General features: G+C 33.7%; 54 protein-coding genes and 1 tRNA gene. 15 read left to right on the top strand and 40 right to left on the bottom strand.

Annotated elements, in window-relative coordinates:
- Positions 1–166: 166 nt before the first annotated feature.
- Complete coding sequence (clpB, locus tag FNW38_RS12950) at positions 167–2,770, bottom strand: ATP-dependent chaperone ClpB (RefSeq protein ID WP_143388246.1); 2,604 nt, start codon at positions 2,768–2,770, stop codon at positions 167–169.
- Positions 2,771–2,914: 144 nt separating this feature from the next.
- On the opposite strand from clpB, the gene ytxJ reads away from it, so the two are divergent.
- Positions 2,915–3,304, top strand: coding sequence for a bacillithiol system redox-active protein YtxJ (gene ytxJ, locus FNW38_RS12945; protein ID WP_143388245.1), 390 nt, complete (start codon positions 2,915–2,917; stop codon positions 3,302–3,304).
- A gap of 130 nt (positions 3,305–3,434) precedes the next feature.
- Here ytxJ and argH read toward each other — a convergent pair whose 3' ends face one another.
- The 12 genes from argH to fahA all read right to left on the bottom strand — a co-directional run bounded on the left by argH (position 3,435) and on the right by fahA (position 17,472).
- Positions 3,435–4,715 carry an argininosuccinate lyase gene (gene argH / locus FNW38_RS12940; protein WP_143388244.1) on the bottom strand — a complete coding sequence of 427 codons (1,281 nt, stop codon included), beginning with the start codon at positions 4,713–4,715 and terminating at the stop codon, positions 3,435–3,437.
- A gap of 452 nt (positions 4,716–5,167) precedes the next feature.
- Positions 5,168–6,238, bottom strand: a complete 1,071-nt coding sequence (locus tag FNW38_RS12935) for a M20 family metallo-hydrolase (protein ID WP_143388243.1) — start codon at positions 6,236–6,238, stop codon at positions 5,168–5,170.
- A gap of 165 nt (positions 6,239–6,403) precedes the next feature.
- Entirely contained in the window at positions 6,404–7,189 is a 786-nt protein-coding gene (gene argB / locus FNW38_RS12930; protein WP_143388242.1) for an acetylglutamate kinase, read from the bottom strand.
- Positions 7,179–8,126 carry an N-acetylornithine carbamoyltransferase gene (locus FNW38_RS12925; protein WP_143388241.1) on the bottom strand — a complete coding sequence of 316 codons (948 nt, stop codon included), beginning with the start codon at positions 8,124–8,126 and terminating at the stop codon, positions 7,179–7,181. The genes argB and FNW38_RS12925 overlap by 11 nt, the downstream gene beginning before the upstream one ends.
- Positions 8,127–8,206: 80 nt before the next feature.
- Positions 8,207–8,977 (bottom strand): glutamate 5-kinase, encoded by a 771-nt coding sequence (gene proB, locus FNW38_RS12920; RefSeq protein ID WP_143388240.1) that lies wholly within the window; start codon positions 8,975–8,977, stop codon positions 8,207–8,209.
- Complete coding sequence (locus FNW38_RS12915) at positions 8,961–10,157, bottom strand: glutamate-5-semialdehyde dehydrogenase (protein WP_144064882.1); 1,197 nt, start codon at positions 10,155–10,157, stop codon at positions 8,961–8,963. The genes proB and FNW38_RS12915 overlap by 17 nt, the downstream gene beginning before the upstream one ends.
- A 2-nt stretch (positions 10,158–10,159) precedes the next feature.
- Positions 10,160–11,326 (bottom strand): aspartate aminotransferase family protein, encoded by a 1,167-nt coding sequence (locus FNW38_RS12910; protein ID WP_144064881.1) that lies wholly within the window; start codon positions 11,324–11,326, stop codon positions 10,160–10,162.
- 128 nt (positions 11,327–11,454) lie between these two features.
- On the bottom strand, positions 11,455–12,432 hold the full coding sequence (gene argC, locus FNW38_RS12905) for an N-acetyl-gamma-glutamyl-phosphate reductase (RefSeq protein WP_144064880.1): 978 nt from the start codon (positions 12,430–12,432) through the stop codon (positions 11,455–11,457).
- Positions 12,425–13,618, bottom strand: coding sequence for an argininosuccinate synthase (locus FNW38_RS12900; protein WP_143388236.1), 1,194 nt, complete (start codon positions 13,616–13,618; stop codon positions 12,425–12,427). Before FNW38_RS12900 ends, argC begins: the two co-directional genes overlap by 8 nt.
- A 143-nt stretch (positions 13,619–13,761) precedes the next feature.
- Complete coding sequence (locus tag FNW38_RS12895) at positions 13,762–14,379, bottom strand: GNAT family N-acetyltransferase (protein ID WP_143388235.1); 618 nt, start codon at positions 14,377–14,379, stop codon at positions 13,762–13,764.
- A 470-nt stretch (positions 14,380–14,849) separates the two neighbouring features.
- The gene (locus FNW38_RS12890) at positions 14,850–16,034 is read right to left on the bottom strand and encodes a hypothetical protein (protein WP_144064879.1); all 1,185 of its coding nucleotides are present in this window, start codon (positions 16,032–16,034) and stop codon (positions 14,850–14,852) included.
- A 154-nt stretch (positions 16,035–16,188) separates the two neighbouring features.
- Complete coding sequence (gene fahA / locus FNW38_RS12885) at positions 16,189–17,472, bottom strand: fumarylacetoacetase (RefSeq protein WP_143388233.1); 1,284 nt, start codon at positions 17,470–17,472, stop codon at positions 16,189–16,191.
- Between the two features lie 108 nt (positions 17,473–17,580).
- On the opposite strand from fahA, the gene glyA reads away from it, so the two are divergent.
- The 6 genes from glyA (at position 17,581) to FNW38_RS12855 (ending at position 23,158) form a co-directional block, all read left to right on the top strand.
- The gene (gene glyA, locus FNW38_RS12880) at positions 17,581–18,855 is read left to right on the top strand and encodes a serine hydroxymethyltransferase (RefSeq protein WP_143388232.1); all 1,275 of its coding nucleotides are present in this window, start codon (positions 17,581–17,583) and stop codon (positions 18,853–18,855) included.
- A gap of 142 nt (positions 18,856–18,997) precedes the next feature.
- On the top strand, positions 18,998–19,591 hold the full coding sequence (gene miaE, locus FNW38_RS12875; protein ID WP_143388231.1) for a tRNA-(ms[2]io[6]A)-hydroxylase: 594 nt from the start codon (positions 18,998–19,000) through the stop codon (positions 19,589–19,591).
- 200 nt (positions 19,592–19,791) lie between these two features.
- Positions 19,792–20,352: a helix-turn-helix domain-containing protein gene (locus FNW38_RS12870; RefSeq protein WP_143388230.1), complete on the top strand. Its 561-nt coding sequence runs from the start codon at positions 19,792–19,794 to the stop codon at positions 20,350–20,352.
- Between the two features lie 29 nt (positions 20,353–20,381).
- Positions 20,382–20,834, top strand: coding sequence for a response regulator (locus FNW38_RS12865; protein WP_235890198.1), 453 nt, complete (start codon positions 20,382–20,384; stop codon positions 20,832–20,834).
- A gap of 10 nt (positions 20,835–20,844) precedes the next feature.
- On the top strand, positions 20,845–22,641 hold the full coding sequence (locus FNW38_RS12860; RefSeq protein ID WP_143388229.1) for an ATP-binding protein: 1,797 nt from the start codon (positions 20,845–20,847) through the stop codon (positions 22,639–22,641).
- 19 nt (positions 22,642–22,660) lie between these two features.
- Positions 22,661–23,158, top strand: a complete 498-nt coding sequence (locus tag FNW38_RS12855; RefSeq protein ID WP_143388228.1) for a GNAT family N-acetyltransferase — start codon at positions 22,661–22,663, stop codon at positions 23,156–23,158.
- Here FNW38_RS12855 and FNW38_RS12850 read toward each other — a convergent pair whose 3' ends face one another.
- Positions 23,159–23,728, bottom strand: a complete 570-nt coding sequence (locus FNW38_RS12850) for a pentapeptide repeat-containing protein (protein WP_143388227.1) — start codon at positions 23,726–23,728, stop codon at positions 23,159–23,161.
- 110 nt (positions 23,729–23,838) lie between these two features.
- Positions 23,839–24,273 carry a DUF6526 family protein gene (locus FNW38_RS12845; RefSeq protein WP_143388226.1) on the bottom strand — a complete coding sequence of 145 codons (435 nt, stop codon included), beginning with the start codon at positions 24,271–24,273 and terminating at the stop codon, positions 23,839–23,841.
- 135 nt (positions 24,274–24,408) lie between these two features.
- Here FNW38_RS12845 and FNW38_RS12840 point away from each other — a divergent pair, with 135 nt between their 5' ends.
- Positions 24,409–25,452, top strand: coding sequence for an NAD(P)-dependent alcohol dehydrogenase (locus tag FNW38_RS12840; RefSeq protein WP_143388225.1), 1,044 nt, complete (start codon positions 24,409–24,411; stop codon positions 25,450–25,452).
- Between the two features lie 177 nt (positions 25,453–25,629).
- Here the strand turns inward: FNW38_RS12840 and FNW38_RS12835 are convergent, their stop codons facing one another.
- The gene (locus FNW38_RS12835; protein WP_235890197.1) at positions 25,630–27,720 is read right to left on the bottom strand and encodes a TonB-dependent receptor family protein; all 2,091 of its coding nucleotides are present in this window, start codon (positions 27,718–27,720) and stop codon (positions 25,630–25,632) included.
- A gap of 410 nt (positions 27,721–28,130) precedes the next feature.
- Between FNW38_RS12835 and FNW38_RS12830 the strand changes: the two genes are divergently transcribed.
- On the top strand, positions 28,131–29,159 hold the full coding sequence (locus FNW38_RS12830) for a rod shape-determining protein (protein WP_143388223.1): 1,029 nt from the start codon (positions 28,131–28,133) through the stop codon (positions 29,157–29,159).
- A gap of 357 nt (positions 29,160–29,516) precedes the next feature.
- Here FNW38_RS12830 and FNW38_RS12825 read toward each other — a convergent pair whose 3' ends face one another.
- The 7 genes from FNW38_RS12825 to FNW38_RS12795 form a co-directional block, all read right to left on the bottom strand.
- Positions 29,517–29,750, bottom strand: coding sequence for a YbaK/EbsC family protein (locus tag FNW38_RS12825; RefSeq protein ID WP_143388222.1), 234 nt, complete (start codon positions 29,748–29,750; stop codon positions 29,517–29,519).
- A 2-nt stretch (positions 29,751–29,752) separates the two neighbouring features.
- Entirely contained in the window at positions 29,753–30,667 is a 915-nt protein-coding gene (locus FNW38_RS12820) for an EamA family transporter (RefSeq protein ID WP_143388221.1), read from the bottom strand.
- Between the two features lie 125 nt (positions 30,668–30,792).
- On the bottom strand, positions 30,793–31,440 hold the full coding sequence (locus FNW38_RS12815) for a class I SAM-dependent methyltransferase (RefSeq protein ID WP_143388220.1): 648 nt from the start codon (positions 31,438–31,440) through the stop codon (positions 30,793–30,795).
- Positions 31,441–31,478: 38 nt separating this feature from the next.
- The gene (locus tag FNW38_RS12810) at positions 31,479–31,802 is read right to left on the bottom strand and encodes a cupin domain-containing protein (RefSeq protein WP_143388219.1); all 324 of its coding nucleotides are present in this window, start codon (positions 31,800–31,802) and stop codon (positions 31,479–31,481) included.
- 79 nt (positions 31,803–31,881) lie between these two features.
- Positions 31,882–32,772, bottom strand: a complete 891-nt coding sequence (locus FNW38_RS12805) for a DMT family transporter (protein ID WP_143388218.1) — start codon at positions 32,770–32,772, stop codon at positions 31,882–31,884.
- Positions 32,773–32,879: 107 nt separating this feature from the next.
- Positions 32,880–34,295, bottom strand: coding sequence for an aminotransferase-like domain-containing protein (locus FNW38_RS12800; protein ID WP_143388217.1), 1,416 nt, complete (start codon positions 34,293–34,295; stop codon positions 32,880–32,882).
- Between the two features lie 209 nt (positions 34,296–34,504).
- Positions 34,505–34,578 (bottom strand) — tRNA-Arg (locus tag FNW38_RS12795).
- Positions 34,579–34,679: 101 nt separating this feature from the next.
- Between FNW38_RS12795 and FNW38_RS12790 the strand changes: the two genes are divergently transcribed.
- The gene (locus tag FNW38_RS12790; RefSeq protein WP_143388216.1) at positions 34,680–35,192 is read left to right on the top strand and encodes an adenine phosphoribosyltransferase; all 513 of its coding nucleotides are present in this window, start codon (positions 34,680–34,682) and stop codon (positions 35,190–35,192) included.
- On the opposite strand, the gene FNW38_RS17785 is transcribed toward FNW38_RS12790, so the two are convergent.
- The 4 genes from FNW38_RS17785 to FNW38_RS12770 all read right to left on the bottom strand — a co-directional run bounded on the left by FNW38_RS17785 (position 35,189) and on the right by FNW38_RS12770 (position 39,085).
- On the bottom strand, positions 35,189–35,329 hold the full coding sequence (locus tag FNW38_RS17785) for an SsrA-binding protein (protein ID WP_143388251.1): 141 nt from the start codon (positions 35,327–35,329) through the stop codon (positions 35,189–35,191). The genes FNW38_RS12790 and FNW38_RS17785 overlap by 4 nt on opposite strands.
- Before the next feature lie 80 nt (positions 35,330–35,409).
- Positions 35,410–37,278, bottom strand: coding sequence for a M56 family metallopeptidase (locus FNW38_RS12780; RefSeq protein WP_143388215.1), 1,869 nt, complete (start codon positions 37,276–37,278; stop codon positions 35,410–35,412).
- Positions 37,279–37,350: 72 nt separating this feature from the next.
- On the bottom strand, positions 37,351–37,719 hold the full coding sequence (locus FNW38_RS12775) for a BlaI/MecI/CopY family transcriptional regulator (protein WP_143388214.1): 369 nt from the start codon (positions 37,717–37,719) through the stop codon (positions 37,351–37,353).
- 148 nt (positions 37,720–37,867) lie between these two features.
- Positions 37,868–39,085 carry an MFS transporter gene (locus tag FNW38_RS12770; RefSeq protein WP_143388213.1) on the bottom strand — a complete coding sequence of 406 codons (1,218 nt, stop codon included), beginning with the start codon at positions 39,083–39,085 and terminating at the stop codon, positions 37,868–37,870.
- Between the two features lie 96 nt (positions 39,086–39,181).
- Here FNW38_RS12770 and FNW38_RS12765 point away from each other — a divergent pair, with 96 nt between their 5' ends.
- The 5 genes from FNW38_RS12765 to FNW38_RS12745 all read left to right on the top strand — a co-directional run bounded on the left by FNW38_RS12765 (position 39,182) and on the right by FNW38_RS12745 (position 43,258).
- Positions 39,182–39,784, top strand: coding sequence for a DUF1684 domain-containing protein (locus tag FNW38_RS12765; protein WP_143388212.1), 603 nt, complete (start codon positions 39,182–39,184; stop codon positions 39,782–39,784).
- On the top strand, positions 39,784–40,437 hold the full coding sequence (locus FNW38_RS12760) for a TatD family hydrolase (protein ID WP_144064878.1): 654 nt from the start codon (positions 39,784–39,786) through the stop codon (positions 40,435–40,437). Before FNW38_RS12765 ends, FNW38_RS12760 begins: the two co-directional genes overlap by 1 nt.
- Positions 40,438–40,503: 66 nt before the next feature.
- A complete protein-coding gene (locus FNW38_RS12755; RefSeq protein ID WP_144064877.1) occupies positions 40,504–41,217 on the top strand; it encodes a tRNA threonylcarbamoyladenosine dehydratase in 714 nt (237 codons plus the stop codon).
- 469 nt (positions 41,218–41,686) lie between these two features.
- Entirely contained in the window at positions 41,687–42,361 is a 675-nt protein-coding gene (locus FNW38_RS12750; RefSeq protein ID WP_143388209.1) for an HAD family hydrolase, read from the top strand.
- 51 nt (positions 42,362–42,412) lie between these two features.
- Complete coding sequence (locus FNW38_RS12745) at positions 42,413–43,258, top strand: DUF2911 domain-containing protein (RefSeq protein ID WP_144064876.1); 846 nt, start codon at positions 42,413–42,415, stop codon at positions 43,256–43,258.
- A gap of 79 nt (positions 43,259–43,337) precedes the next feature.
- Here the strand turns inward: FNW38_RS12745 and FNW38_RS12740 are convergent, their stop codons facing one another.
- The 13 genes from FNW38_RS12740 to FNW38_RS12680 all read right to left on the bottom strand — a co-directional run bounded on the left by FNW38_RS12740 (position 43,338) and on the right by FNW38_RS12680 (position 57,489).
- Positions 43,338–45,056, bottom strand: a complete 1,719-nt coding sequence (locus FNW38_RS12740; protein WP_144064875.1) for a sodium:solute symporter — start codon at positions 45,054–45,056, stop codon at positions 43,338–43,340.
- Between the two features lie 122 nt (positions 45,057–45,178).
- A complete protein-coding gene (locus tag FNW38_RS12735) occupies positions 45,179–47,710 on the bottom strand; it encodes a PIG-L family deacetylase (protein WP_144064874.1) in 2,532 nt (843 codons plus the stop codon).
- Positions 47,711–48,043: 333 nt separating this feature from the next.
- Positions 48,044–48,562, bottom strand: coding sequence for a hypothetical protein (locus FNW38_RS12730; protein ID WP_143388205.1), 519 nt, complete (start codon positions 48,560–48,562; stop codon positions 48,044–48,046).
- A 353-nt stretch (positions 48,563–48,915) separates the two neighbouring features.
- Positions 48,916–49,233 carry a hypothetical protein gene (locus tag FNW38_RS12725; protein WP_143388204.1) on the bottom strand — a complete coding sequence of 106 codons (318 nt, stop codon included), beginning with the start codon at positions 49,231–49,233 and terminating at the stop codon, positions 48,916–48,918.
- Positions 49,234–49,525: 292 nt separating this feature from the next.
- A complete protein-coding gene (locus tag FNW38_RS12720) occupies positions 49,526–50,008 on the bottom strand; it encodes a hypothetical protein (protein WP_143388203.1) in 483 nt (160 codons plus the stop codon).
- 170 nt (positions 50,009–50,178) lie between these two features.
- Complete coding sequence (locus FNW38_RS12715; protein ID WP_143388202.1) at positions 50,179–50,496, bottom strand: hypothetical protein; 318 nt, start codon at positions 50,494–50,496, stop codon at positions 50,179–50,181.
- Between the two features lie 169 nt (positions 50,497–50,665).
- Positions 50,666–52,486 (bottom strand): hypothetical protein, encoded by a 1,821-nt coding sequence (locus tag FNW38_RS12710; RefSeq protein ID WP_143388201.1) that lies wholly within the window; start codon positions 52,484–52,486, stop codon positions 50,666–50,668.
- Between the two features lie 43 nt (positions 52,487–52,529).
- Entirely contained in the window at positions 52,530–53,729 is a 1,200-nt protein-coding gene (locus FNW38_RS12705) for an AI-2E family transporter (protein ID WP_143388200.1), read from the bottom strand.
- 175 nt (positions 53,730–53,904) lie between these two features.
- Positions 53,905–54,435 (bottom strand): mechanosensitive ion channel domain-containing protein, encoded by a 531-nt coding sequence (locus FNW38_RS12700; protein ID WP_143388199.1) that lies wholly within the window; start codon positions 54,433–54,435, stop codon positions 53,905–53,907.
- 13 nt (positions 54,436–54,448) lie between these two features.
- On the bottom strand, positions 54,449–55,033 hold the full coding sequence (locus tag FNW38_RS12695; protein ID WP_143388198.1) for a Maf-like protein: 585 nt from the start codon (positions 55,031–55,033) through the stop codon (positions 54,449–54,451).
- A gap of 92 nt (positions 55,034–55,125) precedes the next feature.
- Positions 55,126–56,037, bottom strand: a complete 912-nt coding sequence (locus FNW38_RS12690) for a geranylgeranylglycerol-phosphate geranylgeranyltransferase (protein ID WP_143388197.1) — start codon at positions 56,035–56,037, stop codon at positions 55,126–55,128.
- Positions 56,038–56,204: 167 nt separating this feature from the next.
- Positions 56,205–56,732 (bottom strand): KdsC family phosphatase, encoded by a 528-nt coding sequence (locus tag FNW38_RS12685; RefSeq protein WP_143388196.1) that lies wholly within the window; start codon positions 56,730–56,732, stop codon positions 56,205–56,207.
- Complete coding sequence (locus tag FNW38_RS12680; protein WP_143388195.1) at positions 56,716–57,489, bottom strand: Rossmann-like and DUF2520 domain-containing protein; 774 nt, start codon at positions 57,487–57,489, stop codon at positions 56,716–56,718. Before FNW38_RS12680 ends, FNW38_RS12685 begins: the two co-directional genes overlap by 17 nt.
- Positions 57,490–57,671 lie beyond the last annotated feature (182 nt).

Below are 57,671 nucleotides of genomic sequence, written 5' to 3'. Positions count from 1 at the left end.
ATTTCTGAATAAATGGGGTTTGTTGGATTTGAGTTTTTAACAGAATGATTAAAAAAACACCAGCCTTTCGATTGGTGTTTTCATAAGTTTAAATGTTCTCGATACATTTTTTGTTCCATTGCATTGCACAAAATCCCGAAGTGTCGGGACGAACTGACGAACTTGTTTAAGAAACTAACTCGGTTTGATTTCTAAAAACCAATTTTCCATCAAACGCATCTATCAAAACAATGCTGTCTGTAGTTATTTTTCCAGATAGAATTTCTTTGGATAATTCATTGAGCACATCTCTTTGAATCACTCTTTTCACGGGTCTCGCTCCAAATTGCGGATCATATCCTTTCTCGGATAAATAGGCAATGGCTTCCGCAGTGGCATCCATGGTAATCCCTTGCTGTGCCAGCATTTTGGTCACGCTTTTTAGTTGCAAACCTACTATTTGAGCAATATTTTCACTGGTAAGCGGCGTGAACATTACAATTTCATCAATACGGTTTATGAATTCCGGGCGAACCGTTTGTTTCAACAATCCAAGAACTTCTACTTTGGCCAATTCGGTTGCGGCTTCGACGCTTCCTTTTAGGTTCTCGAATTTCTCCTGTATAATTTGGCTTCCCATATTAGAAGTCATGATGATAATGGTATTTTTAAAATCAGCCAAACGCCCTTTGTTATCTGTCAAACGTCCTTCATCCAAGACTTGTAGCAAGATGTTAAACGTATCAGGATGCGCTTTTTCAATCTCATCCAATAAGATTACGGAATACGGTTTTCTACGAACCGCTTCGGTCAATTGTCCGCCTTCGTCATAACCCACATATCCCGGAGGCGCACCCACCAAACGGCTCACGCTGTGGCGTTCTTGGTATTCGCTCATGTCGATACGGGTCATCGCATTTTCATCGTCGAAAAGATATTCAGCTAAGGCTTTGGCTAATTCTGTTTTACCAACTCCCGTGGTTCCAAGGAAAAGAAAGGTTCCAACCGGTTTTTTCATATCCTGCAATCCGGCACGGCTTCTGCGCACGGCATCACTTACCGCTTGAATCGCTTCTTCCTGTCCTACGACCCTGTGATGCAATTCGTCTTCCAGTTTCAGTAGTTTTTCTCGTTCTCCCTGAAGCATTTTCATTACCGGAATTCCAGTCCATTTGGCCACCACTTCAGCAATATCTTCACGAGTAACTTCTTCTTTTATCAACGAAGTTCCTGCTTGATTTTCTTGTAATTCCTTGAGTAAAATGTCTAAACGTTCTTGTGCTTCTTTGATTTTCCCGTAGCGAATTTCGGCTACTTTTCCATAATCGCCTTCACGTTCGGCACGTTCGGCTTCGTATTTGAAGTCTTCAATTTCAGTTTTTACTGCTTGAATATTATCGACTACATCTTTCTCCGATTTCCATTTGGCGTAGATTTCGTTGCGATCTTCTTTTAGGTTCGCCAAATCCATTCCCAAAACTTTGAGTTTACTTTCGTCTTTTTCTCGTTTAATCGCTTCAATTTCAATTTCTAATTGCATGATTTTTCGATCCAAAACATCCAATTCTTCGGGTTTCGAATTGATTTCCATACGCAGTTTTGAAGCTGCTTCATCCATTAAATCGATGGCTTTGTCCGGAAGAAAACGATTGGTGATATAGCGCTGTGATAATTCAACAGCGGCAATAATAGCGTCGTCTTTGATTTGGACTTTATGATGTGTTTCGTATTTTTCTTTGATTCCACGTAAAATCGAAATAGCACTTTCGGTATCCGGTTCTTCGACCATTATTTTTTGGAAACGTCTTTCGAGTGCTTTGTCTTTTTCGAAATATTTTTGATATTCGTCTAAAGTTGTTGCTCCAATGGCGCGCAGTTCGCCACGAGCCAACGCCGGTTTCAGAATATTGGCCGCATCCATAGCGCCTTCACCACCTCCGGCTCCCACCAGTGTATGGATTTCGTCAATGAATAAAACAATATCACCTTCGGCAGAAGTCACTTCTTTTACCACTGATTTAAGCCTTTCTTCAAATTCCCCTTTGTATTTGGCACCGGCAATTAGCGCTCCCATATCAAGCGAATAAACGATTTTATCTTTCAAATTGTCAGGAACATCTCCATCGACAATTCGATGTGCTAAACCTTCGGCAATAGCGGTTTTTCCCACTCCGGGTTCTCCAACCAACATGGGGTTGTTTTTAGTTCTTCGTGTTAGAATTTGCAATACTCTGCGAATTTCCTCGTCACGGCCAATTACTGGATCGAGTTTACCGGTGCGGGCTAATTCGTTCAGATTTTTGGCATATTTATTTAAAGAATTATACGTTTCTTCAGCAGATGCCGAAGTCACTCGTTCTCCTTTACGCAATTCGTCGATAGCGGCTTTTAGTCCTTTTTCGGTAACGCCTTGGTCTTTTAGGATTTGGGAAACTTTACTTTTGGAACCAAATATGGCTAAAATTAAATGCTCCACAGAAACGAATTCATCATTCATTTTTTTTGCGATAATCTCCGCTTCGTTTAGCGTTGTGTTTGCAGTTCTGGACAACATAATTTCGCCACCGGAAACTTTCGGGAAGCTTTGTATCGTGCTGTCCAGTATTTGTTCCAATAAGCTCACATTTACGTTCAGTTTCTTCAATATAAAAGGAGCTACATTTTCATCTACTTCAAAAATAGCCTTGAAAATATGTTCATTTTCTATTTGTTGTTGCCCGTGGCTTTGTGCCAATTGTTGGGAAAGCTGAATGGCTTCCTGGGATTTGATTGTAAATTTATTTATGTTCATGATGGTATATTGTTTTGTTGTTATTTGACTAACTTTGCGAATTATATTCAATATATATTCCAATACAATAATACAGACAAATTGACGGAAATTTCATGATTTTTATCATATTTCAAAGTCAAAATGTCTTAAAATAAGACAATTATGAGTTTTTTTCAAAATATTTTTAATAGTTCAGATGACAAGGATTTAAAAGAAAGCAAAATCAACTGGAATGAACTAACCGATTTAGGGCAACTGAATGAAATTATTTTCGTTTCGAATGAAAAACCGGTAGCAATTTTTAAACACAGTACCCGATGCAGCGTAAGTAGGATGGCACTGAAACAGTTTGAAAATGAGTTTAATAATTCAGATAAAGTTACGCCTTATTTTTTAGATTTAATAGCGTATCGCGATATTTCTAATGCCATTGCTGATCGTTTTGGAGTTACCCATCAATCCCCACAATTGATAGTAATTAAAGAAGGAAAAGCCATTTACAATGTTTCGCATAGCGATATTGATGCGGAAGAATTGATGGGAAAGGTTTAAATTAATCTTTGTCAAAGTTCGAAACTTTGACAAAGGTTTTAATATAGTTTTTTGGGGTAATATTCCAAATAAAAAAAATCCATTCGTTTAAATGAATGGATTTTTTTGTAACAACTATTTTGGTTTTGAATTAATAAGAATCGTTCATTTTCTTTTTTATGGCATCCAAACAAAGGTTATTGATGCTTCCTTCATGCGTATGCTTGGTTTCTTTTGGGGATTTAAAAGTGCCATTTTCCAGTTGTTCTGCAACGGCTTTATAGGCATCTCTAAAAGGCAGACCGGCAACAACCATTTCGTTTAAGGAATCTACCGTAAACAAATAATCGTATTTTTTATCGTCTAAAATGTGTTCTTTTACTTTAATGTCTTTAATAGCAAAAATAGCGATATCCAAACAGGCTTTTAAGTTTTGAATCGCTGGAAACAATCCTTCTTTCAAAAGTTGCAAATCTCTGTGATAACCACTTGGTAGGTTGTTGGTAATTAAAGTGATTTCGTATGGTAACGCTTGAATTTTGTTGCATTTTCCACGAATCAATTCAAAAACATCCGGGTTTTTCTTGTGTGGCATAATGCTCGAACCTGTTGTAAGATGCGAAGGCAAAGTGATAAAATCAAAATTCTGGCTCATATACAAACAAACATCCATCGAGAATTTTGATAGGGTAGCGGCAACGCTACTCATCGCAAAAGCAACTGTTTTCTCTGATTTTCCACGGCTCATTTGTGCCGCAACCGAATTAAATTTTAAAGTTTCAAAACCTAATTCTTGAGTCGTGAATGTTCTGTTGATAGGAAACGAACTTCCGTAACCTGCGGCCGAACCTAATGGATTCTGGTCTACAATTTTTAAAGCTGCATTTAGCATCGTTACATCATCAATTAAACTTTCGGCGTAAGCGGAAAACCACATTCCGAAAGAAGATGGCATCGCAATTTGAAGGTGCGTGTAACCTGGTAACAAAACATTTTGATGTTTTTCTGCTGATTCCATCAGCAAATCAAAAAGGCTTTTTACTTGTTCTTTTAGTTCTTTAAGGACGTCTTTTAGATATAAATTAACGTCTACCAAAACCTGGTCGTTACGGGAACGAGCCGTGTGAATTTTTTTTCCGGCATCGCCTAGTTTTACCGTTAGTAGGTATTCGATTTTGGAATGTACGTCTTCAAAACTGTCTTCGATTTCGAATTTTCCGTTTTCAACAGCTGCAATAATTTCTTCTAATGCCAAAACCAAAGAAACGGTTTCGGAGTCTGTTAAAAGACCGATTTGACCTAGCATTTTTGCATGTGCAATAGAGCCTAAGGCGTCATATTTTGCTAGAACTAAATCCAGTTCTCTGTCGTTTCCAACGGTAAAATGTTCGATTTGCTTATCGGTTGGTATTCCTTTTTCCCAAAGTTTCATAATTATACTTTTTTGGTTGTTCGTGTTGTTGTGTCTTTTTGGTTTTGTTTTTATCGATTTAACTGACAGGGACATACATGACCGTTACTTCGAGTGTTTTTTGCTTGATTCAATCTGTTTAAAAAGATACATTCATTAAGCCAAAAATGTATCGAGAAGCCTTGTTACCAGCAACGTTCTCAATATGATTTTTAAAGTGGAAAGTTTCGTTTAATAAAGAAAACTTGTGGACTTTAAAAATCTACTCGAACTGACGATCGGTAAATTATAATTAATTCCAATATTATTTTTTAGCCCCGATTACTTCACTTAATTTCCATTTTCAGCGGAGTTCAGTGAACTTCGTTTGTAGTGTAAATCCTTTTTTGAGGCGATTTTTCTTCGCCTCAAAAAAGATTGCAACGTATAGCGGGATTAGCTCCTGAAAATAATCAGGATCAATCCAAATTATTTTATTGTTTGAAAAAATCAGTTAGTATTTTGATATACAATTGAATTCCTTCTTCTATTTCGTTTATAAATATAAATTCGTCTGCCGAGTGCGACCGCAGGGTTTCTCCTGGTCCTAATTTCAAGGATTGACAACTCAAAACCGATTGATCCGACAGTGTAGGCGAGCCGTACGTTGTTCTTCCCAGTGCGATTCCGGCTTGCACCAAACCATGAGAAACAGGAATTGATGACGCATTCAAATGCATCGAGCGAGGATTGACTTCGGCAGTCAAATGTTTTCTTACGGTATCTAAAATTTCCTGATTGTTATAGCAATCATTCACCCTGATATCGATAACCAAATGACATTCGGCAGGAACTACATTGTGTTGTTTTCCGGCGTTAATTTGCGTTACAGTCATTTTTACAGGTCCTAAAACGGCAGATATTTTTTCGAATTGATAGCTGTTAAACCATTCGATAACGGGTATCGCATTGTAAATAGGATTGTCTGGATTGTTATGCGCGGCGTGACTTGCAGTACCTTTTACGATGACATCGAGTACCAATAAACCTTTTTCGGCTACGGCCAATTGCATCAAAGTAGGTTCACCAACAATGGCACATTCCAGTTCCGGTAAATGTTTCAGTACGCTGTTTAATCCATTTTTTCCGCTGCTTTCTTCTTCGGCTGAAGCTACCATCACGATATTGTAAGGCAGCTTTTCATTCGGATAAAAATGAACAAAAGTGGCTAAAAGAGAAACCAAACAGCCGCCGGCATCATTGCTTCCCAATCCGAATAATTTGCCGTCTTTTACGATGGCTTCAAAAGGATCGTTGGTATACCCTTGGTTAGGTTTTACGGTATCGTGATGCGAATTGAGTAATAATGTTGGTTTAGTCTTGTCAAAATATTTATTGTAAGCCCAAACATTATTATTTTCTTTCTCGAAAGGAATGTTATTTTGTGTAAACCAATTTTCGATTAAAAGTGCTGTTTTGTCTTCTTCACTTGAAAATGAAGGTGTTTCAATCAGTGCTTTTAATAGCGCAATGGCTTCTTGTGTAAGGATTTCTATACTCTTCATATTTTATTTGCCACAAAGGCGCTATTTTTTTGCCACGAAGCCACAAAGGCACAAATTTTTTAGTTATTTTTAATACAAAGACATGAATTATTTAAGTCTCTTTTGAGATAATTTCTTTGTGGCAATTTTCAATTCGTGTAAATTTGTGAAATTCGTGTTTAACTTTTATAGTTCTATACTCGTGTACAATGCCGTCTTGTCTTGCAACATTCGATGATGACCAATTTTTATTTTTTGAACTCCCTTGGACAAACTATTGAAACAGTTGTCTAATTTAGGAATCATGCCTGAATGTATCGCTTTTTCGGCTTTTAATTTGGAATATAATTCTTGATTTATGGTTGAAATTACTGAAGAATCGTCTTCGGCATCATATAAAACACCAGGCTTTTCAAAGCAATAATTCAAAGTTACATCAAAAACTTCCGATAAAGCAATCGCCAATTCACTGGCAATAGTATCCGCATTCGTATTTAATAATTGTCCTTTTCCATCGTGTGTTATCGCACAAAATACTGGAACTATACCATTTGAAAGTAACGTTTCCAATAATTTTGTATTCACTTTTTTCACATCGCCCACAAAACCATAATTGATTGTAGGGTGGTTTCTTTTTTCTGATTGGATTAAATTCCCATCAGCACCAGAAAAACCCATCGCATTTGTGGAATTTGCTTGTAATTGGGCAACGATGCTTTTGTTGATTTGACCTGCATAAATCATCACAACTACGTCAAGCATAGCAGCATCGGTAATACGTCGTCCGTCAATCATTTGAGGAACTAAACCAATGCTTTCAGCCATTTTGGTAGCTGATTTTCCTCCGCCATGAACGAGTATTTTATATCCTTCAATTTTAGAAAAATCAGATAAAAACTGTGATAATTCCGTTGGGTTATCAATAATATTTCCTCCAATTTTTAGTATCGTTACCGGTTTTTTATTTTCCATTTTTCAATATTTTTTGCAAGACTAATTGCGCTGCATAGGTTCTATTATTGGCTTGTTCGATAACAATTGAATTTTCGCTGTCGATTACTTCATCAGTAACAATTACATTACGTCTTACAGGCAAACAGTGCATAAATTTAGCATTATTTGTCAGTTTCATTTTATCGGCAGTTATAGTCCAATTTGGGTCGGAATTAGTAATTTGACCATAATCGTTATAATTGCTCCAGTTTTTGGCATAAATAAAATCGGCGTTTTCAAAAGCTTTATTCTGGTCGTATTCAATCTTGGAATCTTTTGTGATTTCAGGATTCAATTCATACCCTTCAGGATGCGTAATGACAAAATCTGCATCTTGCAATTGCATCATTTGCACGAAGGAATTGGGAACAGCTTGTGGTAGTGCTCTGGGATGTGGTGCCCAAGTCAAAACTACTTTTGGTCTGTGTTTCGTTTTGTGTTCTGCCATAGTAATCGCATCGGCTAGCGATTGTAATGGATGTCCTGTGGCACTTTCCATATTAACAATTGGCACAGTAGCGTATTTCAAAAACCCGGAAAGTACGATTTCGGCATTGTCTTTTTCTTTGTCTGCAAGTCCGGCAAAAGCTCTGATGGCAATAATATCGCAATATTGAGAAACAACTGCTGCCGCTTCTTTGATGTGTTCCGAAGCACCAGAGTTCATGATAGCTCCGTCTTCAAACTCCAATGTCCAACCTTCGCTGGTAAAATTCATTACCATGACGTTCATTCCTAAATTCAAAGCCGCTTTTTGTGTACTCAAACGGGTTCTTAAACTGGAATTAAAAAACAACATTCCCAAGGTTTTGTTTTTACCCAGTTTTTTGTTTTTAAGTGGTTTTTTCTTAATTTTTAATGCTTGTTTCACCCATTTGTTGAGCGAATCGATGTTTTGTATAGAGATGTAGTTCATTGTAATTATGAATTATGAATTATGAATTATGAATTATGAATTGTCCAAAAATCTAACAATCTAAAAATCCAATATTCGAATTAAATTATTTTAGTAAAAGGTATTTCGTTTTTTAAAGCTTTCAAAATAAAGTTGTCTTCCAAGCCATTGATAATCCAGGTTTCGATATTGGCAGCTTTGGCAATTGCCGAAGCTTCTATTTTAGATTGCATTCCACCAGTTCCGTGCGAGGATTTAGAATCGCCAATCTCTTTTTCCAATAATTTTAAATCGGTTACCAAAGAAATGGTTTCAGGAATTGCATCATTGATGGATGATTTGGTATAAATCCCGTTCGTATTGGTAGCAATGATCAGAATATCCACATTTAATAAAACGGCTGTTAAAGCGGCTAATTTATCATTGTCTCCAAACTGAATCTCATCCGTTGCCACGGTATCATTTTCATTGATGATAGGAATATAATTGTTTTTGACCAACACATTGATTGTGTTTACGATATTTACTTTGGCTTGCTCTTTTTCGAAATCAGAATAGGAAAGCAAACATTGTGAAATCAGTAATCCTAAATCGCTGAAATTTTCATGATAAATCCGCATCAAATGAGGCTGGCCAATTGAAGCCAACGCTTGTTTAACAAAAACATCTTTATCTTGACTTTCCAGTTTTACAAATTGTTTGGCCGCAGCAATGGCACCGGAACTGACAATTACAAATTCATAATCGTCTTTCAGTGCCGCGATTTGCATACCAATATCTTCAATCTTTCCTCTCGAAATATGATTGGTTTCTTTGGTTAATGTATTGCTTCCTAACTTTAATAAAATTCTTTTTTTACCTGATTTGTCCATTTCCGTAAATATACCACTTATTAGTAACTAAATGTTGCAATCCAATTGGTCCACGTTGGTGTAATTTGTCCGTGCTTATTGCCAATTCGCCACCTAAGCCAAATTGTCCTCCATCAGTGAATCGGGTAGAGGCATTTTGATAAACGGCTGCGGTATCTACATTTTCCATGAATTCCTGGGCAATTGCATCATTTTTTGTGATTATGGAAGCCGAATGTCCTCCACAATATTTATTTATTTTATCAATCGCTTCCTGATCCGAATTTGTTGTTCCAATAACAATTTTATAATCTAAAAACTCTTCGTACCAAATTAAATCGGATTCAATCTGAGGAACATTTGTTGCTCTGGAAATTTTTTCATCTCCTAAAACGGTTACGTTTCTTTGTTGTAATTCCTGAACTATAGTTGCAGCAAAAGCTTCCCAATTTTTAAGATTTGTATCAATTAAAACTTTATCTAAAGCATTACAAACGGATATGTTTGAGGTCTTTCCGTTGATTATTATAGCAAGTGCCTGATCTAAATCGGCTTCAGCATTTACATAAACAAAATTATTTCCTCTTCCACTTATAATCACCGGACAAGTGGCGTGTTTTTTTACAAAAGCAATTAGATTTTCACCACCACGAGGAACGATTAAATCTACTTTCTGTGTTGGTTTCTCCAAAAATGCCTGCGTTTCTTCCCGATTGTAATTCAGGTATTCCACCCATGCTGTAGCAATATTATTTTCTTTTAAAGCCTGATGCCACAATTCCACAATTTTCAGGTTGGATTGTAAGGATTCTTTTCCGCCTTTCAATAGAATTTTATTTCCGGATTTGAAAGCGATTCCGCCTGCTTCAACAGTAACATCGGGTCTGGATTCATAAATGATCATTATGGTTCCAAAAGCCGCTGTTTTGTTGATGACTTTCATTCCGTTGTCGTGGTCAAAATTGAATCGTTCGACTCCAACAGGATCTTCCTGGCTTGCCAATTGCTGCATCGATAAAATCATGCCGTCAATTTTGGCATCATCAACCAATAAACGTTTTTCCATGGCCAGATCATCCCCAGAATAATTATTTAAATCCTGTTGATTTACAGTTTTAAGGTTGGCTCTTTCTTCTTCAAGAAGTTCTGCCATTCGGCTTAAAACTGAATTTCGTTTTTCTATTGGTAGCAGCGTATTCATAATTAAGAATGTATTTGCTTCGCCTGTTCGCTAAGGCTTAGTTCTTTCAATGTTTCTTTTAAAGCTATAATAAAGGTATCGATCGCTTCCTTTTTGATTGTCAATGGCGGAAGAATTCTTAATAAATTTTTATTGTTTGCATTTCCTGTAAAAATGTGTTGGTCAATAATCATTTTTTTACGAAGCGTACTTACGTCAAAATTAAATTCTACGCCGAGCATTAATCCTTTTCCTTTTACTTTAATAACTTCGGGAACTTGTTTGATTGCTTCTAAAAAATAGGCATAAACCTCATTTACGTTATCCATTAATTTTTGGCTTTCGATCACATCCAAAACAGCAATTCCAGCAGCGCAGGCCAAGTGGTTTCCGCCAAAAGTAGTTCCTAAAAGACCATAACTGGCTGTGAATTTTGGAGAAATCAAGATTCCGCCAATAGGAAATCCGTTACCCATTCCTTTAGCAAGTGAAATAATATCAGCTTTAATATTATGATGCTGGTGCGCGAAAAATTTTCCGCTTCTTCCGTACCCTGATTGCACTTCGTCTAAAATCAGAACGACATCGTATGCTGCACATATTTTTTCCAATGCCTGGAAAAATTCAGGCGTTCCCTGGTCTAAACCGCCAACGCCTTGAATTCCCTCGATAATAACAGAAGAAACATCTCCTTTTTTTAGTTCGTTTTCTACCAATTGGATGTTATTCAATGGTAAAAAAGTAACGATTTGCTGTGCGTTGATCGGCGCAACAATTTTTTTGTTATCAGTAACGGCAACTGCTGCAGAGGTTCTTCCGTGAAAGGAATTATCAAAAGCAATTACTCTTGTTTTATTGTTGTGAAAAGAGGCTAATTTCAAAGCGTTTTCATTGGCTTCAGCTCCAGAACTGCATAAGAATAGCGTGTACTCTTCCAATCCTGAAAGTTTTCCTAATTTGGCTGCTAGTTCTACTTGCAATGGATTCTGTATCGCATTGGAATAAAAACCAATGTTGTCCAATTGATTCTTTAGTTTGGCAACATAATCCGGTTGTGTGTGTCCAATGGAAATTACTCCATGACCACCATATAAATCTAAATATTCCACTCCTTTTTCATCTGTAATAGTGCAATCTAGTGCTTTTACAGGAGTGATGTTGTATAATGGGTAAACGTCAAATAAGTTCATAATAATCCTCCCCCTAACCCCCTCCGAAGGAGGGGGAATAAAAACTTACAACGGGGGGTGTTGTTTCTATATTTATACTATTTTTCGCATTTCAACTCCCTTCCCTTCGGGGAGGGTTGGGGAGGGGATTAAAATCCGCTTGGTTTCAAATGTAATCCTGTGGTTTCATCCAATCCAAACATTAAATTCATGTTTTGGATGGCTTGTCCTGAGGCTCCTTTTGTTAAATTATCAATTACTGAAGTAATCAATAACCGGTTTCCTTTTTTCATTAAACTAATAATACACTTGTTCGTTTGAACCACTTGTTTCATGTTGATTCCAGTGGTAGTGACAGTTACAAAAGGTTGGTCTTTGTAAAAAGCTTCGTATTTCGCAACTACATCTTCCAGACTTTCTTCGATTGTTGTGTATAATGTTGCAAAAATGCCTCTCGCAAAATCACCTCTGTTTGGTACAAAAATCAATTCGTCTTTATAATTCGATTGTAATTGGTTTACACTTTGGTTTATTTCACCCAAATGTTGGTGTTCAAAAGCTTTATAATGCGACATATTATTCGATCTCCAACTAAAATGCGTCGTTTCCGAAGGCGTAACTCCGGCTCCCGTGCTTCCGGTTGTGGCATTGATATGAACGTCAGTAGTAAGCATTTCGTTTTTAGCCAATGGCAATAATGCCAATTGAATCGCTGTCGCAAAACAACCTGGATTAGCTATAAATTGTGCGTTTTTGATAACTGCTTTGTTCAATTCAGGTAGTCCGTAAACGAAAGTTTTACTATTAAAATCTTTGTCTTTGATCAATCTAAAATCATTTCCTAAATCGATAATTTTGGTATGACTTGCAAATTGATTTTGCTCTAAAAATGATTTCGATTTACCATGACCTAAACACAAGAAAACAACATTCACATTCGGATTCACGGTATCAGTAAAATTCATTTCGATATCGCCCATCAAATCATGATGCGCAACCGATAGTGGTTTTCCAGCATTGGTAGTACTGTACACAAAATCAATCGTTGCATTAGGATGATACATCAATATTCTGATGAGTTCCCCCGCAGTGTAACCCGAACCGCCAATTATTCCAACATTAATCATAATCAAGATGGTTTACAGATGAAAATATGTTTTGGGCATTTCCTAGAATTTTAATAAATCCTTTGGCATCGTCTGATGTCCAAGCGTTGTTCATTTCTCCGTATTGACCAAATCCAGTGTTCATTAAATCATTTTCAGATTCAATTCCATCAAGCGAAAAGTGATATGGTTTCAAAGAAACTGTTACCGTTCCATTTACCGTTTTTTGAGTGTCTTCCAGGAAAGTTTCGATGTTTCTCATCACAGGATCAAGAAATTGACCTTCATGAAATAACATTCCATACCAGTTTCCTAGTTGTTCTTTCCAGTATTGTTGCCATTTTCCAAGCGTATGTTTCTCTAATAAATGGTGTGCTTTGATGATAATTAAAGGAGCAGCGGCTTCAAAACCAACTCTTCCTTTAATTCCGATTATCGTGTCACCAACATGAATATCTCTACCAATTGCATAAGCACTGGCTAATTTTTCAAGAGTAACAATGTTTTTTACCGGAGTGTTCATTTTATTGTTGATTCCAACCAATTCCCCTTTTTTAAAATGCAAAGTCACTTTTTCTTCGCCTTCTTTTTGCAATTGTGAAGGATAAGCTTCGCTTGGAAGTGGAAGGTTTGAAGTCAATGTTTCTTTTCCTCCAACACTAGTTCCCCACAATCCTTTATTGATGGAGTATTGTGCTTTTTCCCAAGAATATTCTACGCCATTCGCTTGTAAATAGGCTACTTCTTCTTGTCTTGATAATTTCAAATCTCTAATAGGTGTGATAATCTCAATTTCGGGAGCAATGGTTTGAAAAATTAGATCAAAACGGATTTGGTCATTTCCTGCACCGGTACTTCCGTGGGCGATTGCGTTTGCACCTACTTTTTTGGCATATTTAATAGCTTCCATAGCTTGAAAAACACGCTCAGCACTCACAGATAGAGGATACGTATTATTTTTTAATACATTTCCATAAATCAAATATTTAATGGCTTTATCATAATATTTATCAACGATAGTAAGATTTGCATGTTGTGCACTTCCTAATTCGTAGGCTCTTTCTTCAATAGCGGATAGTTCAGCTTCATCAAATCCACCTGTGTTAATTAGTACAGTATGTACTTCGTATCCATGTTTGTTTTTTAAATATTTCAAACAATATGAGGTATCTAATCCTCCACTATAAGCTAATACAACTTTTTTCATGATATTTAGTTTTTTCCTCCTCCAGCCCCCTCCGAAGGAGGGGGAGGCATTACGCAAAGGGTGTGTTTTAATTTATATTTCTTTTTTTAAATTGATTCTTTTTCTAGTTTTTTCCGAACTCCCCGCCGCGGTGGGGTTGGGGATTATTTTTTTAAAAATAGGGCTTCTTTAATTGATTTTAATCTATTTAACACTCTGACATTAAACGGATGTTTAGGCGGATCTTTAGGTTTTTCTTTTGGATCATAAAGCATTCCGGTACACAAACACATTTTGTTGTCTTTACTTTTTAGGATTTCGTAATTGGTGCACGTTTGGCATCCTTTCCAAAAACTTGGATCGCTTGTAAGTTCTGAAAAAGGAACAGGTTTGTATCCCAAATCTGAATTGATTTTCATTACAGCCAAACCAGTAGTGATTCCAAATACTTTAGCATCTGGATATTTTTCTAATGAATAATCAAATACTTTTGATTTGATTTTTTTGGCTAATCCTAAATTTCTGTAATCAGGGTGTACAATCAACCCAGAATGTGCGACAAACTTTCCGTGTTGCCAACTTTCGATATAGCAAAAACCAGCAAATTTGCCATTGTCTAATGCAATGACAGCATCTTTGCTTTCCATCTTTTTTTGGATGTATTCAGGAGTTCTTTTAGCAATCCCAGTACCTCTCAATAAGGCAGATGATTCAATAGTATCGCATATTTCCTGCGAATACTTATAATGTTCTTCCTGAGTTACAATGATAGAAATGTTCATTTCAAGAGATTATTTGAGTTAAAAAATGAGTTGGATTCAAGTTTTGAAAAACAAGAGTTATACCAATCAATTAAAATAGATGCAAAAAAAGACATTGACCATGAGCATAGCGTTGTGTAGGCTAATGAACAAGGAAATATAGTTTTTTTAGGATATACTAATCCAATGGATAACTGGGATAATTTCAAAACGGTATAAATGAAAAATGAATAAAAAACAAAAACAAAACACGTTGTGGGTACTATATTATAGCATCCGTACTTCGGGAGAAGCCGTAGGTCTGTTTGTCCGTGAGAAAGAAGTTATATGTAAACTTGTTTTATTCATGGGTGCAAAAATACAATTATTTTGCAAATAGAACACTTATTTTGTTTTTTGTAACAAAATTTTAATATAATGTTTGTTTTATGTAAATAAAAACTCCTTAAAGCAATTGTTTCAAGGAGTTTCTTAATTGAGCGAAACCAGATTTAATTTCTAAATCTATTTCGACTAATAATGTCTTTTAATTTGGCTTTCAAATCTTCTCCAGTGTCATAAACCATTTGTTCGCTGCTAGGAAAAGCTACCGCTCTTTTATCAAAATAAGAGTAATAATTATCGTCAGAAGCACGTCGGTCTCCTTTATAGGTTGCATAAATATTTTCAAATACAAACTCACTTGTTAATGGGAAAGATTGTATTAATTGATTGCTTTTCAAATTTATATAATCAATTTTTGCTGTAATTTGACAGGATTTAAATTGTCTAAATTCATAAATACGGGCGTTTACAGTTCTAAGATTATCAACCATAACCACTTTTCCTTTTTCGTCTAAAACTTCTTTACCGTTGGCATCAATCAGTTTTTTTACACCATCTTTTATGATGCGTTCTTTTACAAATTCTCTTTCTTTGATTTGCTCCGGTGAAATATAAATTTGGCGAAAATTAATCATCATACCATAATCGTAATCAATTCCTCTTTGTTTGTCACTGTGGTAAACAGTCCATTTGTCGTTCAGTCCGTAGGTGCTAAAATCTAGTAAATCATTTTGCAAGCGAACAGGAATAATCATTCGAGTTTCATTTTTGGTGTAAACCGAAACATAATCAGAACCTTTAAATTTAGCTTCATCTATGAGTTGCAAAACATTTTTGTAATTTGGATTTATTTGATTCAAATAATCCAAATCATCATAAGCCTTGCGGAAATTCATTTTATCTGAAGTTGCCATTAATTTTTTTGAATTGGCATACAAATAAGCAGATAATGCATTTTTGCTGTCAATAATTTGGTCGTTATAATTGTCAAATGGGAAAATTGCATTTCGACCTTCTTTAATTAATTTTAAAGGAAGCAATGGTTTGATTTTTTCCTGACGTTCATTCAATTGTATATACGTGGTGTACATTTTTTCCAATTGTGCAGGATTGGCATCTTTTGCTAACAAGTTTATCGTATTCAAATCGCGTTCTTTGGCTTTGGCGAAAGCCTCTTCGAGTAAATAAACATAATCCTGCTTGCCTTTTTTATCTTTATTAGTTCGCAAATTCGAAACTGCATTTTCGATTGCCTGATCGTAATTTCCTGAGCTTAATAGATTTTGAGTTTGCTTTACACCACAGGAGGAAACAAGCACGAACAAGGATAATAAAAGAGTAATCTTTTTCATAAGCGTTACTATAAAGTAAATAATTTTTGAAGCTATTTCTACTATATCAATACAGGCAAACTGCTTTTAAAATTGAAATTTCAAAATAATGCCATAAAAAAACCTAACAAAAATAGAATAAATGTTAGGTTTTAGAACGTGTATTTTTATTTTTTTATTTTCTTACAAAAGGAGGAAGCAACTTACTGGAAACTTCACCAAAACCAATGCGAACCTGTCCGTTTTGACAAAATCCCTTCATGATTACGGTGTCGTTATCATTTATAAATTTGCGTTCTGTTCCGTCATTAAGTTTGATAGGATTTTTTCCACCCCAAGTCAATTCCAGCATCGAACCAAAACTATCTTCAGTTGGACCAGAAATAGTTCCTGAACCCATCATGTCACCAGAATTTACGCGACAGCCATTAGACGTATGATGCGCTAATTGCTGGCTCATCGTCCAATACATGTATTTGAAATTCGAATGAGAAACGAGAGTTGCTTCAGTGTTTTCAGGTTGAATCGCTACTTCTAAATTAATATCGAACGAATGTTTTCCTTTTTGTTGTAAATAAGGAAGTGGAGTTGGTTCTTGTTTTGGGCCTTTAGTTCTGAAAGGTTCCAAAGCATCCATAGTCACAATCCATGGCGAAATTGAAGTCGCAAAGTTCTTAGCCAAGAATGGTCCTAGTGGCACATATTCCCATTTTTGAATATCGCGGGCGCTCCAGTCATTCAATAAAACCATTCCAAAAATATAATCTTCAGCTTCAGTTACAGGAATGTTTTCTCCCATTATATTGACATCGGTTGTAATAAAAGCGGTTTCCAATTCAAAATCTACTGAACGGGAAGGACCAAAAACAGGTGTGGTTTCGCCATTTGGTAAGGTTTGTCCCATTGGTCTGTGTACTGGAATTCCTGATGGAACAATAGTAGAGCTTCTTCCATGGTAGCCTACAGGAATATGAAGCCAGTTGGGTAATAATGCGTTTTCAGGATCGCGGAACATTTTTCCGACATTAGTAGCATGCTCTTTACTAGAATAAAAGTCTGTATAATCACCAATCAGCACCGGTAATTGCATTTCTACGTCTTCCATTTTAAAAATGACAATATCTCTTTCTTTTACATTATCGCGTAATTTTGGATTTTTTTCGTCAAAAATTTCGGCGATACGATTTCGAACCAAACGCCACGTTTTCTGACCATCAGAAATAAAATCATTCAAAGTATCTTGCATGAACATATCATCCGTCAGCTCAATACCTTCAAAATAATTTAATTGTTGTAAAGCTCCCAAATCGATAGAGAAATCACCAATACGAGTTCCTACAGTTACTATGTTTTCTTTGGTAAGAAAAACACCAAAAGGAATGTTTTGAATGGGGAAATCACTATTGGTAGCTACTTCTAACCATGATTTTCTGTTAGTATTGTTGGCAGTTATAGGCATATCGATGTTAATTATTTTGTTGAAAATTACTCATCAAATATATTATAATCTAACTATTAACCAAACGTTTTTTTGTATTTTTGCATCAAATTAACCAAAATCAAAGAAATGCAACGCGACGAACAAATTTTTGACCTTATTCTAGAAGAACAAGAAAGACAAATACATGGATTAGAACTTATCGCTTCGGAAAACTTCGTAAGTGACGAAGTAATGGAAGCAGCTGGTTCTGTTTTAACCAATAAATATGCAGAAGGATATCCTGGCAAAAGATACTACGGCGGTTGCGAAGTAGTTGATGTTATTGAGCAAATTGCTATTGACAGAGCCAAAGAATTATTTGGTGCAGCTTACGCAAATGTACAGCCACACTCTGGTTCACAAGCGAATACAGCAGTTTATCATGCTTGTATCAAACCGGGAGATAAAATTTTAGGTTTTGATTTGTCTCATGGTGGACATTTAACTCACGGTTCTCCGGTAAACTTTTCAGGACGTTTATATACGCCTTCTTTCTATGGTGTAGATAAGGAAACTGGAAGATTAGATTACGATAAAATCCAAGAAATAGCAACAAAAGAACAACCAAAATTAATCATCGCAGGAGCTTCGGCTTATTCTCGTGATATGGATTTTGAGCGTTTCAGAGTAATTGCTGATAGTGTTGGTGCTATTTTATTGGCTGATATTTCTCATCCTGCAGGTCTTATTGCAAAAGGTTTGATGAATGACCCATTGCCTCATTGTCATATTGTAACTACTACAACGCATAAAACATTACGTGGTCCTCGTGGAGGTTTAATTTTAATGGGTAAAGATTTCGAAAATCCATTTGGTTTAACTACACCAAAAGGAGAAATCAGAATGATGTCTTCTTTATTGGATTTAGCTGTTTTTCCTGGAAATCAAGGTGGTCCATTGATGCATATTATTGCTGCAAAAGCTGTAGCATTTGGAGAAGCATTAAATGATGAATTTTTTACATATGCTTTACAATTACAAAAAAATGCTAACGCAATGGCGGACGCTTTTGTAAAAAGAGGATATGAAATCATTTCTGGAGGAACAGACAATCACATGATGTTGATTGATTTAAGAAACAAAAATATTTCTGGAAAAGATGCTGAAAATGCATTGGTAAAAGCAGAAATTACGGTAAATAAAAACATGGTTCCATTTGATGATAAATCACCATTTGTAACTTCAGGAATTCGTGTAGGGACTGCAGCTATTACCACTCGTGGTCTGGTTGAAGAAGATATGGAAACCATTGTAGCTTTAATTGATAGAGTATTGATGGACCACACTAACGAAGATGTTATCGAAGAAGTGGCTGCTGAAGTAAACGGAATGATGAGCGAAAGAGCTATTTTCGTATATTAATTTTTTTAGTTTAAAGTTTAAAGGTTTAAAGTTTAAAGTTTTGTGTTCCGAAAATGTATCACAAAATTTTTAACTTTAAACTTTTTTCTTTTTTAACGGAACTTTAAACGGTAAACTATTTTCAACTTTAAACAATTTTGTAATGTCTGTACTAAGATTAAAATTACCAACCGATCCAAGATGGGTGAATATTGTAGAAAAAAACATTGAAGAGATTTTAACGGATCATGCTTGGTGCGAACAAAAAGCAGCTACAAATGCCATTACAATTATCACAAACAACTCGGAACACCAGGATTTAGTGAAGGATTTATTGGCTTTGGCTAAAGAAGAAATCGACCATTTCGAACAAGTACACAACATCATCATTAAGCGTGGCTTGAAGTTGGGTCGCGAACGAAAAGATGATTATGTGAACGAATTGTATTTGTACATGAAAAAAAGTGGTGATGGAAGCAGAGTTTCAGGTTTAGTGGAACGGTTATTGTTTTCAGCAATGATAGAGGCTAGAAGTTGTGAACGATTCAAAGTGCTTTCAGAAAATATCAAGGATGAAGAATTATCCATTTTTTATAGAGATTTGATGGAAAGTGAAGCGGGACATTACACGACTTTTATAACCTATGCGCGAAAATATGGAGTAGGAATTGATGTTGAAAAACGTTGGAGAGAATGGTTGGAATTTGAAGATGCTGTGATTGCTAATTATGGTAAAAATGAAACGATTCACGGATAAATTCAATATTTGTAAGTTTGTTCCGTTACTATAAATAAATACTCTTACAAGTTTAAGGAGTCTATTAGCCAGTTTCTTATATTTAATTTATTTAGAGAAACCAATGTTTTTGTATTTAAATTAAATTATTTGTTACCGTTTTGTAATTTTTTAATTTATATTTAGGATTTTAAATTTAACTATAATAATTAATAACTGAAATGAAGCTCAATTTTAATTATGATGGAAATATAGCTTGTAGAGCAATATTGCAAGATCAATTAGAAAAACTAGATATTAAATATCAACTTTTAGATTTAGGACAAATTGAAATCAGTGACGATGTTTCAGAAGAGAGTTTTGCGGAACTAGAAATTAGTTTAAAAAAGTATGCTATTCATATTATAGATAATCCAAAAGGGCAATTAATTCAAAAAATTAAAGACGCCATAATTGAAATAGTCTATGAAAAAGAGAAATTTCCTAACATAACGATTTCTCAATATCTATCGGATAAATTGAACTTTAGATATGGATACATTACGAATGTTTTTTCAGAATATACACATACATCAATTGAGAATTTTATTATTATTCAAAAGATTGAAAGAGCAAAAAAATTAATAATTGAAGAGGAACTGACTTTGACCGAAATTTCTCACGAACTAAATTATAGTAGTGTAGCTTATTTATCAACTCAATTTAAAAAAGTGACAGGATTAACCCCTTCAATGTTTAAAAGAATAGTTGATAAAAGAAGACAATTATCAAATAATGAATAAATAAAATTGCAAAAAAGCCTCAATATTTTATGATTACACATCAAGATTCAATGCATATTCTTTTAGCTGACGATGACGAAGATGATCGCACTTTTTTTAGTGAAGCTATACAAGAGCTTAAAATGAATAATAAGTTGACTCTATTTAAAGATGGCAATGAGCTAATGGATTATTTAGTGCATCCTGATATTAAGTTGCCTCATGTTTTATTTCTTGATTTGAATATGCCTGGAAAAACCGGAATAGAGTGTCTAAAGCAAATCAGAGCGAATACTCGTTTTAAAGATGTTTCGATTGCCATATATTCTACTTCTTCCTCAGAAAAAGATATTGAAGATACTTTTATTGAAGGGGCCAATATTTACATTACAAAACCCAATGATTTTTCTTCGTTGAAAAAAGTAATTCAGGAAGTTGTAAATATGAATTGGCAATTTCATTCCTCAGGATTAAATATTGAAACTTTTTTCTTTAGCACATAATAGATAATAAATGAAAATTTTAGGATTATATAAAAATTCTCAAATATTTAAAATTGCTTTAGCTATAGCAATTGTTGTTGTTTGTTATATAGCATCTGTATTTTATTCTCAAATGCAAAAACTCGATTCTACTGTTGAATTAATTGCAAACTCTAATGAAACACAACTTGAATTAGAAAAGCTTTTATCAGTAATTAGTATTTATGAAACGAGTTTACGGAGTTATATTATTACAAAAGATGAAGCTTATATAAAAAATCGATTTTTAAGCAGAGGTAAAATTGAGCAAAATATAAAAAATTTAAAAAAACTTACATCAAATGATTTTACAAGAAGTCAGCATATTGACCGGCTTAAAAAACTGATTGATTATAGATTTAAATTATTTAGACAAACATTAATTATTGCGAAAAGTAAAAATGTAAATCGATTAGAATTAAATTCTAAGTTACTGGAAAGTAGCGATGTTACTGAAATGATGAAATCCTTTGTCAGTAAAATAATATTTTCTGAAAGTGCAAAAGCAAAGATTCAAAATAACAATCATCAATTTGAATTACAGGATTCAATAACAACTGCCTTTTTATTGGTGATTCTTTCACTTGTAATTTTGTTCCTGTCTTTCAATAAAATGAATGTGGATATTGAAGAACTCAAAAAAGCAAATGACAAATTAAAATTGCTTAATGAGTCTTATAATACTGCTGAAATGACTGCAGGTTTTGGACATTGGATGTTAAATCTAGAAACGAGTACGTATACTTTTTCAGATAATTTATTCCGTCTGATGGGAGTTGAACCTAATGCATTCGAACCCAACATAGAAAATACAATTAAATATATTCATCCGGATGATTTGGACTATGTAACGAAAGTGCATAAAGATTCGTTGTTAAATCACCAATCTACTTCCATGACGTTTAGATTTTTAACGCCAAAAGGGGAGGTTAGATATATTATGGGTGTTGGAAGTTTTACCAAAGATGGAAATGGCGATTTAATCAAAATAGGGGTGAATTATGATATTACAAATCAATACAAGAAGACACTTGAACTAGAAAATAATAACAAAGAACTTAAGTATATTAATACGGAACTTGAAGCTTTTAATAATATTGTAAGTCATGATTTGCAAGAACCGCTTCGGAAAATCCAAATGTTTATTTCCAGATTAGAGGAAAAAGAATTGGATTTACTTTCACAACAAGGAAAAGATTATTTTTCAAAAATTCGTGTAGCGGCCAACAGGATGCAGACTTTATTAATAGACTTAGTTAATTATTCCAGAACAATAAAAGGCGATAAGGTTTTTGTAGAAACAGATTTAAAAATGGTCTTAGACGAAATACTTCAAGATTTATCCTCTAATATCGAAGAGAAAAAAGCAGCCATTGAAATTGGGAAATTGCCAACAATCAAAGTAATACCTTTCCAGATTAAGCAGTTGTTTATAAATTTAATCTCCAATTCACTTAAATACAGTAAAGAAGATATAGTTTCTCAAATCAAAATTACTTCCAAAAAAATTACAGAAAAAGAAATGCGGGATTATAAAATAATCAATAAGGAGGATTATTATAAAATTGTCATCACAGATAACGGAATTGGTTTCAAACAGGAATATGCCGAAAAAATATTTCTTTTGTTCAAACGTTTGGAAACAGATCCTAAATACTCAGGAACTGGACTTGGTCTGGCTATTTGTAATAGAATTGTAGAGAACCACAAAGGTTTCATAAAAGTAAAAGGGGAACCTGGAGTAGGGGCTAAATTCTATGTTTTTATTCCTAAAGGGGATTTGCTTTAATTTCAATAAATAAATTACAATGATTACAATAAAAGAAGCTTCAATAGCTGACTTAAATACAATTCAAGATGTTGCCAATAAAACTTGGCCGACAACATATGGTGAAATTTTGTCAAAAGAACAATTAGACTATATGATGGATTTGATTTATTCAGATGAATCTTTAATAAAACAAATTCAAAAGCAAGAGCAATTGTTTTATATTGCTTATGAGGAAACTTCAGTTTTAGCATTTATAGCAATCGAGCACAATTATAAGAGTGAAGCGGTAACCCGAATTCATAAAATTTATATTTTGCCAGAAGCACAAGGAAAAGGAATTGGTAAATTATTAATTGATGCGGTACAAAAATTAGCCAACGAAAATAATTCGACATCACTTTCCTTAAACGTAAATCGTTTTAATAAAGCACTAGCTTTCTATCAAAAATTAGGTTTTGAAATCATTGCCGAAGAAAATATTGAGATTGGTAACGGGTACTTGATGGAAGATTACAAAATGGAAAAAAAGCTATAATTATTGCACTATAATATCATGTTTGTAAAGCAATCCTTTTAATCCTTCTAAAGCAAAGACTGCTTTTTTTAATTTTGTTGTCTTCGGGTCAATGGTATAATTGTAGCTTGTTTTGAAATTTGCTTTATTAGCAATTGCTTTTGCAAATTCAGAACGGTATAAGTCACAATTTTCAAAAATGACTTCGGTTAAATCAGTACTCATAAAATCCACTGCAATTATACTACAATTGGTAAACGATGTTCCTTTGATTTTTAAAGTATAAAATTTGGAGAAATCCAAAATACAATCAGTAAAAGCAATTTCGAAAATTAATTTGTCGCACATGGTAAAATTGACTTCCTTGATTTCGCAACGATTAAAAATTACGGTTCTGAAAGCTACATAATTTATTTTTGCTTTGCTAAAAGTGCAATCGTTGAAGGTACAGTCAATAAAGGTAACCGCCAGAAATATACATTGAGAGAAATTACAATTGGTAAAAGTACAACACTCAAATTCCTTAAAATTGACTTCTTCTTCGTTATAAATGATGTTATTGTATTCAATATCTAGAAAATAGTCTGGCATTTACGGGTTTTAAATTCAGGTTTAAGGCAGTGAAACTTCGCAACAAAGAAACAAAGAAACAAAATTCTATAGCTATAAAATTCAGAAATGAGAATATTTTTTTTAGAATTTTAAACTCTATCGAAATCTCCTTTCCAATGATTAATCGCTTTTTTAATTGCGGGTCCGGAGAGATTTTCATTCAAAGTTTTTTCCGTAAGAGCTGGAAGTTCTTCATCTGAGGCAAACCGTAAGGCAAATAATTGGTTGTCATTTAACTTGTTTTCAAAATCTTCTAATCTTTTTCCTGTAATAGAAAAATAGCGGTACCGAAGTTCTAAACGTACAATTCGGTTTTGCAAAGTCAATGCATAATGCTGTCGTAATATAAAGGCCAAATAAAACAGAACGACAAAAATAACACTGATAAAAGTCCAAATCAATTTGTCTTCAGCTGTAAAAATAAAATACACACTGAAGGCTAGAAATGTCATTATAATTGGGTAATAAACAAAATGATGAGGAGGATAATACCGAATATGATTTTTATAGGATTGTGTTTGCATGATTTTCTTTTAAAGTTTTTTAAAGATAGTCAAAACAACTTTTAATTAAAATTTTGAAAAACACCTTCACTAATTATTTAACTTCCAACTGAAATAAATTTCATAAATTTCATAAATTTATTAAAAATTAAGACTATGATACCAACAAAAGGATATGCAGTACAAGATGCTAAGACCGACTTAGCACCTTGGAACTTCGAAAGAAGAGAAGTCGGGCCAAATGATGTTCAGTTTGATATCCAATTTTGTGGCGTTTGTCATAGCGACCTTCACCAAATCAAAGATGATTGGGGCGGGTCGATTTACCCAATGGTTCCGGGACATGAGATTGTAGGTAAGGTTATAAAAGTAGGAAGTCATGTCAAAAAGTTCAAAATAGGCGATTTTGCGGGAACGGGTTGTTTGGTAGATTCTTGCCGAACTTGTGAAAACTGTCAGGAAGGTTTGGAACAATTTTGCCTAAACGGATTCACTGCCACTTATAATGGTATAGAACAAGATAAAAAAACGCCAACATATGGAGGCTATTCCAATACTATTGTTGTACATGAAGATTTTGTGTTGCATGTTTCCGATAAATTGGATTTAGCTGCAGTAGCACCATTATTATGTGCGGGAATTACAACTTATTCGCCAATGAAACACTGGAAAATAGGAAAAGGACATAAACTAGCTGTTTTAGGTCTTGGTGGTTTGGGTCATATGGCGGTTAAATTTGGTGTTGCTTTTGGTGCCGAAGTAACAGTGTTAAGTACATCTCCTAAAAAAGAAGCAGATGCCATAAAATTAGGTGCTCATAAATTTGTTGTCACAAATGATGCCGAACAGCTAAAAAGTGTTGCTGGTAATTTCAATTTTATTTTGGATACAGTCTCGGCTCCACATGATCTTAATTTATATTTATCATTATTAAAAACTGACGGAGTCCACATTTGTGTAGGAGTTCCCCCAACACCTTATGAAGTGCATGCTTTTAGCTTAATTGGAGGAAGAAAAAGCCTCGTTGGTTCTTTGATAGGAGGATTACCAGAAACCCAAGAAATGCTGGATTACTGTGCTGAACATGGAATTGTTTCCGAAATAGAAATGATTCACATCAAAAATATTCATAACGCTTATGATCGAATGATAAAAGGGGATGTGCGGTACCGCTTTGTGATTGATATGGCAACATTGTAAAATATATGAAGAGTAAAGTTTTATGAATGTCACTAAAATCGATATCCATAAAAACACCATCTAAAAAGTAATTTTCAGATGGTGTTTTTATTTTGAGTCTTCCGTAAAACCTTTCTGGTAGTGATATGAATCAAGACTCATATTCAGAATTTAAAAACAACGGGTTTTCAAAATCGCCTATAAAAAAACATAGGAAATAGTAATTCCGCCATAAAAATTTTTAGGATTTCCTGGGTAATAATACCTCGGAGGTACGCTTCCAAAACCAACGGCATTGGGTAAAATACTAGCAGCATAATGACTGTTTGTTGCATTATTAATTCCAGTACTCAGTTCTGTTTTTAGAAATTTTTGTATTTTAAAAGTATAAGCTGCTTTAATATCCAGCAGTCTATAGCCATCACTATATTTTGAATTTTGATCGTTCATTGGAATTTTACCTACATTTCTAAAGGAAGTATTCAAACTAAAACCACTTTTTGTACTCAAATCCACGCCCAAATTCCATTGCACGTTAGGAACGCCTGTTAGTCTGTTACCAGAATAATCTGCATTTCCATCTACAAAATCCTTGAATTTAAAATTGTTAATGGTTCCTGAAAAATAGGAGGTAACTTGCCATTTGGAAGTTTTTAAAAGCATATAGTTTACAGAAAATTCAATTCCAACATGTGAACTCTCTCCCGCATTAATTCCCACATACTGGTCTTCAGCTGTGCGTCTGGCAACTAATAAGTTTGTAATTTGTGTGCTGTAAAGTGCGATTTCAGTATATAATGTATTGCCCAGCCAATTCCCTTTGAATCCCAATTCATAATTCCATCCCAGCTCTGGTTTTAAACTGGTATTGATTCGTCCTTCGGAAGTCAATGTTTCGGCAACTGAAGGTACTGAGAATCCTTTACTGATTGCGGAATAGATGGTTGCACTTTCAGCTACTTTATAAGAAAGTCCGATTCTTGGCGACCAAACATTTCCAAAAGTATAAGGAGGTTCTTGGTTTACAGTATTGTGTTGAAAAACATCTTCTAAAGAATATTTGGTTGTATTCAATGCCAGACCGCTTTCTAAAAATAGCTCTTTCGAAAGTTGAAGTTCTATTTGTAAAAAATAATTGATGTAATTCCGTTTCTGTTTTATGGTACTGAATTCTGCTCCCGTAATGCTTCCTTGGCCGGGTTGAGACAAATATAAATTTTTGAAAAGAGAAAAATCATATTTTTCAGATAAAAATTCTGCTCCAAGGCTTGCTTCAAATGGCAGGGAAAATAAACTGGTTTTGTAATTTATCGTAGATCGAAATCCTAATGAGCTTGTTTTTTCTTCTAAAATATCAAAAGGTCTGTCTTCATTTGCCTTTCTGAAATTGGCGAAAATACTCGTTTTTGCAGACCATTTCTCAGAAAATTGATGGTTGTACCCAATTCCCATGAGGAATTTATCAGAGGACTCATTTCCTTTGGCCGCAGCCCAAGTAGCCGCAGCCTTTTCGGGATGATTTGTAAAATCATTTTCATTCAAAGAACTTGGGATAAAAGCTTTTAAACGGGTAAAAATCCCTAAATAAGACAAACTCCCTTTTGCAGTTATTTTTTGCTTCCCATGTACGTTAAATGATTTTCGGTCATAGGTACTATTGACTCTAAAGCCTTCACTTTGTAAATGCGTATAACTGGAAAACAGATTTGATTTGGCATTGCTATAGCCCGCTGAAAGACTTTGTTTTACCAATCCAAAACTACCGTATGTGGTTACCGATTTTCCAAAGGATTCCCGAAAAGGAGTTTTTCGTGCAAACAAATGAATCACGCCTCCCAATCCAGAACCAAAACTAGTGGAGTTAGGGCCTTTAGTTATTTCGATACTTGCTATGGATTCCAAATCAATATCTTCAATTACTGTTTCGCCTTCGCCACTGGTTAATGGAATATCTTCGAAATAGGCTTTTATTTTATTGGTTCCATATTGTGATCGAGCTCCAATACCCCGAATCGTAATTCTATTGGTGTTCAAAGATCCTTGTTGCATATAAACTCCCGGAATTTTATTTAAAACGGAGGTGAGTATCACGCCATCACTTTTGTTGAGGTCTTTTCTCCCAATAAATGATACAGCTGCCGCAGTATTTTGAATCGAAGTCTTAATAGGTGATGCCTGAAGAATAATTTCAGAAAGTGCTGTGGTGTCTTTTTGTACCTGACCAAAAATAGGAGTAGTACAAATAAATAATAACAAAAAAGAAATAAGGTAAGAAGTGTTTTTGTCCAATGCTGGTAAATTTATAAGAAATAAAAATTTTATAAATTTACTATTTACTTTTAAATTAATGAAAGATAAATAGGATAATGGACTAAAATAAAAAACGCAATTATCAAATAGTATGATAATTGCGTTTGCTTTTTTGACCTTGACGGGACAATTTTCGAACCTTTTTTTAGCTGGTTTCAGTTTTTGCGTCATCTCTGTACAAGTAGGTTATATCTGGCAAGTAAGGGCAAGTTGAAAAGTGCCTCATCTGTCACACATCCCTCAGAGGGCAATTCTTACGGACTGAGCGCACTTGAATAGTATATCACTCTGGGTTTTTGCCTGAGGTTTCATCCATCTTCTTCGGGGTATTTTCATCTTTATAGAGAATAAAACAGCAACAATAACGTTTTTAAAAACAAAACTATATTATGGGCTTATTTGATTTTATGATAGTGGAAATAGCTATGGATTTAGGGACAGCTAATACTTTAATAATTTATGACGGAAAAATAGTAGTGGATAGTCCTTCTATGGTGGCCAGGGATATTAGAAATGGGAAAATTATTGCTGTAGGTAAAGAGGCCAGTTTAATGCAAGGTAAGACACACGAGAATATTAAAATAATCCGGCCGCTAAAAGACGGGGTTATTGCAGATTTTGATGCCTCAGAGAAAATGATCAGCTGGTTCATAAAAAATATACCCGAATTAAAGAAAAATTTTTTCACTCCCGCACTGCGAATGGTTGTATGTATTCCCAGTGGGATTACCGAGGTGGAAATGAGAGCCGTAAAGGAGTCCTGCGAACGGGTAAACGGGAAAGAAGTGTATTTAATTCATGAGCCTATGGCTGCTGCTATTGGAATGGGTTTAGATGTGATGGAGCCCAAGGGAATTATCATCGTTGATATTGGAGGAGGGACTACGGAAATTGCAGTTATTGCCCTTGGAGGAATAGTTTGTGACAAATCTATAAAAATTGCTGGTGATGTTTTTACCAATGATATATTGTTTTATATGAGAACGCAGCATAATTTGTATATTGGAGATGCTTCTGCTGAGAGAATAAAAATTGATGTTGGTGCAGCAATGGAAGAGCTTGAGGAGGCTCCTGATGGCATAACGGTTCGTGGAAGGGATTTGCTTACCGGGAAACCTAAGGAGATCAGGGTTACCTTTAGGGAAATTGCAAGAGCTTTGGATAAATCAATACAGAGAATTGAAGACGCTATTATGGTAACGCTTTCATTGACACCACCAGAACTGGCTGCTGACATTTATAATACGGGTTTGTATCTCGCAGGGGGAGGGGCAATGCTGCGCGGTCTTGATAAAAGGATTTCGCAGAAGACGGATTTGCCAGTCTATATTGCGGAAGATCCTTTAAAAGCCGTGGTTAGAGGTACTGGTACTGTCTTGAAAAATATACCTAAATATAAAAGTGTACTGATAAAATAAGTTCGTTATTGCATCCGTACAATTGAGCTTTTGCACCTGATCCAATAAAAGTTTGTTGAATATTCTGAAAAAGACATAAAAAAATCCCATTTCGCTAGAAATGGGATTTTAGTTTTGTGACCCTGAGATATAATTTTCAAACCATTTTCTCCAAGATTTAAAGAAATTAGTATGTTTTTAATTAAAGCTTGTAAGATAAGTTTTTAAAATTTTAAAAAAATGGGTTGATGTCCTGTTGAGGTTAAAATGTTAAAAAATTGCAAATTTTTAGTAAGTTTAAATTTTTTCAGTTCAAAATGAAGAAGAACATTTTCTAGAATAAAATCCCTGTTGAAAGGTGATTTGATAAGTAAGTGGTCACAAAAAGGTAAAAATCTGTTTTTTTGTCGATTGTACAGGAAAAGCATTTTTACCATTTTGCATATCCAGCTTTTCATTGATTAGCAGAGAATCTTCCATTGAAATTGCTTTATCTGTATGAACCCTTTTATAAGAAATTCCGAGTTGGTGTAAGGTGGCATAAACGATTTTTTGTAATTCCGTTTTAAATTCAGACGGAGTCGTGTTTTTTATTTCGCTTATATAGAACATAATTATTTTGCTTTTTTATTTTTAATAGTTTGTAATTGTTTCCGAATCTGCTTCTCAAGTAAATTGAAGATAAGCCCAGCCATTACAAACAAAGAGGCGAAGATTTTCCATGAAGGCAAGTCTTCACCTAAAAATAATGCCGAACTCAAAAAACCAACGACAGGAATCAGGAGTGTAAAAGGAACAACGATTGATGTAGAATAGGAGTTAAGAAGAAACCCCCAAGTGCCGTAGCCAATGTGTGTGGAGAAATAAACGATATAAATAATGGCTCCAATGGTTGCCCAAGACACATTTTGCAATGAACTCAAAATCAGAACTGGCCTTTCAACAAGTAGTGAGAGAGCAACCATAAATGGAAAGGCTGCAAGATTCCCCCAAACCACAAGGGAAAGTGGCGATTGGGCGTCTACTTTTTTTGTAAACATATTCCCTGCTGACCACGAAAATGCTGCAAGTAAAGTGAATATGAGGCCAATGAATGAAGTGCCGCCGCTAACGTGTGCCGCAACAATGCCAATGCCAACAATCGATATCAATGAGCCACCAATTTTCCAGGGACTTGGTCGTTCTTGAAAGAATAAAAATGCAAGACCCATCGAAAAGAAGATCTGAACCTGGAGAACAAGTGAAGATAAACCTGGTGACAAACCGAGATGAATTCCGCTGAAGAGAAATCCAAACTGCATTGCGAAAGTAAAGACGCCATAGCCGATTATCAACTTTAGCGGAGCTTTAGGTCTAGGAAGAATAAAAACCCAGGGAAAGGCCGCAAGTCCAAAGCGGACAGCACATAACAGAAAAGGAGGAAACCCTTTCAGCCCAACATATATAGCAATAAAGTTCATGCCCCAAATAAAAACAGTTAGTAGGGTTAAAAGGAGATGTTTTGAACTTAAATTAACTGAGTTCCCCATAGTTTTATTAAAATGTAGATGAATTAAGAAGTGTTTTTTTGTAATTGTGTTTGCTCTTAGCAATAATTGTTGCTTAAATCAATTCTTGTTCCTGACTTTTGCAACCAATTGTTTAAGTCTGGCTGTTAGCTGTTCGGCATATTTATTCCCTTAGCAAATTCATAGGTAATAAAAGATTTACCGTTTGGCAGCGTGTTTTCTTCCGTACCAATCAATTTAAATCCAAACTTTAATCCGTTGTTTTGCAATTCTACTCTGTCCACAATTCTAAAAATATCCTTTACGGATTTAATTGTTTCAATTCCTGTTTGGCTAACAGAACCAGCCCCATTATTGGATTGTATTGTTATTATTAGGTTAGCGGATTTATCAGCATTATTTTCAATAAATCCAAAAGCTCTTTCGATGTCAACATATTCAAAAATCAAAGCTGCCCAAATTAAGTCAGCCTTTATGAATGATTTATTTGAAGTGCCAATGTCTACATTTACAAGTTCCAATTGTTTAATTTTCTTGCCAAACCTCTTTTGGGTTTCTTCGAGATAGGATTGGTTTATATCTATACCGCAAATTCTTTTCACGTTGTTTACATCAATATGCTCTAATCCATTACCTCCACTTATGCCTAAAAACAAAATGTTTGCAGGATTATGCTTTTGCAGATATTTATTGGTTAGAGAATTTAGTAACTGTGATTGAGCAACATCTTTATGCTGCATATGTTGCTCGTAATCATCTAATGGGATATTGTTCCAAGGATTTGTCTTTTCCATAATTGTACTTTTTTATTACACTTGCTTATTTGGTTGTTCTATAAATAGTCCTGTCGGATTGGACTGAATACATCAACGACTTCGCCTGCTTCAATAATTTCAATAGCATGTTCTACATCGGCAGGAATGGAATAGGTGTCGCCCTCTGATAACAAATATTCTTCTCCTCCAAATTTCAATCTGTATTTGCCTGAAATAACGTAGCCACTTTGTTCGTTCGGGTGTTTGTGAAACGGAACATTGTCGGTTGGTTTATACAACATTTTGGCTACCATGGTATCTTTACCAATGGAAAGCACTACGAAATCAACGCCCAAAAACTGTCTTGGAACTCCGTTTTCTTTTTTTACTACGTTTTTCATACTCTTTAAATTTTATTGTTTAGTATAGTGTTTTTTTTAATTATACCTACTCTTAGAATAGAAGTAAATGTTGCTTAAATCAACTCTTGTGTCTGACTTTTACAACCAACTGTTTAAGTCTGTCTGTCTTGATTTTAGATAAAAACATAGCGGCTAATATCAATGTACCGCCCAAAAAAGTATGAATAGTCACCTTTTCATTAATCAGAAATACGGCTGCCATTGTAGCAAATATAGGTTCGGTGAGATATGCCAATGCTACTTTCTCCTCTTCTATAAAACGTTGCCCATAGCTTTGTACGGCATACATATAAACTGTACCCAAAAGTGAGGTAAAAATTAGGCCTTTCCAAAAACCATATTCCTGAGGAAACCAATTCACTCCTGGAGTTGACAATCCTCCAAGCAGACTCCCGATAGTACATACCACCATAATTATGGTTACCCGTGCCATCGGAGAGGGTTCATGGGCGTACTTTCCTATCTGAAGTACGTAAAAAGCCAACGCCATTGCACAAGCAACGGTCCATAAATCTCCTATATTTAGTTTCAGTCCGTTCTTTAACGTAATAATATATAGACCAGTCATAGCTACTACACAAGATATCCAAACAATGGGTTTTACTTTTTTCTTATAGAAAATCATTTTGAAAATCGGGATCAAAAGAACAACCATTCCGGTAATAAAGGCTGAATTTGAAACCGTTGTGTATTTAAGTCCAATGGTTTGGAAGAGTATGCTCAAGAATAGAGGAATACCGCATAAGGACGCTGTTTTTATAGCTGTGTTGGTAACCTTAGGAATTTGTTTATGGAAAATAAGAGATAAAACCATAGTTGCAATCAAAAATCTGTAAAACAGAAAAACAAACGGAGAATACCCTGTCACGGCACTCTTAACGAAAACAAATGCAACACCCATAAATGCCATCCCCAAGATCAGAAGGGTAAAAAATATATTTTTATACATAACTATAATTTGTTATTTAAGTTTCATTACTTCAATTAAAATACAAAGTTCTGAACTAAACATATTTAAATACAGATATAGTTTTGATTTTTTTTACGGATACAGATTTACAAAGCCTGCTTAACGATTTTACCTAATCGCTTTAAATCGACTTCCAACTTATCATCCCATTTCAACGCAAAATTTAATCGCATACAGTTATTGAACTGGTTATGCTGTGTAAACAGTCTTCCAGGAGCAAAGCTTATTTTTTGTTTTATAGCAATATCATATAATTCAGTTGTGTCAATTCTTTCATCTAATTCCAGCCATAGAAAAAAGCCTCCCTGTGGTTGCGATATCTTTGTGTTTTCTGGAAAATAATCTTCAATAGCTCGTTGATACTTTAGGCAATTAGTATGTAAGGTTTGTCGCAATCCTCTCAAATGATGGTCGTATCTCCCATGTTCCATAAAATCAGCTATTACCTCTTGAAATAAGGAGGGCATAGCTACCGTTTGAACCAATTTTTGCCAAATAATTTCATCCTTGAATTTTCCTGGAGCAATCCAGCCAACCCGATATCCCGGGGCTAATGTTTTAGACACACCACCACACCACATTACTATTCCGGCATCGTCAAATGCCTTACATGGTTTTGGGCTTTTATCACCAAAATAAAGGTTTCCAAATAAATCATCTTCTATCAATGGGATATTATGGAAAGTAAGCATTTCTACTAGAAGTTTTTTATTTTCATCAGGCATCAAGCTACCCAAAGGATTACTGAAGTTAGTGATGAGACAAACGGCATTTATTTTGTGGATATTCTTCTTTAAAGCATCTATATCTACTCCTGTTACGGGATGTGTAGGCAGTTCAATTACATTTAACCCCATAGATTTAGCCAGTTGTAATATTCCAAAATATACTGGACTTTCGGTAGCTATGGTATCTCCTGCTTTTGTTACAGCGTTCAGGCAATAAAAAATAGCATTCATAGTACCCAAAGTGGTTACAATATCATCTTCTGTCAATTTACCTTCTAATTCCAAGGACCATTTGGCAATATTTCTTCTAAGGTTGATGCTACCCTGTGCAGGCTCGAATGCAGTACCGCTTCCTTCGAGGTTTCGCATTGCTCTGATAATTCCTTTGTTTAATTTGGCGATTGGCAACAGACTTTTATCGGGAACACCTAAAGAAAACTGCCTGATGTCTTTATTACGAAGTGCATCAAATACTTTATGGGTTAAATCTTCTGGTGTGTTTTGTTTTTCTGATAATTTAGGTTCACTAACCGATGGAAGGGCAAACTTTCTTTGGGAAGTTTTACTAACATAGTAACCAGATTTTGGTCGGGATTCTATAAGGGATTTACTTTCCAGTTCTAAGAATGCCTGCTTTGCCGTATTTAGACTTACATTGTAAATCTTCTGTATTGAACGGATTGATGGTAGTTTATCTCCGATTCTCAAAGTTTCGGATAAAATCTGCACCTCGATTATTTTTGCAATTTTCAGATATAAAACTTCTTTTGTCATTTTGAAATGATTTTCTGTACCCTGCAAATTTACAAAAAAATAATCTGTATCAGTAAAAGTTATAGTTTGTTAGCATATTCGATCTGGTTTTTATTTAAAAATCGCATTGGACAACAAAATCAGTCAAATTTATAATCTAAAACTGGTTAAATACTACGGAAAAGGCATAAAAAAAGTGCTAAATCTTTCGATTTAACACTTTTTTAAAGTGACCTTGACTGGATTCAAACCAGTAACCTCTTGAGCCGTAATCAAGTGCGCTATTCAGTTGCGCCACAAGGCCATTGTTTAACTAATTATGCGCTTGTTAAGCGTCTTAGCGGGTGCAAATATAGGGATAATTGTGTAATTTGCAAGTCTAAATTTATAAAAAAATAAAAAAATATGCCACTTAAGAATTACATACGTGATATTCAGGGTTTTCCAAAAGAAGGAATTTTGTTTAAAGACATTACTCCTTTATTAATTGATCCAAAAGCAAGGAATAAATGCCTTGAAATATTGGTTTCAACACTTAAAGATAAAAAAATAGACAAGGTGATAGGAGTGGAGAGTCGAGGGTTTTTCTTTGGGATACTTATCGCACAAGAATTGAATGTTGGTTTCATTCCCGTTAGAAAAGCAAAAAAACTGCCCTATAAAACCATTTCAGCGACCTATGATTTAGAATATGGAACGGATACTTTAGAAATTCATATCGATGCGATTCAAAAAGGAGATAGGATTCTAATTCACGATGATGTTTTGGCAACCGGAGGAACGGCTAAAGCGGTATGCGAATTGGTGGAAAGATTGGGTGGTGAAATTGTACAATGTAATTTCTTGATGGAATTGACTTTCCTAAATGGAAGAGCAAAAATTAAAGGAAACGAGATTTTTGCTGCAATAACATACTAATCTAAAGCACGGGTTGTTACATAATATCTATAGCCGATAATTGCCATTTGCCACTTTTTGGCTTTAGCCAAATCCAATCTCTGTTTGGTGAAACTGGGCATAATAATTTTATTAATTTTGGCCAAGATTTTAAATATAGGTAATTTTTTTTCAAAGATATAAAAAAAGACGGTCCTGATAGAGACCGTCTTTGTAATGGTTTTTAGGAAATATAAAATTAATCATTACGTTTTTCCATAGCATCTCTATACTTTTCCATAGCATCTTCGTATTTGGCCATTTCTTTTTTAAATATTTTTTCGCGTTTAGCCATTACTTCTTCCACTTCTTTTTCATAAGCAGTCATGTCTGGCTCGAAAGATTCCATCTTTTTTTCGAATTCTTTCATTTTTTTCTCAAATTCAGCCATTGCTTTTTTATCTTTTACATTTGATGGATGAGCTGGGGGAGCAGGTAGTTTTGACATATCAGGAATCGGAGGCACTGGCATTGGTCCTTCAGGAAATTTTGGAGGAGTTGGAGGAGTTGGAATATCCTTATGATTGAACGTTTGCGCATTGGTTTTAGTAACTATTTTAATTGTTTTTTCTCTTTTATCAACATCCATTTTGTCAATTGTATTTTGATCTAAAAGAGCTAATTCATTTTTAGTCACTTTTTCGCCATTGATATAAATATCATTTTCGTCAAGCATTTTGCCGTGCTTATTTGTAATTATTCGGATTTCTTGTTTGTTACTTTTTTTAATTACATCCATGCTTTCAATTTCATCAGGATCTAATTTATCCATATCATTTTGACTCCCTTTAGCACCATTAATGAATATTTCTTTCATTGTCATTGGCTCGTCAGGAGAAACGATACCGATTTTAGTATTCATTCCGTTATTCATTTTATCCTCTGCTGCGAAATCTATTGCTAATATTCCTTTTGCATTTTTTGAAACCACAATTCCAAAGGTTTTTATAGCTTCGTTTCCTTGTGTTTTCATAATTTCTGAGATTTCTTTCCCTTTTTTTAATTCAACTGTTATAGCAATTAATTCATCGTCTGAGTTTCTTTTTACTTTAGAGAAAGTAGCTGTGATGCCATAATTATTTTTTATAATCGACGCTTTTTTATCTAATTCTTTATCTGTAGTGTTTTTATTAATTTTGTAAACATCGACAGTATTAGGATCTGTTTTTTTGTTTTCAATTTCTTGAATTTCGGCAATTTTCTCTTGCGCAATGGTTTTAATTTGAAATAAAAACACAAATGCCACTAATGCAGGAAGCACTAAAGCATACTTCCAGGAATTCCTTTTTTTTGATTGATTTTTGTTTAACATAACGATTCGTTTTTTGATTAATGATTGATAAAAATGATTGGTGATGGCAACACAATTTTTGTGTGTTGTTATTTTTAAAAGCGTGATTTGATAGGCTTTTTTGTCGGATATTTTCTTTGAGGCTTCGTTATCTGCAATGAATTCAAGGTTTTGTAAAATTGCTTTTTTATACCACCAAATGAATGGATTGAACCAAAATACAATACAAAACAATCTCGAAATCAATACATCAACGGTATGATTTTGTTCGCTGTGTACTTTTTCATGTTCCAAAATATTTTCTAATTCGGAAGGAGTGTATAAAGCCGAATTGTAAACGATGGTATTGAAATAGGAAAATGGCGCTACGTTTTCTATAACATCTATAAATTTAAAATCGGCTTGTTGCTGAATGGATTTTCCTTTTAGAACAACATTCAAACTATAAAAATCAAAGGCAAATTTGGCCAGTAAAAGCAGCACTCCAAGCCCGTAAGCAAGTGCCGTAAGCATTGGTAAATAATCTTCGAATGTTTTTTCCTCCGTATAATTCGTAACAGGAATAGAAGGCCAATTAATAGGAGTTGTAGTTGGTTCTACCCAAATTATTTTTGTGATAAAAACAAATGGTAAAACGACGGAAGCAATTAATCCAGCCAATAAAAACCGACGATTACTTGTAAAAAAGGTTTCTTTTCGAAGCATGAAATAATAGGCTAAATAAAACATTCCAATGAGTCCACTTGATTTAATAAGATAAATGAATACTGTTTCCATAGTTCTATTTTTTATTTTATTTCAGAGTTATTATTTTCAAGGTTGTCATGAACACTAATTTTTTAAGGAGAATTATTTTTCTTCTTTAGGGTTTTCAATCATGGCAAGAATTTCACGTAATTCGGCAGCAGAAATTTTCTCTTCTTTGGCAAAAAAGGAAACCATATTTTTATACGAACTATTAAAATAATTATCGATTGCCGTGTTCATAAAACGCTTTCTATAGTCTTCTAAACTTACGATAGGGTAGTATTGATGGGTGTTCCCAAAGGCATTGTGAGAAACAAACCCTTTCTCTTCCAGATTGCGCACAATAGTGGAAAGCGTGTTGTAATGAGGTTGCTCTTCAGTGATTTCAGCCATGACTTCTTTTACAAAAGCTTTTTTGAGCTTCCATAAAATGTGCATGATTTCTTCTTCTTTGTTGGTTAACTTTTGCATAGTTATTTTATTTGAATCAAACGTACAACTATATTTTTAGTTACACAACTATAAATATAGTTATTTAACTAAAAATTAAGTTTAAAAGTAAAAAAAGGTATTCACATTAGAAGAAAAAAATGGAAATGGGAGTGATAAGTCGGGTTAACTATTTGTTTTCTAATTGAAGTAATTTTTGCAACCAAATGCAACCTCCCACGGAAAGAATTCCTAAAGTACCCATGATAAACCAATTGGTTTGATAACCAAAATAGGCAATGATTTCAAGTCCGGTTTTTGAACTCGCAATATGTGCTAAGCTGAAACTCATCGTAAACAAAGCCATGTAGCGGCCTTCATGTCCTCTTGGCGCCCTACTTAAGGCAAATGAATTCGAAAATGGGAAGATGAACATTTCACCAAAAGTGATAAAAATGATACTGATAATTAATATTCCAGCCCAAGTGTTAAGCAATAAAACATAAAAACTAATAGACATAAGCAGGGAACCCCAAAGGATAATTTTGAGTTTATTAATATTTTTTCTTTGACTGATACTCACGATAGGCATTTCTAGAAAGAAAATTAGTAATCCGTTCAGGGATAATAAAAGTCCGCTTTGAAATTCGGTAAGCCCAAATTTCTCATTGTGATACAATGGTAAAGTGGTAAAAAGTTGAAAGAAAAGCATCGCAGTTATAAAACAAATAAACAGAAAAATCCAAAATATTTTGTCTTTAAAAACAGAAGCAGGTATTTCGGTTTCACTATTTACTGCATCCAAATCAGCGGGTTTTTTACGTTCTTTTACCAATAATGTAAAAATTAAAATAGAAACGATGCAAGAACTCCCATCTATCCAAAAAAGCCCACCGTAACCTAAATTCATGATGATTAAACCTCCCAAAGCAGGTCCTGCGGTAAAACCTAAGTTAACCGCGAGTCGAACTAAAGTTAATGCTCTGGTGCGATTTTCAGGTTTGGCGTAGGTGCCAAGGGAAACAAACATTGCTGGACGAAACATATCGGCAACTGTCATTATGAAAAACATTCCAAAACACAATCCCCAAAAAGTCCTTATATATTGTACAAAAAACAGTAAGATCCCACTGGTAAATAAACTGAAAACCATGATTTTATAAAACCCAATTTTATCAGATAATTTGCCACCCAGCCAGGAACCCAACATGGATCCAAAACCAAAAGCGACCATAATCCATCCTACTTGTGCATAGGAAAACTGTAAATCTTCTTTCAAATATTTAGATAAAAAGGGCAAAACCATCGTCCCGGCGCGATTGATAAAAGTTATCAAGGTGAGAATCCATACTTCTCTTGTGAATCCTTTAAAATTATTAAGGTAGCGTTGGAAAGCGGTTTGGATCATCTATAAAGTTCTAATTTTGTAAAGGTAGAAAACTTTGTAGCGATACGTCTTTGTAGCATTGTAACTTTTAAACTATTTTTGCTTAAAATTATAAAAATGAGAACGCTATTCGCTTTGTTTTTTTTAGTGCAGTTTAATTTTGGCTTTGGCCAAGAAAAATTTAATGTTTCGGCTGTTGCCAAATTTCAAAAGGATTTAAACACAGAATATGCTGATGCTAAAACAAGTCCTTTATTAGCAGAAGATTTGGCGGAATTCAAAACATTGGATTTTTATCCCATTAATGAGAAGTTTTTTGTGACAGCCAAATTTGTCAGAACAAAAAAAGAAAAACCATTTGAGATGAAAACGTCTACGGACAGAAAACCGTTGTATGTAAAATACGGAGAAGTTATCTTTACGATTGATGGAAAAGAGCTGAAATTGAATGTGTATAAGAATATTGAACTTTCGAAAAAAGTATCCTATAAGGACTATTTGTTTTTACCATTTTCTGATTTGACTTCGGGGAATGAAAGTTATATAGGCGGAAAATATATTGATTTGAGAATACCAAAAGGCGACACAATTGTTATCGATTTCAATACTTCTTATAATCCGTATTGTGCTTATAATTATAAATATTCCTGTCCAAAAGTGCCTTTGGAAAACGATTTGAATATCGAAATAAAAGCAGGAGTTAAAAAATTTCACGACTAATGCAGTTCTTTAATTTACATACACATAAATTTACAAATCAACCTGATTTGTTGGAGTTAGTCAATCAGTATCCATGGGAATTTGATGCAACGATTCCATTTTATTCCATAGGAATTCATCCTTGGTTTATTGTTGAAGACCGATTGGAATCTGATTTTGCGATAATCGAGCGCCAATTGCAAGAATCAGGTTGTCTTGCTGTGGGCGAATGTGGACTGGACAAACGAATAGTAATTCCGATGGAATTGCAACAGCTAGTATTCGAAAAGCAATTGTTTTTGGCACAGAAATATCAAAAACCAGTCGTGATTCATTGTGTAGCTGCTTTTCAGGAATTAATTGAAATTACAAAAAAATTAAATATTACGGTTCCAATACTAATTCATGGGTTTTCCAAAAGTGAACAGTTAGCGAAACAGTTATTGGATAATGGATTTTATATTTCGTTTGGAAAATATTTATTACAAAATCCAGAGCTGGAAACAGTTTTTAAAAGCATGCCGGATGATCGATTTTTCTTGGAAACGGATACTGCAGAAGAAAGTTTGGCAACCGTTTATGCTTTGGCAGCAAAATACAAAGGAATTTCGGTAGAAGAAATTCAGAAACAAGTGAATAGTAATTTTGCAAATGTTTTTAAAATTAAATTTTAAACATAAAAACAGATTTTGAATGTTGAAGTTATAGCGCTTTAAACATTAAACTTTAAACAAAAAAAAATGGCAGAGTGGACAGAAAGAGCCGAACTTTTATTTAAAAAAGAAGGTTTAAATAAATTGAAAAATGCAAATGTATTAGTCGTAGGACTTGGTGGTGTGGGGTCTTTTGCAGCCGAATTTTTGGCGAGAGCAGGAGTGGGGAAAATGACAATTGTAGATGGAGACGTGGTTGATATTACGAATATAAACCGACAATTACCTGCTTTGCATTCTTCTGTGGGGCAACCAAAAGTTACTGTTGTAGGTGACCGATTAATGGATATTAATCCAGAATTGAAATTGACACGCATACAGGAGTTTCTTTCGCCAGAGCGTGCTTTTGAGATAGTTTCGGAGGAATTTGATTATGTTTTGGATTGTATTGACAGCGTGACTCCAAAATTGAATTTGATTATCGCAGCCAAAAGAAAAAGAGTGAAAATTATAAGCAGCATGGGTGCTGGCGGTAAGATGGAAGCTTCTAAAGTAAAGGTGACGGATATTACCAATACGGTCAATTGTTTTTTTGCAAAAACAATCAGAAGAAGATTAAAAGAAGTGAAAATTGACAAATTGAAAGTGGTATTTTCTTCTGAAATTCAAGATGAAAGCAGTTTAAAAATGACCGATGGTTCCAATTTCAAAAAATCGTTTTACGGAACTAATAGCTATATGCCGGGATTATTTGGTTTATATGCTGCGGAAACCGTGATTCGATATTTACTTAAGAAATAGTGTTCAGTGTTCAGTTGTCATCTCGAGCCTAATGTCATTAAGGTTAAGGATTCGTCAGTTCGAGTTGAGTAATAATTTGCGATAGAAAATTTTTACGAAGTATCGAGAACCCTTACGTTTTGAAGACTTCTCGATACAATTTTAAACATTAAAGCTATCGCATTAATGTTCAAAATCACTACCATTGACGTTTTTATTTAATGTATTGAAAATAAATAATTTAACAAAATTAACATGCAAGAATAATACGTCATTTTATATTGCTTTTTTTGTAAAAAAATTAAGCCTCGAAGTGACGGTTGAAAGTGCTTACTTAATAACCTGAGTTCGATCTATAATTAGCCGATACTAATTACTGTATGATTACATCTAAAATAATAATCGAACTCAGTTGAAAGGTTTTTTTAAATCTCAGTCTCAGTCCCAGAAATTAATACTTATAAACTAAAGAATCTAATAATCTAAAAAAATGATACAAACAGTAATTTTCGACATGGATGGTGTAATTGTCGACACAGAACCAGTACACCGTTATGCCTATTTCAAACAATTTGATGAATTGAATATTGCTGTTACTGAGGAAATGTATACTTCATTTACAGGAAATTCTACTCGAAATATATTCCAGAAATTGAAAGGAATATTTGACCTTGAACAAGATGTGGAGGATTTAATTCTACGAAAAAGATCTATTTTCAATGATGCTTTTGATAGCAAAGAAGATTTGGAATTATTAGAAGGTGTTGAAAAATTAATCAAAGAATTACACGAAAACGGAATCCAATTGATTTTGGCTTCCTCAGCTTCAAAAGTTACTATTGAGCGTGTTTTTCGTCGCTTTAAGCTGCATGAATATTTCACTCATGTTGTGAGTGGCGAAGATTTTCCTAAATCAAAACCACATCCTGCCATTTTTGAGCATGCTGCTTCATTATCGGTTGCTCCAAAAGAAAACTGTATTGTAATTGAAGACAGTACTAACGGAATTAGAGCTTCAAAAGCTGCCGGGATTTTTTGCGTGGGTTATAATAGTATTCATTCAAAAGATCAAGATTTATCGGAAGCAGACGTAGTAATCAATCATTTCAATGAATTAGGTTTTAATGAAGTGCAGCATATGGATTCTAAATTAAGGAATAATTAACATTTAGGAATAACTGAATTTGTAAATTTGAAAAAGATAAAAACTTATAATATGAAAAAAATACTCATTGCATTAGCTATCATTATTGCAAATTTTGCCATGGAGGCACAAGTAAAGACTCCTCAATCAAGTCCGAAAGCTACAATTATTCAAGCGGTTGGTTTGACAGATGTAGAAATTAATTATTCCAGACCTAGTGCCAGAGGAAGAGCTGTTTTTGGTAATTTGGTTCCTTTTGGAAAAGTATGGAGAACAGGAGCTAATGAAAACACGACAATTTCATTTAGTGATGATGTCGTTATTGATGGTAAAACCTTGAAAAAAGGAAAATACGCTTTGTATACAATTCCGAAAATTGAAAGTTGGGAAATAATATTTTATTCTACCACTGATAACTGGGGTAATCCAGAAGAATGGAAAGAAGAAAATGTAGCACTTAGAGCTACTGTTAAGCCAGAAACTTTAACTAAAAGTGTAGAAACATTTACTATAGGAATAAGTGGTTTAGATAATAATTTTGCTTTTTTAGAAATATATTGGGAGAATTCTTATGCAGCTTTAAAATTTGAAGTACCTACACAGAAAAAAGCAACTGCCAACATTGAGAAAGCATTAGCTGGTCCAACTGCCGGAGATTATTTTTCTGCAGCACAATTTTTATATCAGTCGAATGGCGATAATGCAAAAGCATTGGTTTATGTAAACAAAGCTTTGGATATGAGTACAGAAAAACCATTTTGGTATAGCAGATTAAAATCATTAATACAAGCTAAGCTTGGGGATAAAAAAGGCGCTATTGAGACAGCAAAATTATCACTTACAGCAGCAGAGGCTGCCAAAAACCAAGACTATGTAAAAATGAATAAAGAAAGTATAGCAGAGTGGAGTAAGAATTAATTATTCGAACTGTTTCTCACAAAAAAATCCCGTCTCGATAATCGAGACGGGATTTTTTTTGATGTGCCTTTTCCTAAAATTAGTTAGCCTTTTGTTTTCTGAAAATCGTCCATTGCAACAGCAACGAAATTACAATGGTTAACAAAGCTCCAATGAAATTGAGCCATAAATAACCCAGTTTTTCTTCTCCGCTTGGGTAAATATAAATGGCAAAATAATAGATTATAAAAATGGTTAATTGGCTTATTATTGCGCTGCTAAAAATGGCTTTGCCATGAACTTGTTTGATATAAAAACCAACCAAGAAAATTCCCAAAACAGTTCCATAGAAAATTGATCCTATGATATTTACCAATTGGATTAAATTTTCGAATAGCGTGCCAATAGAAGCAAAAAGAATAGCTATTATTCCCCATATGAGTGTGAAAAATTTCGTGGCATTGAGATAATGTTTTTCTGATTTTTCTTCTTTCAGATTGCGTTTGTAAATATCAATTGCTGTTGTAGAAGCCAAAGCATTCAGTCCTGAAGCAGTAGACGACATAGCCGCAGAAATAATTACAGCAAGTAATAAACCAATGAGTCCTTTGGGTAAATAATTCAGGATAAAATGAAAAAAAACATAATCTTTATCGTTCGTTTCGCTGTTACTATCGGCTTTTAGGATAATTTCTTTAGCTCGATCTCTCAAATCTTTTTCTTTGTTGGATAATGCAATTAATTCTTTTCGAAGAATTGGATTATCATAATCCTGATTGAGCTGATCGATGTACAATAGATTAATCACTTTTTTATCTTCGGATAAAGCATCCAGTTTTTTTTCTAAAACATGATATTCTTCTTTGAATTGTGATTTCTCAATGGCTATTTTATTGTTGGGATTAAAATTTAAAGGAACTGGATTGAATTGGAAAAAAACAAAAACCATAACTCCCGTTAGCAAAATGAAAAATTGCATTGGCACTTTTAAAAGACCATTCATTATCAATCCCATTTGGCTTTCCCGAACAGATTTCCCAGATAAATAGCGTCCTACTTGCGATTGATCCGTACCAAAATAAGCCAGCGCCAGGAAAAAACCTCCCGTGATTCCACTCCAAAAAGTGTATTTTTCCTCTGGATCAGTTGAAAAATTAACAATATTCATTTTATCATTTGCCCCGGCAATATGCAAAGCATTAGTAAAAGTCATATCATTTGGTAAATAATGTAATAGGAGAAAAAACGTGATTAACATTCCTGACATGATTACAAACATTTGTTGTTTTTGAGTCACGTTTACTGCTTTTGTTCCACCGGAAAACGTATAAATAATTACCAAAACACCTATTATAATATTCATAATGTTGAGGTTCCAACCCAATATTGCTGACAAAATAATAGCCGGAGCATAAATGGTAAGACCTGTTCCTAAACCTCTTTGAAACAGGAAAAGTATGGCAGCAAGTGAACGTGTCTGTAAATCAAACCTTTTTTCGAGGTATTCATAAGCAGTGTATACTTTGTATCTGTGGTATAAAGGGATAAAAGTTACACAAATTACCACCATGGCAATGGGTAATCCAAAGTAGAACTGTACAAACCCCATTCCGTCATGATACGCTTGTCCGGGAGTAGAAAGAAAAGTAATGGCACTGGCTTGTGTGGCCATTACCGAAAGTCCAACCACATACCAAGGCGTTTCGTTACCACCAAGAATAAAATCTTCTACATTTTTACTTCCTCTGGTTTTCCAGGCTCCATAAATTACAATAAATAGTAAAGTGACTATAAGTATGACCCAATCGAATAGTTGCATAATTTAAGAGTATAATTCCATTATTAGATAAAAAATCAAAATATAAATGGCATTGGCTACAAGGACCCAAGTGTAGTTTTTCTTCCAGGTTTTTATTTTTTTTGTTTCCATTTTTGATTTTTTTAAGGCTTAATTTTTTGGGCGGGAATCTTTACAGCTGATTTTAGCGAAATCATATTTGATAATAATCTAAAAGCTCCAGGAACACCTTCAGGTAATTCTCTAAAAAAACTTAAACCGGTATAAATATAATACCCTTTTCCGTAAGGAGCGACTAATAAAGCCCCGTCCTTTGGTGTTTCCCCTTTATCATTTGATGATAAAATAGGAGTGAAGGCTTTATCAAACTCTTTAGGATAATACAATCCTTGTTCCTGTTTCCAACCTTCAAAATCTTTTGAAGTGATTTTATTTGGTAAATTCATAACGGGATGATTAGGCGCTAAAAATCGAACTTCAGCATTTTCTTCAGTAACTCTGTCACGTGAAATTTTGAGTGGAAACGGAGCAATATTTGCCGGAACAATGTCATCGGGTGTATTGTATTGTACCAACATTGTTTTTCCTTCTTTTATAAATTCCAAAAGAATACTTTGTTTGTTGGCCAATGCTTGTACGGTATTATAAGCTCGTACTCCAGTGATAACCACATCAAGATTGGCTAGTTTTTCGGGAGTTATTTCTTCTGCTTTTAGGAGAGTAACTTTATAACCCATTTGTGTCAAGCTTTCAGGGACCTCATCTCCAGCTCCCATAATGTAGCCAATTTTTTCCCCGTTGGTTTTTAAATCCAGCTTGATAAATTTGGCTTCGGCCGGCTTCAATACCTGTTGTTTTGTAATATGATTGTAATCGATGATGATTTGGTCTTTATCATATCGAATATTGTCAATGGCGGCAATGCTTTTGGCTACAGCTTCATCGGGTTGATTTGGTGGAGTTACCTCAAAATAAACGATTTGTTCTGTTCCCTTTTTTTCTAAATTAAATGGAATCAATTTTGGGGAAACCATCCAATTATTAGGTAATTCCAGTTTCAATTCCCCTTTCACGGCATCTTTTCCAGCTTTAATTTTTACCGCTACTGTTTTATTTTTGTTATCCTTAAAAAGGGCTACTTTGTCCAGAATACTAGTCGTTATCTCTGGAACAATATCTAAATAATTATACATTTCTCCTTTTACGCCATCATTGTATTTATAGACAACGGTTCGTTCAAAAGGAATGTCAATTCCATTGATTTGGATGTTAAAAACTACTTTTACATCCCTACTACTATCAGGAATTCCAATATTTTTTTGATCATCTACCGTGTATATTCCTTCATTGCCTTTTTCTTTTAACCAATACGGTTGTGTATATTCTATGGTTTTAGGCAATTGTAAATCAAGGTTTATGTTTTTTAAAATATTAGTATTTAAAGCTGTATTTTGAGGAGTGCTTTTTTGTTCCGGCAAAGTGGTGACGCTCATTAATTGCATCGGAATAGCACTTCTATTTATGGCCTCAAGTTTTAGTTTTACAATACTGCCGGGAGTTGCTTCCTGATTTTGGGCAACTGCTTCCAGATACAATCCGGAACAAGCAGCAATAATTTCTTTTATCGCAGACGATTTTAATGTGGTCCAATGTTTCTCTTCCAATGCTTGCATCATGGTATAGGCTTTCGCCAAATTGCGAATGCTAGCCGAAGGATTGGTATGATCAAATTGCGAAGCAATTGTTGCCAATAATTCTCCAATAGGTTTGCCTCCTTTTACTCGGTTCCAACTCGTGTCGACTCCTTCAAAAATTGAAGATTTATTTTTTAATGGTTCGCCATTTATAAATTCTAAATATTCGGTTTCCTCACCACGACTTCCGGTACTTCCAAAACCCTGCGACTGATGACGACTGCGGCTTAAAGCGGCAATTTCCTGATTTGATTTTCCAATTGATGGAAAATAAGCGCCTATTTGCATCTCCATCAAATTTGATTTGTCAGCGGCATCAAATTTTTCTTTGCTGCCATAAAACCACCATGAAGTATTAAAAAACTGGCGTTTGGGTTGCCAAGGCTGAACTGATTTTAATTGTTCCGAAAAAATGGTTGGATTATTGGTTAAATCAAAACTTTCTACACTCAGCATTGCCGATGCCGTATGATGACCGTGTGTGGTTCCTAGTGAACGATGGTCAAAACGATTGATAATTACATCAGGCTGAAATTTTCTAATCGCCCAAACAATATCGGAGAGTACTTTTTGTTTGTCCCAAATTTCTAATGTTTCAGTTGGATTTTTAGAAAAACCAAAGTCATTGGCACGGGAAAAAAATTGTTCACCACCATCAATTTTTCTGGCTTCTATAAGTTCTTGAGTACGAATTACACCTAATAATTCACGCAATTGCGGACCTATTAAATTTTGTCCGCCGTCACCGCGCGTCAAAGATAAGTAGCCGGTTCTTGCTTTAGTCTCATTTGATAAATAAGAAATTAAGCGGGTGTTTTCATCATCCGGGTGTGCGGCTATATAAAGAACTGAACCTAGAAAATTAAGCTTTTGGATTTGATTATAAATTTCAACCGAATTTAGTTTTTGAGGTTGTTGAGCAATTGTTATTTGAAAACAAAAAAGAAATACGGTAATAGCTTGTAGGTGTTTTTTTTGCATTTTTTAAAATTTAATTTGCAATAGCTTCAAATGTAGGAATTAAATAATTTTTTCTGAAATGTTTTTGGTTTTCTTTAAAATAAAAATTTCATTTAAAAAAAAAGAGAGAACCAAAATTGGGAGGCCACTGAAAAAGTATCTCTTTTTAGTAATTAGACATTTTAAGGCAATTAAGGAAAATTCGAGTTTTGCTTAAGTATTTCATTTTCAGGATAAAAAAAAGAGTAGAAAATTTTATTTTTCTACTCTTTTAATGAAATCTAATTCTTTAAGGACTTTTTCAGTAGCCTCCCAATTTTGGCTCTCTCTTTTGTAATGATTATTTTATAGTAATTAGTCTCTGTCGTTTCCATGACCATTTCCATGATCACGCCCTTTATTTCCATGATCACGCCCTTTATTTTCTCTATGATTATCATATTGTCTACGGTTATCATATTGTCTATGATTATCATATTGTCTACAGTTATTATTATAACCTATCGTTCTTTGTTCTCTACCATGATATCCTCTGTAATATTTTACTTTATGATGATTAAAGTTATTATAAGGTCTTGAACCATGATAATCGTTTAATACTACTTTGTATCCGCTGTACAAGTCATAATTTCTATATTGTCTAGGCAAATATCTAGATCGTACCCATCTTCCTCCACCAAAATAAATAAATTGTGTTGCTCTTACATCATAATAAGCTTCAACATCTGGCAAATAATAATATTCTGCTTCTGCATATCCTACAGGACCCCAAGATGGAGCTGAACCTATATTTAAACTTACTGAAACTTGTGCGTGTATTGCACTAGATGCAAAAAGGATAATTCCTACGGCGATTAATTTTAATGTTTTCATTTTTCAAATATTTAATTGATTTAATAATTTTATATTTACTCTTTAGGGCAATACTTTTTTTATAAAGCCAACAACTATGCCAATATAAATTAATTAACAATTAATTAAGATTTTTGCTTTCCAAAAAAAAGAGGCTGCCAACGACGAGGGCACTGAAAAAGTATCTCTTTTTAGTAATTAGACATTTTAAGGCGATTAAGGAAAATTCGAGTTTTGCTTAAGTGCTTCATTTTCAGGATAAAAAAAAAGAGTAGAAAATCTTATTTTTCTACTCTTTTAATGAAATCTAATTCTTTAAGGACTTTTTCAGTGCCCTCCCAGCGAGCTTCTCTTTTTTTTATTTTAAAATTTTATTACACTAAAAGAATCAACAAAAGGATAACAATGATAATAGCACCAACAGATAAATAAATACCGTGTCCGGTAGATTTTAACTCAGCGTTAATAGCGCGTACTTCTTTACGAAGTGCTTTTTTCTCTGAGGATTTCATAGATGATTTGTCCATTGCTTTTATTTCATCTAAACGAGAAAGCAATTTTTTAACATTTTCAGGAACTTCTTTAGTATTACTTGTTACTGTAATTGGATTTTTTTCAGCAGCAATGATTGTGGTTGGAATAACAGTTAATGATAATACCATCATCATTAAATAAAAGGTGATTTTTTTCATCTTGTTGTGGTTTTTTAGTTTAACATTATTGTTACCGTAAATATAAGAATAATAAGAATAAATTTTTGTGATTTTTTTATAATTTTTTTTATAGATACCTAGTAAACAGAATGTTATTGTATATGGAGAAATAGTTGAAATTCTAATATTTGTATTTCAAGGAATTGAATAATAATCTGAGGAAAGTTAGAATAAACGAAACCACTTACAAATCATTTTATCAGAGTTTTGTATTAAAAAAGAGAGAGTCCCAATTTTGGGACTCTCTCTTTTTTAATTAGAGGAATAAGTATTAATGCTTTCCATTTCCATGGCCATTATTTCCTTTTCCATTATTTCCTTTTCCATTACCACTATTACCATTATTTTTATATGCTTTATGGTTATTACTACGATTTGAACCTATAGATTTTTGTGGTTTTCCATGGTAACCTTTGTAATATTTTACTTTATGATTTTTAAAGTTACTATAAGGTCTTGAACCATGATAATCGGTTAGTACTACTTTATATCCATTATATAAATTATAATTTCTATACTGTGTAGGTAAATACCTAGATCGTATCCATCTTCCTCCGCCAAAATAAATAAATTGTGTAGCCCTAATATCATAGTAGGCTTCAATATCTGGTAAATAATAATAGTCTACGTTAGAGTATCCTACAGGCCCCCATGATGGTGGTGTACCTATGTTTACATTTACAGAAACTTGAGCTTGTATTGCACTTGATACTAAAAGAATTATACCAACGGCGATTAATTTTAATGTTTTCATTTTTCAAATATTTAATTAATAATTATTTAATATTAACTCTTTATGTCAATATTTTTATATATAGCCAATAATTGTGCCAATTTGAATAATTAACATTTAATTGGGCTCATAGTTTTCATGAAAAAAGAGAAGTATTCCAGCCTCTCTTTAAATTTTATTTTCGAAACTGATTACAATAAAAGGATCAATAGAAGGATAACAATGATAATTGCACCAACAGATAAATAAACACCATTTCCAGTTGATGCTAGCTCAGATTTAATAGCACGAACTTCTTTACGAAGCGCTTTTTTCTCAGAAGATTTCATTGAAGATTTGTCCATCGCTTTTATTTCATCTAAACGAGAAAGTAAAACTTTAACTTCTGCAGGTACTTCTTTAGGATTGTTTGATACTGTAGTTGGATTTTTTTCAGCAGCACTAATTGTGGTTGGAATTACACTTAATGACAATACCATTATCATTAAATAAGCGGTAACTTTTTTCATCTTGTTTTTTAGTATTAGTTAATAATATTTTTATTAGAGTAAAGATAAAGCATTATTGTATTTAGTAACTTATACAATTATAGCTCAGAATTATATAATTCACACCTTATATAAAACAGATTGAATTTATTATAATCCGTTTTAAACTAGATGTTTAAATTTATTTTTTTTATTTAAAAATAACCGTCCGTGGCTTCGCCAATTCAAAATCCTGAAAGCCAAAATCCGTGGTTTCAAAAGAATTGGTTTTGAAAACATTTTCGCCATCACGGGGAATTGAAGGGTAATAGGAAAGAGATATTTGAAAAGAACTAAATACCAAATAATCATTATTTATAATAAATCCGATACCAATTTTAGAATATGCTTTATTTTCACCCAATCTTTTTTCGGTATTTCCCAGCATAGCGATTGAATAGTTAAAATAGGGATTCAATCTAAATCCCCAAAGATTCCATGGTGCATAGGCCTGAGTTTGTAGTGTCAACACCGCTTTTTGGGTACCATGTTCTGCACTATTAAAACCAGAGATTCCATAATTTTCATTAATTGTAAGCCGATCTCCAATAGAATTTAAACGGTTTATACCCAAAAGGAATTGTGGCTTAATAAATTGTCTTAATTTCCATTTTCCAATATCAATTAAATTAGTAAAATAATTTGCCTGAAAAGAAAAAGCGGTCTGGTTTGTAATCGATTTATCAAAAAAGGAACCTAATTCAAAATTGGCGCTTAAAAATCCCCATTTATAAAAATTTCCAAATGCAGCTCTACCACCCAAATAATAACGATCACTGTTATTTTTATGTTGATAACCTCCCGTAATTCCATAAATTTTCCCAATGGGTACATCCTCTATAATTCCATTTTTAAAAATATATTTGTCTTCAATAAATTTTCTTGAAGTAACACCAATCCCGAAAAGTAAAAATTTTTCATCAGAATAGAAATCAATTGGATCATATACGGCAGTAGGACTTTCAATGTATTTTATATTTAAAAACCTACCGGATAAAATTAGATTTGTAGTTCTGTCTCCCTCAGTATTTCCTTTAAATAATCGAAAAGCTTGGCCTACCCATAAATCTTGTGAATTGTATTTAAAATTTTGTTTGGCATATATCAAATTGGTATCCTGAAGCGTATCTTTTCTAAATTGTTGATCGACGTAAATTCCGCCCGCCCATTTAGCAAAAGGGGAATAAAAAGGACGGTCAATAGTTACACTTTTCCCATAATAACCGTCTAAATCAATATGATAACTTAATATTGTTTTTATGAATGTATTTTTGATGTTGGGAATACCGTAGGCGAATTTATAGGCGCTTTTCCCATCGTTGAATCTGGTTTTATATTCAGTATCAAATTCATGACCGGAACCCATAAAGTTACGCTCTTTCAATTCAATAGATGTTCTAGAGTTTGAAATAGAACCTTTTGGAATAATACTCCACGAATCAAGCACACGAATGAAAACATCTACTGAATCCGGATTGTTTTCAATTAACTGCGGTAATACATTAACCCTGCTTATATAACGCTGCGTTCTTATTAAACGTTCAGATTCTTTTACCAATAAAGAATCCAGCGGTTCATTTTTTCTTATGAGTAATAAATTCTGAATGGCCAGTCTATTGGTTTTAATGTGTATTCTATTCCCACTTCTTTCCGCCCAATTTCTTGGTTCTTTTGTAGAATCAATTTCTGAATATCCAAAAGGGTCGAGCGTAATAATATTGATGTTTCTGATAGTTCTACCTTCAAAAGCGAGGTATTTTTTTTGAACCACTTTTTTCTTTTTAACTTTTAAATTCACAGGTCTAAAAATTAACTGATGTAATACGGTAGTAAATTTCCTCTTTTTTGAATAGGTTTGAATATCTCTGTATACTTCGGAAGAATCTTTTTTTGGTTTGTCTACCTGCGAAAAAGAAATCTGACAGTAACTGAGCAGTAATAAGATTAAAATCAGTTTTTGGTTTTGGAGCATCTTAAAAAAATTAATTTTAAATAGATTTTGAAATTTTAAGCGCTTAATTTTCAGTCCGATTTACATCAGATTCTGTAGTTGTTTCCGTAAATGTGGGAACTATAATATCCGTTTTAATTATGGTTTTTTTTGACGATATATCTGAATCAAACAGTGGTAATTTAATATTATGCCAAGTATACGTTTTTGGTAAATGATCCCCCATCAAGTAACCCCAAGGTTCTAATGATTCTATTCTGTCAAAAATCACTTTTAGTATGGCAAGAATTGGAAGCGCCAAAAACATACCGGAAACTCCCGCAATTGCTCCCCCTATAATGATTCCAACAATAGATACAAATGCATTTATTTCTACTTTGGAGCTCACAATCATAGGAACTAGAATGTTATTATCAATTAACTGAACTACGACAGTAATCACAATTACACCAAGAATTATTGATAAATCAGGAGAACCCGTAAGCGAAGCAACGATGCTTAAAACTCCGGCAAATAGTATTCCGATGTAAGGAATCAGATTTAAAATTCCTGTAATAATTCCCAACAAAATAGCATATTTTACACCGATAAGCATAAATCCAAGCGTTGTCATTGTTGAAACTAAAATCATTTCAATAATTAAACCCACGATATAACTGTTGATGGCTACTCTAATATGGGTTAATATATTTTTTAACTGTTCATGGTTCTCTTTTTTGAATAATTTGGATAAAAACAGCAAAAAATGAGTTCTGTATAAAAGAATTAAAAAAGTATAAATAGGTATTAAAATCAAATTCATCAAGGTGTCAGTAAACGACATTAAAGTAGTGCCGATCATCTCTTTTCCTTTTTCCATTGAATCTTCAGTGGCAGTATCGATATATTGTTTTTGTTCTCTTGAACTTAAATGAAAATTGTCTCTGATAAATCCTTGAATATTGCGGAGATGAATGTTGATGTTTTTTTCAATTTTATCAAAATCATCTGTAAAATCACTAATCTGAAAGGATAGAAATACAAAAAGTCCAATAAAAATTAATACAAATAAAAGTACCGTTATCATTACCGCCAAAACATGTGGAAAATAAAGTTTTGATTTAAAAAACTGAACGATAGGATACAATAATATCGCAAATAAAAACGACATCATTACAGGAATCAATATGTCTTGACCAATATAAAAAATAAAGATAATAGCCATTAAACTCAATAGAACTAGAGTTAATTTAGCATAAAATGGAAATTTTAAGATGTCATTCATATCTTTTTTGTTTTTAAAATCAATTGGAATTATTTCTAAGTTTAACAAGCAAATATGATGTAATAAAAATTCTAAAGTATTATATATTTTTTATCAATAGTTGTATAATTATCACTTTTAGTTTAGTGACTTGTAAATGGAATAAATTGAAAATTAAGTCTTTATAAAGTTAAGATTAATCCACGAATTCTTTGTCATCAAAATGATTTTTCATAATTGAAATTCCTTTTTGTAAAAGTAAGTTATTAGGATAAATAATCTTTTCCCCATCATTGGTTTTTAAGTACACATGAAAAGCACCAATATCTTCAATTTCGGCTTCAATAGGAAAATCTTTGTCATGAATCTTTATTACATCACCAATTTTAAACGGAAAAGAAAAAAACAAAATAATACCGGATGTGATGTTACTCAAAATGGACCATTGGGCAAACATGGCAACACCTACAACAGTTGTAATAGAGGAAAGCGCAATAAAAATATCTTTAGTCTGAACTCCCCAAATTATTATTAAGGCAGTTACTACCAGAATATTAATAAACAAATGAATGTATTTGATCACTAAATTGGTCCGGTGTTCAATACTATGACTCGATTTAGCATACCGTCTTACCAATTTTGTAGAAATAATTCGTAATAAAATCAACAAAATGAACAGAATTCCGGTTGCAATTAATTCTTTTGTATATTCGTTAAAGAAAGCCATATCCATAATTTAATTAAGCTAATTTACTTAAATATTCGTAAACTTTATCCGTAGGCATTCCCATCACATTTGCATACGAACCTTCAATTTTTGAAACACCTATAAAACCTATCCATTCTTGGATTCCATAGGCGCCCGCTTTATCATAAGGTTTGTAATTTTCTAAATAATAACGAATGGATTCGTCGCTTAATTCATTGAAAGTAACTTTAGTTATTTCGTGAAGTAGTGCTGTTTTTTCATTGGTTTTAAAACAAACGGAAGTTATCACTTCATGTGTGGTGTTTGACAATGATTTCAAGATTTCAAAGGCATCTTGTTCGTCTTTTGGCTTACCTAAAGCCTTATTATTATGCCAAACAATAGTGTCGCTTGTGATAAGGATTTCATTGGTTTGCAATTCCCCTTCAAAAGCATTGGCTTTCAATTCAGCCAGATAATTAGTGATTTCTGCAGCTTCTAATTCCGGAGGATAAACTTCTTCAATTTCTTTTAGCCTAATTTCAAAGTCCAAATCTAAATCTTTGAAGAACTGCTGACGTCTTGGAGAACCCGAAGCTAGAATCAGTTTGTATTTTTTTAATTTATTTCTAAGCATTATGTTTTATATGTAGATTTTTATTTTTTTTAAGGGGCATATACAATTCGCTTTAAACCTCTTCTTTTGTTTATAACAGATTTCCGTTGTGCTCATTTCATATTTATAGTAATAACAACAATAGATATAATCCCGAAAAGAAGAATCCATTTAAGAAGTAAGCTCAATTTGTGAAAGTCATTTTTAGTTTTTGCAGTCCAAATTTTCAAAGTAAAAAAAAGAAGCGGTCCCAATACAAACAGCAATAAATATATTGTTGCAAACTGCAGTTGGAAAAGATAATTGTTTATGTAAAAAAGAATCGCCAAAACTGGAATAAAACTTAATCCAAAAACTATTTTTGAGGTTCTGTTAATTCCTATGGCAATAGGTAATGTATTCATTCCTTGATTGTAATCGCCATTTACATCCTCTAAGTCTTTTACTATTTCCCTAATAAAATTAAGGATGAAAGTAAACAGCGCATAATCTAAAAGGATTGAAAAAACAACAGCCATTTGTTGTTGATTGCCTTCAAATGTTACAGGATATAAATCAAAAACTCCAATGATAATCACACTAAAAGAAAGCAATAAAGCAACAATGCTATTCCCAATAAGCATCATTTGCTTTAGGCTTGTAGCATAAAAATAAAGTGTTGCGGCAATCAAGATAAAAATGGATGCAAAGCCAGGTTTCAGTATAACATTCGATAAATAAAAACCAATCGCCACGCCAGAAACAGTAAGTCCAATATATAGATTATAAGCCTTAGCTTCTGAAATGGTTTTGCCTACAATTACGTTGTTGGGTTTATTGATGTTATCCGTATTTTGGTCAAAAATATTATTAATAACATAACCTCCCGCTGCAAGTAATACTGTCGATAATACCAATAATCCATATTGCCAGTCATTTAATGCCAATGGAATATTCTGAAATTTAAAAAATCCGTACCTGAAAATAAGTTGCATAAAAGCAAGTATGAGCAGGTTGTGGTATCGAATGAGTTTTAGGAACTTCATATTTAGTGTTCAGTATTCAGTTTTTTAGTGTTCAGATAGGAGGAGCTAGTATTCAGTGGTCAGTTTTTATTGTTCATATAAAATTCAGTGTTCAGAAAAAATTGAAATAAATTACTTTTTATTAATCATTGCAACTGATTACTAAAAAACTGACCACTGATTACTAATCAATCGTGTTTCCCGTCAAAATATGCCATCCATTTTCCTTGTGCTTTCATTACCTGTTCAATTACATCACGCGCAGCACCTTTCCCTCCGTTTTTATGTGAAATATATCTTGAAATGGCTTTAATTTCGGGGCTGGCATCTTGCGGACAAGCAGGTAATCCCACTAATTTCATGACGTGATAATCCGGAATATCATCGCCCATGTACAAAACATGCTCAGGATTTATTTGGTACACATCAGTATATTCATCAAAGGTTTCCACTTTGTTCGGTGTGCCTAAATGGATGTCAGTAATTCCCAGATTTCTTAATCTAACTCGAACGCCTTCGTTGCTTCCACCTGAAATGATGCAAACATTATAACCGCTTTCTACTGCAGCTTTCATGGCATAACCATCACGAATATTCATAGTTCGCAGAATTTCTCCTTCATTGGTTACAAAAACGGAGCTATCGGTAAGTACGCCATCAACATCAAAAATAAAAGTGGTGATGTCGTTCATTATTTCTTTATAACTTTTTGCCATTATGCTGTATAGATTGTGTTAGTGTTTTATAAATTTTTAAATGATCTTCATTGGATAAAAAGGCTTCATGCGCTTGAATAGTCTTGATATCATTGCGTTTTGCTGGTCCTGTTTGTGCTGCTGAAGGCGAAAGTACCATAATTTTTTGAGTGGTTTCTGAAATCAAAGGTTTTAGAATTTCAAAAGGAACCTGATGTTCCTGGCAAATTTCGTTTCCTATTTGGTACAAATGATTTACGAAATTATTGACAAAAACCGCTGCAACATGTAATGCTTTCCGTTGTTCTGAATTGATGGCAAAAATCTTATCAGAAATTGCTTTAGCCACTTTTTCCAATAATTGAAAATCGGTGGCATTTTCGCTTTCTAAACAAATTGGAATGATTTTAAAATCAACAGCTTTGTTTTTGGTAAAGGTTTGCAAAGGATAGAAAACTCCTTTTCGATTATTGTCATCCAAGGCATTCAAAGGAACGCTTCCGGAAGTATGAACCACCAAACGATTTTTGAACGGAAGTTTCGAGGAAATGGCAGCAATTGCATCATCTGAAACTGCAATAATATACAAATCAGCTTCTGTCAAAGTATCAAAATCATTTGTAATATGATCTAAATCGAGTAGGTGAGAGACACTTCCTATTTGTCTTGAAAAAACTTGAACCAATTCGATTTCTGTTCCCAGATTTTGGGAATTTTGAAATGCCGCAATCAAATGTTGTGCTACATTTCCAGAACCAATAATAATTACTTTAATCATTTGGCAAAATTAGCAAAAAAATATTAAGAGTTTTTATTCAATTTTTGAATCGATTATAAAACCTAATTAGCATAGAAATATACTTTTTACAGAAAAATAAGAAGACTTAACCCAACTTGCAGGATTGAACGGCAATAAAGGTTAATTATTTGTTAAACAAGTCATTTTTTCAATAATCTTTG

The organism is Flavobacterium gawalongense (genome assembly GCF_007097265.1).
Classification (GTDB): Bacteria; Bacteroidota; Bacteroidia; order Flavobacteriales; family Flavobacteriaceae; genus Flavobacterium; species Flavobacterium gawalongense.
Note: the sequence above shows the minus strand (reverse complement) of the source record. Positions and strands in the feature narration are given on the sequence as shown.

Excerpts from the sequence above, each read along its gene's own strand:
- FNW38_RS12865 (WP_235890198.1), top strand. The coding sequence starts at position 20,382 with ATGATTACACATCAAGATTCAATGCATATTCTTTTAGCTGACGATGAC.
- FNW38_RS12855 (WP_143388228.1), top strand. The coding sequence starts at position 22,661 with ATGATTACAATAAAAGAAGCTTCAATAGCTGACTTAAATACAATTCAA.
- FNW38_RS12830 (WP_143388223.1), top strand. The coding sequence starts at position 28,131 with ATGGGCTTATTTGATTTTATGATAGTGGAAATAGCTATGGATTTAGGG.
- FNW38_RS12775 (WP_143388214.1), bottom strand. The coding sequence starts at position 37,719 with ATGCAAAAGTTAACCAACAAAGAAGAAGAAATCATGCACATTTTATGG.
- FNW38_RS12815 (WP_143388220.1), bottom strand. The coding sequence starts at position 31,440 with ATGGAAAAGACAAATCCTTGGAACAATATCCCATTAGATGATTACGAG.
- FNW38_RS12925 (WP_143388241.1), bottom strand. The coding sequence starts at position 8,126 with ATGAACTACATCTCTATACAAAACATCGATTCGCTCAACAAATGGGTG.
- FNW38_RS12915 (WP_144064882.1), bottom strand. The coding sequence starts at position 10,157 with ATGAATACGCTGCTACCAATAGAAAAACGAAATTCAGTTTTAAGCCGA.
- FNW38_RS12700 (WP_143388199.1), bottom strand. The coding sequence starts at position 54,435 with ATGGCTTTCTTTAACGAATATACAAAAGAATTAATTGCAACCGGAATT.
- argC (WP_144064880.1), bottom strand. The coding sequence starts at position 12,432 with ATGATTAATGTTGGAATAATTGGCGGTTCGGGTTACACTGCGGGGGAA.
- fahA (WP_143388233.1), bottom strand. The coding sequence starts at position 17,472 with ATGCCTATAACTGCCAACAATACTAACAGAAAATCATGGTTAGAAGTA.
- FNW38_RS12770 (WP_143388213.1), bottom strand. The coding sequence starts at position 39,085 with ATGATCCAAACCGCTTTCCAACGCTACCTTAATAATTTTAAAGGATTC.
- miaE (WP_143388231.1), top strand. The coding sequence starts at position 18,998 with ATGTCTGTACTAAGATTAAAATTACCAACCGATCCAAGATGGGTGAAT.
- FNW38_RS12745 (WP_144064876.1), top strand. The coding sequence starts at position 42,413 with ATGAAAAAAATACTCATTGCATTAGCTATCATTATTGCAAATTTTGCC.
- FNW38_RS12780 (WP_143388215.1), bottom strand. The coding sequence starts at position 37,278 with ATGGAAACAGTATTCATTTATCTTATTAAATCAAGTGGACTCATTGGA.
- FNW38_RS12755 (WP_144064877.1), top strand. The coding sequence starts at position 40,504 with ATGGCAGAGTGGACAGAAAGAGCCGAACTTTTATTTAAAAAAGAAGGT.
- FNW38_RS12910 (WP_144064881.1), bottom strand. The coding sequence starts at position 11,326 with ATGAACTTATTTGACGTTTACCCATTATACAACATCACTCCTGTAAAA.
- argB (WP_143388242.1), bottom strand. The coding sequence starts at position 7,189 with ATGGAAAATAAAAAACCGGTAACGATACTAAAAATTGGAGGAAATATT.
- clpB (WP_143388246.1), bottom strand. The coding sequence starts at position 2,770 with ATGAACATAAATAAATTTACAATCAAATCCCAGGAAGCCATTCAGCTT.
- FNW38_RS12870 (WP_143388230.1), top strand. The coding sequence starts at position 19,792 with ATGAAGCTCAATTTTAATTATGATGGAAATATAGCTTGTAGAGCAATA.
- FNW38_RS12695 (WP_143388198.1), bottom strand. The coding sequence starts at position 55,033 with ATGCTTAGAAATAAATTAAAAAAATACAAACTGATTCTAGCTTCGGGT.
- FNW38_RS12740 (WP_144064875.1), bottom strand. The coding sequence starts at position 45,056 with ATGCAACTATTCGATTGGGTCATACTTATAGTCACTTTACTATTTATT.
- FNW38_RS12850 (WP_143388227.1), bottom strand. The coding sequence starts at position 23,728 with ATGCCAGACTATTTTCTAGATATTGAATACAATAACATCATTTATAAC.
- FNW38_RS12825 (WP_143388222.1), bottom strand. The coding sequence starts at position 29,750 with ATGTTCTATATAAGCGAAATAAAAAACACGACTCCGTCTGAATTTAAA.
- FNW38_RS12765 (WP_143388212.1), top strand. The coding sequence starts at position 39,182 with ATGAGAACGCTATTCGCTTTGTTTTTTTTAGTGCAGTTTAATTTTGGC.
- argH (WP_143388244.1), bottom strand. The coding sequence starts at position 4,715 with ATGAAACTTTGGGAAAAAGGAATACCAACCGATAAGCAAATCGAACAT.
- FNW38_RS12750 (WP_143388209.1), top strand. The coding sequence starts at position 41,687 with ATGATACAAACAGTAATTTTCGACATGGATGGTGTAATTGTCGACACA.
- FNW38_RS12790 (WP_143388216.1), top strand. The coding sequence starts at position 34,680 with ATGCCACTTAAGAATTACATACGTGATATTCAGGGTTTTCCAAAAGAA.
- FNW38_RS12895 (WP_143388235.1), bottom strand. The coding sequence starts at position 14,379 with ATGAACATTTCTATCATTGTAACTCAGGAAGAACATTATAAGTATTCG.
- FNW38_RS12705 (WP_143388200.1), bottom strand. The coding sequence starts at position 53,729 with ATGAATGACATCTTAAAATTTCCATTTTATGCTAAATTAACTCTAGTT.
- proB (WP_143388240.1), bottom strand. The coding sequence starts at position 8,977 with ATGGACAAATCAGGTAAAAAAAGAATTTTATTAAAGTTAGGAAGCAAT.
- FNW38_RS12845 (WP_143388226.1), bottom strand. The coding sequence starts at position 24,273 with ATGCAAACACAATCCTATAAAAATCATATTCGGTATTATCCTCCTCAT.
- FNW38_RS12720 (WP_143388203.1), bottom strand. The coding sequence starts at position 50,008 with ATGAAAACATTAAAATTAATCGCCGTTGGTATAATTCTTTTAGTATCA.
- FNW38_RS12900 (WP_143388236.1), bottom strand. The coding sequence starts at position 13,618 with ATGAAAAAAGTTGTATTAGCTTATAGTGGAGGATTAGATACCTCATAT.
- FNW38_RS12690 (WP_143388197.1), bottom strand. The coding sequence starts at position 56,037 with ATGAAGTTCCTAAAACTCATTCGATACCACAACCTGCTCATACTTGCT.
- FNW38_RS12685 (WP_143388196.1), bottom strand. The coding sequence starts at position 56,732 with ATGGCAAAAAGTTATAAAGAAATAATGAACGACATCACCACTTTTATT.
- FNW38_RS12800 (WP_143388217.1), bottom strand. The coding sequence starts at position 34,295 with ATGACAAAAGAAGTTTTATATCTGAAAATTGCAAAAATAATCGAGGTG.
- FNW38_RS12735 (WP_144064874.1), bottom strand. The coding sequence starts at position 47,710 with ATGCAAAAAAAACACCTACAAGCTATTACCGTATTTCTTTTTTGTTTT.
- FNW38_RS12860 (WP_143388229.1), top strand. The coding sequence starts at position 20,845 with ATGAAAATTTTAGGATTATATAAAAATTCTCAAATATTTAAAATTGCT.
- FNW38_RS12820 (WP_143388221.1), bottom strand. The coding sequence starts at position 30,667 with ATGGGGAACTCAGTTAATTTAAGTTCAAAACATCTCCTTTTAACCCTA.
- FNW38_RS12890 (WP_144064879.1), bottom strand. The coding sequence starts at position 16,034 with ATGAAAAAGATTACTCTTTTATTATCCTTGTTCGTGCTTGTTTCCTCC.
- FNW38_RS12760 (WP_144064878.1), top strand. The coding sequence starts at position 39,784 with ATGCAGTTCTTTAATTTACATACACATAAATTTACAAATCAACCTGAT.
- FNW38_RS12725 (WP_143388204.1), bottom strand. The coding sequence starts at position 49,233 with ATGAAAAAAATCACCTTTTATTTAATGATGATGGTATTATCATTAACT.
- FNW38_RS12710 (WP_143388201.1), bottom strand. The coding sequence starts at position 52,486 with ATGCTCCAAAACCAAAAACTGATTTTAATCTTATTACTGCTCAGTTAC.
- FNW38_RS12730 (WP_143388205.1), bottom strand. The coding sequence starts at position 48,562 with ATGAAAACATTAAAATTAATCGCCGTAGGAATTATCCTTTTTGCATCT.
- FNW38_RS12715 (WP_143388202.1), bottom strand. The coding sequence starts at position 50,496 with ATGAAAAAAGTTACCGCTTATTTAATGATAATGGTATTGTCATTAAGT.
- FNW38_RS12680 (WP_143388195.1), bottom strand. The coding sequence starts at position 57,489 with ATGATTAAAGTAATTATTATTGGTTCTGGAAATGTAGCACAACATTTG.
- FNW38_RS12840 (WP_143388225.1), top strand. The coding sequence starts at position 24,409 with ATGATACCAACAAAAGGATATGCAGTACAAGATGCTAAGACCGACTTA.
- FNW38_RS12935 (WP_143388243.1), bottom strand. The coding sequence starts at position 6,238 with ATGAAGAGTATAGAAATCCTTACACAAGAAGCCATTGCGCTATTAAAA.
- ytxJ (WP_143388245.1), top strand. The coding sequence starts at position 2,915 with ATGAGTTTTTTTCAAAATATTTTTAATAGTTCAGATGACAAGGATTTA.
- FNW38_RS12805 (WP_143388218.1), bottom strand. The coding sequence starts at position 32,772 with ATGTATAAAAATATATTTTTTACCCTTCTGATCTTGGGGATGGCATTT.
- FNW38_RS12810 (WP_143388219.1), bottom strand. The coding sequence starts at position 31,802 with ATGAAAAACGTAGTAAAAAAAGAAAACGGAGTTCCAAGACAGTTTTTG.
- glyA (WP_143388232.1), top strand. The coding sequence starts at position 17,581 with ATGCAACGCGACGAACAAATTTTTGACCTTATTCTAGAAGAACAAGAA.